We start from the raw sequence: 56,266 nt of genomic DNA on the forward strand, positions 1-56,266 counted from the left end.
ATAACGCGGCCAATATGAGGACAATTAGCAATACCAGAAAGAACCACGGATGGGTGAAACCCGAGAGCGTCATCGGCCCGAAAAAGGGGATGTTCATCGTTCAGTCGGACTGACCGCGACGTGACGGGGCAGGGCAAGGCTCATAGCGAAGCTGCTTTCTCAAACGAAAACTCAGCCTCGTCAACCGATTACGAACTACGCCTGGTCCAGGAGGCTGTTAGGGAATACGTACTGTGATATGGACTTCCGCAGGACGTCATATCGTCCCCTCACCTCCTTCACGCCAGGACGCATCGCGTCATCTTCACCACACCACCAGGTGCGCCCACGACAAGAAGGAAAACCGATCTTGTGATCAAGAACCGGCTCACACCCCTCTCGTCAGAGCTTCGGCACTACACGACGTAATCCGGCTACACCGGAAGCCACTTCGGATCACCCCTTAGGCCGGGGAGATCTGTCCTAACCCTGGGCGTCTCTCGACGTCGTCGGATCAGTGGCCTATGTTCGCGCAGGAGCCTCGCCTAGCGAGGTGCTAACAGCCGAACTGTAAGCCACCCACGTATCGCGGTCAAGGTTGGTCAATGGTGGAGCGCTCAGACCCGTCATCGTGCAACGATGAGGCATGAACAGTGCGGACAGGCTGTTCTTACGAGCGGCCGGGCTCATCGTCCTGGTCGCGCTGTCCGTCGTGGCGCTACGCAGTTATCTACCGGAGCCGTCGGTCCTTTCGCGGCCCCAGGAACGTCGCACTCAGCATCATTCAATAGCGTTGCAGCTCTTGCTGTGTGGTGCCGCATCCATCCTCATACTGTTGAGCCTTCGGCGGCAACGGCCCAGAATGCCGCTGCCGCCCGAGAGTCCACCGTATTTACGGTTGCGGGGTTTGACCCGACGCGAAGTGATCATTGCCGTCGCTACCGCACTTGGTTTGTTGGTTGCGGTGTGGGCCTCGCTCTATGCGATGGGGACGACGGGGGAAGGTGCCCCACCCGAGTCCACCTCGCGCAGCGCCGAATCGCGGCAGTCCGACGCCGAACCGGGTAAGACACCGGGCGACGCACCACGACGGGAGGAGCCCGAGGTGCCCATGGTGGTCCTCGGCGTGGTGTTGATCGGTATCGCCGCCACGATCTTCGTGCTCAGGCGCCGCGATCCGGACGCCTTCGAGGGCGGCACCGATCAATCCGCGCCACCCCAAGGCACCGATGCGACACCCGGATCGCTGGCGCACCTGGTGGAACTCGGCCTCGCCGAGGTCGCCGAACCGGGCCGCGATCCGCGCGCATCGATCATTGCCTGCTACGCGGCCATGGAGCAGGGACTTACCGCGGCGCCCGAGGCCGCACCACTGGTGTCGGATACCCCATCGGAAGTCCTGCAGCGGGCGGTCCATATCGGTGCCCTCCAATCGCAGGCCGGCACTCAGCTTGTCTCGCTTTTCTCGGAGGCCCGGTTTAGCCCGCATGAGATGACGCAGGCCGATCGCCAATCCGCGGCGCGATGGTTGCAGACCGTGTTGGACGATCTACGGAGCCGACAATGAAATGGCTCGTCCCGGCCGTCCTGCTGATGGTGGTCTTGACCGAAGCGGCTGTCGCCGCCAGTCCACTACGCGCGTTCACTCTGCCGATCAGCGGCGTGGTCGTCGGGATCGCGCTGTACCTGCTGTGGAGATACCTGCGCGACGCGCGCGACCCCGGCCCGTCTCCCCCACTCAGCCTTCCGGCCGACGAGACATTGCGACGGTGGCATGCCCGCGCCGAAGCCAGAATCAGTTGGGCCGAGCGGACACGCGGCGACTGGGACCGGCAGCTTCGCCCCCTGATCGCGGCGGATTTCGAGACGGCGGCGGGCCATCGGCAGTCGAGGGATCGCGCCGCGCTGGCGGCGACCGGCCGCATGACCTTTGGCCCCGAGCTGTGGCGTTGGGTCGATCCGAACGGAGCCTCGGACGCGGACCGATCCGAACCCGCGCCCGGCCGAGCGGTACTGCAATCGATCCTCGAACAATTGGAGCGGATGTGACAACGGTTCCGGTTTCCGTCGCTACCCAGCACGCGGATGCGGTGCTGACCGAGATCGAGCGGGTCGTGGTCGGTAAACGCGCTGCGCTGCAACTTATTTTGCTGACGATCCTGGCCCGCGGGCATGTGCTCATCGAGGATCTGCCGGGTCTAGGCAAGACGTTGATCGCCCGATCGTTCGCCGCCGCGCTGGGGCTGGATTTCGCCCGCGTGCAGTTCACTCCCGATCTGCTACCCGCGGATCTGCTGGGCTCCACGATCTACGACATGTCTTCGGGCCTGTTCGAATTCCGGACCGGGCCCATCTTCACCAATCTCCTGCTGGCAGATGAAATCAACCGCACCCCACCCAAAACACAGTCGGCACTGCTGGAGGCGATGGCCGAGGGACAAGTCAGCATCGACGGTGAAACTCGCAGACTCCCCTCCCCATTCGTGGTGCTGGCGACGGACAACCCGATTGAGTACGAGGGAACCTATCCCCTGCCCGAGGCCCAGCTGGACCGGTTCGCGGTCCGGTTGCAACTCGGGTACCTGCCCGAGGACCTTGAGATAGAAATGCTGCAACGCCGATTGAACCGGGGATCGACGCCGCCGACGGTGTCACAAGTGGTCGCCGCCGACGACCTCATCGCGATGCGGGAAGCGGTGGAACAGGTTTCGGTGCATCCGGATGTTCTGCGCTACATCGTCGCACTGGCCGCGGCGACGCGCAGTCACTCACATGTCGAGGTTGGAGCCAGCCCGCGCGCCGAACTCGACCTGGTGCAGATGTCGCGGGCACGCGCCATGCTGCTCGGCCGCGACTTCGTGATCCCCGAGGATGTCAAGGCGCTCGCGGTGCCGGCGGTGGCGCACCGAATCAGTCTACGGCCCGAGATGTGGGTGCGCCGCATCACCGGCGCGCACGTGGTCGACGAGCTGTTGCACCGGCTGCCGGTACCGCGAGCATCCGGATGATCGCCTGGCGCGCATCACCGCTGGTATCGGCGCTGGCCGCGTGCACCGGTGTCGCGCTGGCACTCGCGGTGGTGACGGGCCGCTGGCAACTGATCGTGTTCGCGGCGCCATTCATCGGCGTGCTCGCCGCGGGCGCCCGCCGACCCTCGGGCGCGCGGGTGCGGGTTGCCGACGAGTCAGAGCCATTGCGATGCTTGGAATCTGAGGAGGTGGCCGTTGCCGCGTCGATCGAATCTGCCGAACCGGCCGTGGTGTACCGGGTGCGCCCGGCGCCCGTCGACGGTCTGCAGATCGATGCGGAGCCGAGGGCGGCGCCTCACCAAGTGGCGATGCGAGTGTCGGCCGAGCGGTGGGGCCGGTACATCATTCCCGTTGAGGTTCAGACGGTCTCGACATCTGGTCTGTGGGTTGGCGCCGCGGTGACGCTACCTGCCGCGGAGGTGCGGGTGTATCCCTTGTCGGATCCGCAAGATGTCGCGGTGCCTCCCGCGGATCTGCCCGACCGGATTGGCACGCACCTGACGCGACATCACGGACCCGGAGTCGAGTACGCGGATATTCGTGAGTACGTCCCGGGTGACTCGCTGCGCACGGTCAATTGGCGGGTCAGCGCGCGACGAGGGCGCCTGCATGTCACCGACCGGCTGACGGATCGGGCCGCCGATGTTGTTGTGCTGATCGATACCTATGCGCAGCCGTCAGGTCCGGCGACGGTGGCGACCGAGCGGTCCGCGCGTGGTGCGGCCCAGCTCGTACAGTCGGTGTTGCAGCGTGGTGACCGCGCCGGCGTCGTCTTGTTGGGCAGTGCGCCACGCTGGCTTGCTCCGGACATCGGCCGACATCAGTTCTACCGCCTGCTCGATGCGATTCTCGATGCCGGAGAGTGGCATTCGCAGAGCGCCAGTGCTCTTGCTCCGCGCGCCGCCGTGCCGCCCAACGCGATCGTAGTGGCGTTTTCGACGCTGCTGAACGCCGACTTTGGTTTGGCACTGACCGACCTGCGGCGGCGCGGGCATCCCGTCTTGGTGGTCGACGTGCTCGACCGTCTGCCCTTTCGCGAGGACCCCGATCCGATCGTGGCCCGATGGTGGCGGTTGGAACGCTCACGGATGTACCGCAATATCGCGGTGACCGGGGTTGATGTTGTCGGCTGGAGCCACGGCTCCGGGCTCAATCACGCGATGCATCTGCTGCCTCGGCGCCCGCGCAGGGGACGACGCCGATGAACCTGCGCGTGATACTGGCCGCCGCTCTCGGACTTCTCATGGTGCTGGCAGCCGTTGACGGGATTCTGGTCTCGGCTTGTGCGGCGGTTTTGGTTCTGGTCGGCCTTCGGTGGCGGACGTTCGCGACGCTGGCCGTGCTGTTCGTCATCGGCGTCCTGGCTTTCGGTGATTCGTCCCCGGCGCTGGCGATGCTCTCCGGGCTGGCTGCGGTGTTGTATCTGCTTGCCGCATATCCCCTGCACTGGCCGCCCCGGGTGAATGCCCTCAAATTTGAGGTGATCATTCCCGCCGTGATGTTCGGCTGCGCGGCACTGCTGGCGGCGGCGATACCCGCGGGGCGCTCGTCGTGGCTGCCTTTGGCGGTGCCGGTCGCCGTCGTACTCATCTACGTTCTGGCCCTTCGACCATTCATTCAGAGCAGTGGTGGTGCGGTAGAGCGGTAGACGGTCCCCGTCGGTGTTGTGATCTCGACGGTATGCCGGTCTGAGCCGGGCACCGGCACCGCGGTCCAACCCGGCGTCTCCTTGACGTAATTGCATCGCTCGCACAGGCCTTGGCCGTTGTGCAGTGATGTTGCGCCTCCCCCTGCGCTACTCACCACGTGATCGTGGTGACGAATCGGCGCATCGCAGTACGGCGTCCGACATGTCTGATCGCGCACATCGATCAGCTCGGATAATCCCTTGGGGAATAACCGACTTCGTGACTCCGCGCTCACCAGCGTGCCACTGCCGCAGCGCCGATACAGCCGCCGCGCCAGAACCTTGGCGCCCGAGCTCACCGCCTCGGATATAAGCCTGCGCGCCACCGCCGCCGGGACGGGTCCATAACCCGCGACAGCGGCGGGCTCATCGCCGCCGCCCAGCAGCGCCTCGTCGGAGATCGTGATGTTCACGCCCACCGGAACCGCTTCTGCAGATGCCACTCCCGTCACGCGCTCCACCAAGGTGTCGGCCATGATCTGCCCCTGGCCCCGAACAGGATCCATCGACATATCGGCGGCCCGCTTGAGAGCGGCATAGACGGCCACGCCCTGCTTCATCGGAAGCAACGCCGTCAAATACGTCATGGTGTCGGGCGCAGGACGGATGGATACCCGGCGTTCGTTCTCGGCCCGGCGTGCTCGGCGCACCACGGCCTCGGCATCCAGTCGATATGCCAGGCGCTTCGCGTCCGCGGTAAGCCGGGCATCGCCCAATCCGCGGAGCCGAGATTGGTCTGCGCACATCTCGACATCAATCTTCTGCCGGTCTTCGACGGCAAGATATGCGGTTTCGCGCACCAGGATGGTTGCGCGCCATTCGCTGAGCGCACCGCACTCCAGTGCGGCAAGGGTGTGGGGCATCTCGTTCACGAGCGCCTTTGCAAACCCGAGGTGACGACCGCCGCGCGCCGGCGAGTCCTGTCGCGCCAGGGCGACCTCCGCCGCGACGCCCGCGCCCTGGCGCCGACGCGGCACCCCGTTGGCGGCCTCGTCCTCGCGGCGCGCTCGGTCGAGCTGCACCGCGGCACGAGCCTGCTCCGCAGCGGCGCCGGCCTTCACGCGCTCCAACTCGGCGATTCGTTCGACGAGCCGAGTCGCAAGGGCGGCGGGATCTCTTCGTGACACACCACAAACGTTAATCGAACATCAGTTCGATAGTTGTTGATTTCGATTGTTGTACACAACCATTCGAACGCTCGGCAAGTTATCCACAATCTTACCGATTGGTGGACATCGACATCTGAACGCGCTAAGAGCTCGGAGCCGCGAGCCGCGCCAACTGCACGGTCGCCCCACGTAACTCTTCGATCGAGTCAATCGGCTCGACATAGCCGACTCGAGTCACCGACCAGCCCCGCGGAGTGCTCACCCGAATGTCCAGCCCATACCGGTCCGCTCCCTCACATCGAGCCTCGGTGGCGTCCGGATAGCCGCCCAGCCGCTGTGCCATCGCGAGCAGCGCCTGCCCGTGGTCGTCATTCAGGTGATTGACAGCGCCTGCGGCCTTGGGCGAGACGGGATCGGGTGCGGCCGCCTCGTATTCGGTGCCACTGGCCGAGTCCATGCGGCCGTAGCCGCCGACCCAACGCACCCGTTCGACATCCAGGACCCACACCGAGAAATCGCTGTAGTCGATGTAATACCGGGCGGCCGGCACGCCGACGATATGTGCCTCACGCGCGGCCGACAACTCTTCCGGACTGGGCCGGCGCACCTTCCCCGCGAGGGTGATCCGGGTGTTCGCCAGCGGATCGTCGGGTGGATTTGGCGCCACAATGGAAACACTTGCCCGAGCATCACGTATCAGATTTCGGCCGTGCTCGGCCATTTGCGAGACGCACAGCACCGGCGCCCCGCCCAGCAGCCCGTAGGTGACCAGCGAAGCCCACGGGTCACCGTCCGCGGACAGACTTGCCAACGTCGCGGTATTCGTCGACGCCGCTACCGTCCTGGCCTCCTCAGCCGCTGAGGGACGCGCCGGATTGGCGACAGCCGTCAGGGGCGGAGCAATGGTGGGCGCATCGCCCGGATCACCGTGATCGCGAGAAGCCATGGCGACAGCCTAAGTCAGGTACGAGGTCTCATTGACGAGTCGCACCGATGCCGGCCCGTCCGAATAGAACTCGGCGATGCTCAACGACGCCAGATCTAGGTGCAGCCGGTACAGCAGACTCGGCCCGGCATCGAGTGCCAGACGCAGCAGCGTCTTGATGGGCGTGACGTGCGAAACAACCAAAACCGTTGCGCCGCCGTGCTCGGCGATGATTCGGTTACGTGCGCGCCGCACCCGGTGGTGCACGCTGTCGAAGCTCTCCCCTTCCGGCGGAGTCACCGAGGTATCGCTGAGCCACTGGGCGTGTAGCTCGGGGTCACGCGCGGAAGCCTCGGAGAACGTCAAGCCCTCCCACTTGCCGAAGTCGGTCTCGATCAGATCGTCATCAACCGTCAACGGGACTCCCAGCGCGCCGGCTGCCGCCGCGGCAGTCTCCTTCGCGCGGCTCAACGGCGAGCTGACGACGGCCGCGATACCGCCACGGCTCGCCAAGTACCGTGCGGCCCTCGCGGCCTGCTCAGTACCCAGCTCGGTCAGCTCGGGGTTTCCGCGGCCGGAGTACCGGCGCTGCACCGAAAGTTCGGTCTGGCCGTGTCGCAACAACAGCATCCTGGTGGGCTTGCCACGCGCCCCGGTCCAGCCCGGCGCGGTATCTGCAGGCTTGGCATCCCCAGTTTCCTTGGTTTCCTTGGTTTTCTTCGGCGCCTTCGGTTCGATGCCACTGGCGCGATCCATCGCCTCGTTGGCCAACCGGTCCGCGTGCTTGTTGCGTTCCCGCGGAATCCACTTGTAGCCCACGGATTCAAACTGCATCGCCGCGGTGACGGCCTGCTGGTAGAGCACGATCAGGTCGGGATGCTTGACCTTCCATCGTCCGGACATCTGCTCGACGACGAGCTTGGAATCCATGGAGACGCTCACCTCGGTCGCACCCAGCCGGGCCGCCTCGGCCAATCCCGCTATCAGACCGCGATATTCAGCGACGTTGTTGGTCGCGTGGCCAATCGCCTCGCACGCCTCCGCCAGCACGGTCTCGTGATCTGGGGCGAAAACCACCGCACCATATCCGGCTAATCCTGGATTACCGCGTGAACCACCATCGGCCTCGACGAGAACCTTCACAGGCGGACCAGAATCGCGCCGCACTCGGAGCAACGCACCACCTCATCGGCGTCGGCCGCCGAGATCCTGGACAGTTCACCGCGGTCCAGCTCGATGCGGCAGGCGCCGCACTTATTGCCCTGCAACAGCCCGGCGCCCGGGCCTCCCGAACGACGTTGCCGTTCATAGGTCTCCAGCAGTGGCCCATCAATGGAGGCCGCCAAGCCGTCGCGACGCTGCCGAACCTGGTTCTCCTCGGCGTCGGTATCGATGGTGATCGCACGTTGGATCCGTTCGATCTCCGCCACCCTCTCGGCGATCTTGTCGGCCTTGGCCTGCGCCGAGGCCTGTTGCCCCTGGAGCTCCTCTCGGCGCTCCATTAGCTGCAGTTCGGAGTCCTCCAGGCTGGTCTGACGACGTTCGAGGGTGTCCAGCTCATGCTGAATTTCGGTGAGTTCCTTGGGGTTCGTGCTGCCTGACGCCAGCAGAGAACGATCACGGTCCTCCCGCTGACGCACCGCGGTCACCTCGGCGTCCAGCTTGGCAACCTGTGCGTCCAAGTCTTCCAACGCGATACCGAGTGCGCCCACCTCATCGAGAATGCTCCGCTGCTGCGCCTGCAGCTCGCCGTGCTCCTGGCGTTCGGGTGGATTCGCGCGCCGGTGCGCAATGCGTATCAATTCGGCATCCACCGATGCCAGGTCGACCAGTAGGCGCTGCTGTGCCGCAACTGCTTTCATACGTGTTCTTCTTTCTCTGGACCGCCCAGGGTCCAAGGGTCTGTGCGAACTGGAGAGATGCGTGTCGTCAACTTCTCTCCGAATTCGGTGTCGAGCACTCGCGCCGCCTGCGCGCACCACGGGAATTCGCTGGCCCAGTGGGCGACGTCGACCAGCGCTACGCTACTTGCCCGGGCATGTTCGTCCGCCGGATGGTGCCGCAAGTCGGCGGTGACGTACGCGTCGACTCCGGATCTGACCGCGGTATTCAACAGCGAGTCACCCGCACCACCGCAGACCGCGACCGTCTGGATCGGAGCATCCGGGTCACCGGCGGCCCGGGTCCCCCACACTGTTGCCGGTAGTGCGGACCGGACGCGGGATACAAAGTCCCGCAGAGATTCCGGTTCGGACAACGCGCCCACCCGACCCAGTCCGATGCCGGCCGGTGCTGGCGCCATGGGCAGTACGTCGATGGCGGGCACCTCGTATGGGTGGGCGGCGCGGATCGCGGCGAACAGCTCACAGCGCAGCCGCGACGGGGCAACCATTTCCACCCTGTCCTCGACGACCTGCTCCACGACACCGTGCGCACCAATCGTCGGATCGGAGCCCTCCAGCGGCCGGAACTGGCCGGTGCCGGTGGCACTCCAGGAGCAATCCGAGTAGGCACCGATATGCCCCGCACCGGCGTCGAACATGGCGCGGCGCACGGCGTCCGCGGATGGGGTGGGCACAAACACCACCCACTTGTCGTAGTCGGCGAGCTGCGGGGCCAGCACCGAAGTCACCTCCAGCCCAAGAGCTTCGGCCAGGGCGTCGGATACACCGGGATTGGCCGAGTCCGCATTGGTGTGCGCGGTGAACAGTGCACCGCCCGAGCGAATGAGGCGATGGATCAGCGCGCCCTTGGGCGTGCTGGCCGCCACCGTGTCCACGCCGCGCAGCAGCAGCGGGTGGTGCGCCAGCAGCAGATGCGAACCGACGCTATCCATCTCATCGACCACCGCGACCGTGGCGTCGACGGCGACGGTTATGGTGTCGATCTGCTGGTCCGGGTCACCACAGACCAGACCCACCGAATCCCAGGATTCGGCCAATGCCGGCGGATACGCCGCGTCGAGCGCGCCGATGATGTCCGCGAGCCGCACACCCACTACAAGATCTCCTTCATCGCTTGCACCAGCTCCGGCCATTCGGGCCGCACGGATACCCGCAAGTAATCCCCGTCCAGACCCACAAAGGTGTCGCAGCGTCGAACGGAAATATTCTTGACCGCCAAGTGTTTTCGCATCAACTCCGCGTTGGGCACGGCCACCAGCAGGAACGGCGCGACACCCTCCGTGACCGAGAAGCCCAACCCGCGTAGCGCATCAGCCTGCTGGCGTCGTGTCTCGACGAGACGCTGCGCGTCCCCGGCGGCATGCCCAACTGCTTCCGGGGTACTGCAGGCCGCGAGCGCCTCCAGCTGCAATGTGCCCAGAGGCCAATGCGCACGCCCCCGTGCAAGCCTGCGCAACACCTCAGGATCGCCGACGGCATAGCCCGCACGCAATCCGGCAAGCGCCCACGTCTTGGTGAGGCTGCGCAACACCACAAGACCGGGCAGGCGCACCGAGGCCACCGACTCCGGCTCGCCGGGCACCGCATCCATGAAGGCCTCGTCGACCACCACGATTCGCCCCGGCCCCTGCAATGCCAGCAGCTGCTCGCGCCCATGCAACACCCCGGTCGGGTTGGTGGGGTTGCCCACCACCACCAGATCGGCAGCCACGGGCACCCGGGGAGGGCCAGCGCCGTCGAGGGTGAACAGTGGCGGCAACACCACATGATCGATAGGGACCCCGGCCTCGGCAAGGACAGCTTCGGGTTCGGTGAACCCCGGCGCGAACACCGCCGCCCGTCGAGGATTGAGCCGAGGCAGCATCGCGAAGCCCTCGGCCGCCCCGGCCAGCAGCAGCACCTCATCGTGCCCGCGACCATGGCGTTCGGCGATCGCGGCAATGGCACGTTCCTCATCGGCGCGGCGCGGGTAGCTGCCCAGCTCGTCGAGCCGGGAGACGAGCCGGTCACGCAACCACTGCGGCGGCGACGCGGCGCGCACGTTCACAGCGAAGTCCAGGACGCCGGGTGCCAGCGCCTGGTCGCCGTGATAGCGCACTCCCTTTCGCGGCCCAGTCATGTCTCGACACTAATGTAGGGGGGTGGCTCCTCCGATGCTGGTGATCTTCGATCTCGACGGCACCTTGACCGACTCTGCACCGGGGATCGTCTCCAGTTTCCGCCATGCACTCAGTCATGTCGGCGCCCCCGAACCCGCAGGTGACATTGCGTCGCGGGTGGTGGGGCCGCCCATGCACATCACACTCGGTTCCATGGGGCTCGGCGAGCGTGCCGATGACGCGATAGCCGCTTATCGGGCCGACTACGGCGAACGCGGCTGGGCCGTCAACGCGATGTTCGACGGAATTCGCGATGTGCTGACTCGGCTGCGGGAAGCCGGGGTGCCCATGGTGGTCGCGACGTCGAAGTCCGAACCGATTGCCGCGCGCATCCTGGAGCATTTCGAGCTTGCCGAGTTTTTCCAGGTTATTGCCGGTGCGAGCCCCGACGGTGTCCGCTCCAGCAAGGCCGACGTGATCGAGCACGCGCTGTCCCAGCTGGACGATGTGCCCTCGACCGGTGTCGTGATGGTCGGCGACCGGGTGCACGACGTGGAAGGCGCGGCCGCCCATGGGATCGGCACCGTCGTTGTCGACTGGGGCTACGGAGCAACCGATTTCGAAGATGATGCACCGAATTCCAGTGATCTTTCCCGGTGGATCATCGGGCGCGTGGGCACTCCTCAGCAGCTGTTGGAGGAGCTTCATGTCTGAGTTGCATGTCACCTTCGTGTGCACCGGAAACATCTGTCGCTCCCCCATCGCCGAGAAGATGCTGGCCCATCAGCTGGCCGAACGCGGACTGGGCGATCGGGTCCGCGTCACCAGCGCCGGCACCGGCGATTGGCATGCCGGGCAGCCTGCCGACGAACGCGCGGCCAGCGTGCTGGCCGAGTACGGCTACCCGACGGCCCACACGGCGGCCCAAGTCGACGACGATCATCTGAGCGCCGATCTCATCATCGCCTTGGCGCGCAACCACTCCCGAATGCTGCTGCATCTGGGGGCCGACCCCGAACGGGTGCGGCTGCTGCGGTCCTTCGATCCTCGGGCCGGCCGCGCCGCGATGGATGTCGAGGATCCGTACTACGGCAGCCGCGAGGATTTCGTGGATGTACTCACGGTCATCGAGGCGGCGATGCCGGGTCTGCACGAATGGGTCGACGAGACCCTCGCGGAGCGTGAGAACAGCTGATGCGACGGCTCGCGTTTCTGCTGCGCCCGGGATGGATCGCCCTGGCGCTGGTGGTCGTCGCGTTCGCGTATCTATGTTTCACGGTGTTGGCGCCATGGCAGCTGGGTAAGAACACCAAGACCTCCCGCGAGAACAACCGCATCGCCCAGTCGGTAGGCGCCGATCCGGTGCCACTGAAAGACGAGCTGCGGCCCGACAGTTCAATGCCCGAGGATTCCGAGTGGCGGCGGGTGACGGCGACGGGCCACTATCTGCCGGATCAGCAGGTGCTGGCCCGCTTGCGGGTGGTCGACGGCAAGCCAGCCTACGAAGCGCTGACGGTGTTTCAGGTGGACGGTGGCCCCGCGATTCTGGTGGACCGCGGTTACGTGCGCCCGGAGCAGGGCACCAGCGTGCCCGCGGTGCCCGCAGCACCGACAGAGCGGGTGACCATCAACGCGCGGCTGCGGGAACCCGAACAGCAGTCTGAGAAGGCGCCGTTCCTGGAAAACGGTCAATACCAGGTGTATTCGATTGTTCCGGTTCAGGTTTCGACGCTGTTGAAGACTCCGCTTGCCGGCCCCTATCTGCAGCTTTCCGAGAATCAGCCGGGCGGCCTGGGGGCGATCCCGCTGCCGCAGCTCGATGCCGGGCCGTTCCTGTCGTACGGCATCCAGTGGATCGCGTTCGGAATTCTGGCGCCAATCGGCTTGGGGTACTTCGTGTTCTCCGAGATCAGACAGCGCCGCGCCGCTGCCGCTGCGGTGAAAGCAGTGAAACCCGGAACGCCACAGACCACCGAGGAACGGCTGGCCGACCGTTACGGACGGCGCTGACCCAGCGCCGTCATCACCGCGGCGACGGCCGTCAGGTTCTGGACCGCGCGCGAAAGCCGCACGGCCTCATATACATCCCCGATCCGTGGGGGTGCACCATTGCCGAGCACCGGACGTGTCTCCTCGCCGTAGGGGTACCGCAGGGGGCCTCCGAGCCGCACACCAAGAGCTCCCGCGAAGGCCGCTTCCGCGACGCCGGCGTTAGGGCTGGGGTGGCTACGCCCGTCGCGCAGACAGACACGCAGCGTGGCGACCGGTGAGCCTCCGAGAAATGGGGCGGCCACCGTCGTGGCCAATGCGGTAACCCTGGCGGGAAGCAGGTTCATCAGGTCGTCCAACCGTGCTGCCGCCCAGCCGAATCGCAGGTACCGGGTCGACTTGTGGCCGATCATCGCGTCGAGGGTGTTGGCGGCGCGGTAGGCCAGCACCCCGGGCACCCCACCCAGGGCCGCCCATACCAACGGACCGGTGTGGGCGTCGGAGGTGTTCTCTGCCAAAGATTCCACGGTGGCGCGGGCCATGCCGCCAACATCGAGCAGATTCGGATCGCGGCCGCAGAGCGACGGAAGCAACGCGCGCGCATCGTCGATGTCGTTGTCATAGAGATGTTCTGACATACCCGCGCCCACCCGGGCCAAAGACGTCCCGCCGAGCGTGGCCCAGGTCGCGACGGCGGTCACGGCGACAGTGGCCGTCGCGGACCGGCGCGCAGCGCGTTCGGCGACCCATCCCGCGACGGTGACAACGGTCAGCAGTGCGGCGGTGTGGGCCGTGCCGGCGAGCTTGGAGTCACGGTAGGTGTACGTCTCCAGCGCGGCGGCGGCCTGCCCGAATCCCGCGACCGGATGGAACCGCTGGGGGTCGGCGAAGCAACGATCCAGTGCGTAGCCGAGGGCGATACCCGCGGCGCGGAATCCTCGGCGCGACACGTCGTAACCCTATAGAATTTGCTGCGCAATGAAGCACTCGCCTGCCAGGCTCGTCGACCTGGTGAACCCCGCTTCGTTGTTGTTGCCTGCCTCGAACGTCATCATGCAGCTGTCGCATCCGGGTGTCGGATACGGAGTGCTGGAGAGCCCCGTGGACAGCGGCAACGTCTACAAGCATCCGTTCAAACGGGCCCGAACCACCGGGATGTTCCTGGCGGTCGCCACGATGGGCAGCCGCCGTGACCGCGAGATAATGAAGCGTGGTGTCGATGCGGTGCACCGGCAGGTGCGCTCGACGCCCGCGAGCCCGGTGAAGTACAACGCCTTCGACCCGGACCTGCAGCTGTGGGTGGCGGCGTGCCTGTACCAGTACTACGTGCAGGCCTATGAGTCGCTGCATGGTCCGCTCGACGATGAGACGGCCGACGAGATTTACCGGGATGGCGCGCGCATCGGCACGGCGCTGCAGGTGCGGCCGGAGGCGTGGCCGCCCGACCGGGATGCCTTCAATGACTATTGGAAGCGCTCGCTGGATGAGCTGCGCATCGACCCGCCCGTACGCGAGCACCTGTTGGGGGTGGCGTCGTTCAAGATGCTGCCGTGGCCACTGAGCATGGCCGGACGGTTCAATCTATTTGCGACCAAAGGGTTTCTGCCTCCGCAGTTCCGCGAGCTACTGCAGGTTTCGTGGACGGATCGCGATCAACGGTTGTTCAATACGCTGCTGGGTGTGCTGCGGGTCGTCGATCGGGTGATGCCGGAGCCGCTGTGGACGTTGTCGTATGCCCTGCTCATCTGGGACATGCGATTGCGCGAGCGCATGGGCAAGCCGGTCGTTTAAGCTCGCAGACGTGCAGATTCTCACCGCGTGGCATCGTTTGGACGAGGGTCAAAGGCGCAGTGTCATCGGAATGAGCGTCGCGGTGATCGCGCTGCACCTTCTCGGGTGGGGCATGCTGGTTTTCCTGGTTGCTCCCGCGCATTTCACGGTGCAGGGCAGCGTCTTCGGGGTCGGGCTGGGTGTCACCGCGTACACGCTGGGCATGCGGCATGCCTTCGATGCCGACCATATCGCGGCCATCGACAACACCACCCGCAAGCTGGTGGCCGATGGTCGACGCCCGATGTCGGTGGGTTTCTGGTTCTCACTGGGACATTCCTCGATCGTGTTCATCATGGTCGGGTTGTTGGCGCTTGGCGTTAAGACATTGGCGGCCAACGTTTCCGATGAGCACTCATCCCTGCAGCAGTGGACCGGGGTGTTCGGGACCGCGGTCTCGGGGAGCTTTCTGCTGCTCATCGGGTTGCTCAATCTGGTGTCGCTGATCGGGATTTACCGGATTGCCAAGCGAATGCGTGGCGGCGAGGTCGACGAGGCGGCGCTGGAGCGCGAGCTGTCCAATCGCGGTGGCCTGAACCGGATTTTCGGGCCGTTGATGTCGACGATTCGCAAGCCGTGGCAGATGTATCCGGTGGGTCTGCTGTTCGGGTTGGGATTCGACACGGTGACCGAGGTATCGCTGTTGGTGATCGCCGGCGGTGCGGCAGTGACCGGACTGCCGTGGTACGCGATCTTGGTGCTACCCATCCTGTTCAGCGCGGGGATGTCGCTATTCGATTCACTCGACGGTTCGCTGATGAACTTTGCCTACGACTGGGCGTTCCAAGAGCCAGCGCGCAAGATCTACTACAACCTGGTGGTCACCGGGCTGTCGGTGGCGGTGGCCGTGCTGATCGGCGCGCAGGAGATCATCTCGATTCTCACCGAGAAGCTGGACATCACGACGGGGCCGCTGGCGGCGGTGGGTGAACTGGACCTGGCCGCGATGGGCTACGTGATCGTGGGGCTGTTCATCGTGACGTGGGCGGTGGCGGCGCTGGGCTGGCGGTATACGGGTGTGCGCAGGCGATGGGGCGGCTAGATGAATGGACCTGCAGAAACGACGGTCAAAATTCGATGGAACCGATCCGGGACGTCCAACGTCCTATACACATACGATGAATCTCACCTGGCCAAACCCGGCCATGAACTGAGGGGGCTTTATGTCGTTGGAGAACCTGAAACAGAATGCTTCGAATGGCAAGCTTGTTCTGCATCTGGACCACAACGCGATCAACGACGTCATCGCAGCATGCGGCACCTACTACCGCGCGCTGGAGAACCTCAAGCAGGACGCGGAGGACTTGAGCGGCTATCCGTTGGGATTTGCAGAAGGCCACCTAAGTTCTGGAGCTCAGCTCGCCAAAGCCTTCCAACAGAAGGCGGCCGGTACTGCAACAAGCGCGGCCGCTACATTCAAGTCGCATATGGCAGAGATTGAAGACATGAAGTCTCTTTTCCTTGCCATACGCGACAGCTACCAGTCGGCCGAAGCTAACAACGCCAACAACTTTGGCCCATACGACAGATAGGCGTAGGTAACAGTATGTCGCGTGCACTGTTGGCAGTGCTGCTCGCCATAACCGTCGCTGGCTGCTCGCCTTCAGTACCCGGAGCTGCGACGACGTCCTCAACTCCGACTAGCAGCGGGACATCGTCAATCCCGACAAACAGCGGCGGTCGCGCTCACATCACCTTTGATCCATGTAAGGACGTACCGGCAGGCGTTATCGCGCAGCTTCAACTCGACGATGGAACGCCCCGACCCGACACTCAGACTGACGGTGAGATCGAAAACGTCTTCTGCAAGTACCACTCCCGCGGAAGCTACTACCTGACGATCGCAGCATCGAACTACACGCTGGATATGTTGAAGAATGCTGGCAACCTATGGGGATTTCAGGAGCTTCAGATCGGTGGACGCCCAGCTCTTTTCGGGTATCGCACTCCCGAACCCAACAAAGAATCTTGTTCGCTCAACATTGCTGCCTCCACGGGGGTGTATGGCGTCTTGGTGGGGACTGGGCGCGATAGCTTTTCTCCCTTCCCAGACTGCCTAACAGCGGCTCGAACCAACGCCGAGACCTTGGTCGCTTACTTCCCTCAATGAAATCCCCAGAAGATGGAACCGAATCGGCACTGGTGACGTCAGACCAAACGAGCGAGTTCTACGCCACGACACGAAGGAGCGGCCATGAGCGGAGATGAAGACGGCTGGACCAGGGGCAATCGCGAACGCGACGCTGTGTATGCAAAGCAGCGTCAATACGGCGCGAACATCGATGGCGGAACTGAATCCGTTGGAGTCCCTGCTGAGGACTTCAGCGGGTGGTCCCACACCGCCATCAAAGCCGCATCCGACGCGTTCGAGCCTGGAAAGGCGCTCGATGCTTCGAACGACTGGGAGAAGCTCTCCTCCGGCTTCAACCATGCCTTAGACGAGTTCAAGCGGTCTTTCGACGTCGCGGTAGGTGCCCAGTGGACCGGAGAAGGCGCCGAAGCCGCCAAGCAAGGCATCTCCGACTACAAGAGTCACGCCGAGAAAGTCAGTGACGGCCTCTCGCTCATGGCCACCAAGCCTGCCGAGGTCGAAACGGCGATGACGCAGATCAAGGGCCTCATGCCGGAGGTTGTCCAGGTTCAGCAACCGCAGGAACATACACAGGCCGCCTACGAGCACTACTACGCACAACAAGCCCTCGCCGATCAGAAGCAAGACGAGGCCCGCATGATCATGAAGAACGTCTGGTCCCCTGTCTCACAGCAGGCCGGCTCCGGACTCCCGGCCCTCCCTCCAGCCCCACAGCTTGCCGATGCCTCGGCCGCTGCGGTCAACACCGCGTCATCGCTGTCTGGCTTGGGGAACGGCAAGGACATCAAGCCTGACCAGATCAAGCCCATCGACGAAGCCGCGGTGCGCGCGGCTGCCGCAGCCGCCCTGGCCGATCCGTCACAAGCATCCGTTTCCGGCGCTGGTGGAGCGGGCGCTGCCGCGGCCGCAGCGGGTGCGGCAGGTGGTGGCTCCGGAGCCGGTGCCGGTGGCCCCGCGGCCGCAGCAGCCGCAGCTGCCGGTGCGGGCGGCGGGGCTGGCACCATGCCGTCGTCGGGTGGCAGCACCACCGCGACCGGACCCAACACGGGTTCGGTCCCCGGCACTTACGGCATCGGGCGATGGGGCAAGCCAACCACCAACAAGGACGAGAAGAAGGACGACAAGTCCGATATCAGCCCCCTCGCCGCGGGGCCGATCATCGCCGGCTCGTACACAGCGGGCGCGGGCATGGGGCTTTCGGCCGCACCGACAGCTTCGCCGATGTCGGGCATGGGCATCGCCCAGCCGCCGACCATGATGACGCCTGGCGCTGCGGGACAACATCACCAAGAAGATGAGGACCAGCACTTCACCCCGGAGTTCTTGGTGAGCCTGGACAACGGCAACGAGCTTGTCGGCCCGCTGCCCAAGGTGTCCCCCGCCGTCATCGGCGTGTGGAACGAAGAACATGTCGCCTATCAGAATCCACACGCCTCGCCGTACGACCCGAAACCATACGACGGCGAAGACTAAACCGAACGGCGATGGCCAAGAACATCGTCATCTGTTTCGACGGCACGGGTAATCAGATCCGTGCCGCGGGGAACACCAATGTGGTTCGCGGCTACGACATGGTGGTCCACGATCTGACCGACCGTCAGATTTCGTATTACGACCCGGGCGTAGGCACCGATCCAGTCATCGGCACGTACGCCCCAGGAGGTCAGTTCGTCGCCCGAGTTCTGGGTATCACGTTCGGGATCGGCTTGCGCGCCAAGCTGGCCGAGGCTTACACCTATCTGATCGAGCGATGGCAACCCGGAGACCGCATCTTCATCTTCGGATTCAGCCGCGGCGCATTCTGCGCGAGAGGCCTTGCGGGGCTGCTCAACTCGGTCGGCATGCTGCGTCCCGGTTCGCAAAACCTGGTTCCTTACGCGGTGAGTCTGTACGCGCAATCGTGCGCAAGCTGGTCCGCCGAGCGATGGGACCAGCTGCACTCATTCTCACGCACTGTGGCCCGTCGGGAAGACGGGAAGTTCTCCATTCCCGTCGCATACCTCGGACTCTGGGACACCGTCAGCGCTCCCGGAATCTTCAAGCGGAGCATGCAATGGCCTTACGCTCCAAGCGTTCCTAACGCTCTCTCGGGGAGGCACGCGGTAGCCATCGACGAGAAGCGCCGACCCTATCGCGAGTACCTCATCAAATTCCTCGGCGATCAACGGCTTGTCGACGAGGCGTGGTTCGCCGGCATCCACTCCGACATCGGCGGCGACTACCCCGACGACGACAGACTCTCGGATATCGCACTGAAATGGGTGATTGAAGGCGCCGCAGAACACGGGTTGCTGCTCGATACCAAGAAATACCAACGGTATTGCTCTGTTGAACCCACCTATGCCATGGGCGAGATTCATCGGGTCAGCTGGCTCTGGGCGTTGTTGATATTCCGTCGCCGCCGCATCCCCGACGGCGCCTGGATCCATGCCAGCGTCGCCGACCGGATGGCCGAAGATGACAGCTACCGGCCAGCACTACCGCAGCACACCACCATCACCGATGCTCAATGGGCCAGTCCGGCAACTGATATCAGGATGTAACGGGCGGGCTGACCTGCAGCCCGGCCAGTATCGTTTCCCGTGCACTGTCAAAACCGCGCACGGTGTCGTCCAACGCCTGCACCGACAGCCCGACCGTGAACATCTTGGTGTTGTTCTTGACCGCGACGATCGTGGTCGTCACCCGGTGGACAGGGATGTTCCCTAATCCCATGTTGTAGGTCAACGTCTTCGACGGATATCCACAAATAGTGCCCTGAGCCTCGACCAGATCGGTGACACCGAAGGACTCCAATCCGCCACGCTCAGCGGCGAACGCATCGTCCTCGGTGCTCGCCTTGCCCGACAGGTTGGCAATCGCCACCGTGGCGTTCGGGACAAACCCGCTGGCCTGTAGGTCCGGGGCGGCCAGGTAGACACGAACCACACCACTTTCGAATCGGTTGACGCGTTCCCAACCGGAAGGCTGCGGTACCTCTACCCGTGGCTCAGAGTCGTTGTCCAGCGGCACTTCCAGCAGCGGCACCGATACCGAACTACACTTCGGGTTGGTAAGCCGCTTGCCCTCTTCGCCGGGTGTGGCAACAGCGTCTCCGTCGACCACGGCGGTGCACCCCGATGTCAGCATCGTCGCAGCGCACATCGCGGCCAGCATCCATCGAGTTGCCCGAATCACCAGCTCAGACTAAGGCAATGACTGAGTGCAAACAGTGAACCGGCGCTATGGGTGTCTGTAGCCACTGCCCCGTCCAATCAGCTAGTGCAATAGCGGTTGTTGTTCGAGGGCAAGAACTTGGTATTGGTTCCCGGCCCCACGGGCTGGCACAGTCCCCCACCCAGCAGGTTCTCCTTGGACCAGGCCGCATGCCCGTTGGCGACGTTCAGGCATGCCTCGTAGTCGGGCCCCGTCTGACCGAACGTTGCGGTGCACTGCGCGGACATGTTCGCGAACGCCTGGTTCTTGCACACATCCACCGACATCTGCGCCGGCGTGACATCCAGGCACATCGCCTGCCGTTGGCACGAGCTCAAGAAGTCAGCCGTCCGGCCGTCTTCCGAGCGGAATTCGTTGGGCCCGGAAAGGCAGCGATCGGCATGCCGCTGCGCGTACAGCACCGGATCAACATTCCCCGGACGGTGCGCGCCACCGGGATCGACTACGTAATCCCCCGGCGCACCGATGATCTGGGCAGCCTTCTTGGCCTCCGGCGGGCCACCGCCCTCAGGCAAGCCGTCCCAGTCACTGGCCAGCTGTCCACTCGCCGGGATCGACGATGCGCGGTACGACAACGTGATTGTGATCGGGAAGGCGAAGATGTCCGCCGGCCCAAGGTCCAGGGCGAGATTGGATTGCTGATACATGTAGTCGCCGTGGATCACCGGGTTCACCTGCACCGGATTGCCCTTGGCGTCGCGCGCAACCGGTACCGATAACGTCGCGATCGTGGTGGCAGGTAGACCCGGCGCGGCGTCGGACTCGACCAGCACCACATTGCTGCCCTGGCGCACGTGGGTTCCCTCGGGAACCCGCAGGCCAAAGGTGAAATTCTCCGGGGTGAAAATGGTGCGCCGAATGATATTCACGTCGACACCGCCGCCGGCGAACGGCGAAATCCGGTAATCGGTGTCATGGGAGGTGAAGGTGACCGACCCGCCATCGCCCCATTGCGCCGGTGTCAGGTCGCGCTCCTGCGGCAGATGCAGCACGACATCTTTACCGGCGATTGCCGTCGGCAGATGCGTGCCGTCGGTGGGCGACGGCGAGATGGTGGCGTTGGAGCGTTCACGACCCGCTGCCAGCGGCCGACCTGTGCCTGGCCCCAGACCCAGCGGCGTATTGGTCTTGACCTGCGCCCCACCTATCGGAGATATGCGCGGAAGATCGTCGGGTTGCGGCACCGCATATGGGATCGGCTTGGGGGGCGGCGGCTGCACGGGATCAGCCAAAGTCCTTGGCGCAGAACCCATAACGAGCGCAAAAACGAACGCTAGCGCGGCCAAAAGCGCGGCACCACGGGTACGGGTATTCATCACAGGTCCTTGGGCTCGCCGTAGATGGTCTGGGTGTCATTGCCGTTCTCGGTGCGGATCCGGAACGTCGCAAAGGACTGGATCTTCACCTGACCACCGCAGCCGTCAGCCTCAACGTTCTGGTTACGCACTTGGGAGACCGCACGCATGTTCCGGAAATTGATCCGGTCCATCGGCAGCTGAGCCAAACCACCCGGCTTGAGCAGCACACGCATGTAACCGCCGATGTGCTCCTGGGCTCCGAGCGAGCCACCAGCTGACGCACCACCAAAGCCGCCACCCTGGCCGCCACCGCCGCCTGAGCCACCTTGGCCACCGCCGTAACCGCCGGCATAGCCCTGTCCGAACACCGACTGGGACAGCGTCAACCCGAGGTCACCGCCCAATTCCACGCCCGACGACGAGTCGGTGCGGCAACCCACGAAGTAACCCGTCTCCAACTGCGCGTCCTGAACCACCGCGGAGCCCGAACCCGTGATCGTCGCCTCGGCCCGATAGGACACGCGCGCCTGCCAGGAGTTGCTCGCACCCGCAATGTTGTCGATGTGATCAATGACCTCATTGGTCAATGTCAAACCGACCGTCCAGCCGTCGTCCGTCACAAACTGCTGATACTGATCCGGCATCCCCTGCGGATCGGCAGCAGCATCGGAAGCGCTCATCAAGATCGCCGTCGCAACGGTCATCGATGTTGCGATCGCGGCGATGCAGCTTCGACGTGCCAGATCTGGCAACTTCATGAAACCGAACCCCTCCGTGTCTCGTCCTGGCCGACACCGGCCGGACCCCCGTCCATTTGCCTTTAATTAGGCAATGCCATCAATCGCGTTTTACTGCGAAAACACATCACATGGCAATGCTGGAGAATCTAAGGCTGAGACCTTCTCTTGTCAACACGGAGACCGTTTTGTGACAGTTTGCACATTCAAGATCGCGAACTTTGCAGAGATGACCGAGAAAGCTGGCAAAAGGAACTTCAAACGATGCCAGGAAACATTGTCAGCGCAACAAGAAACACTCATCGACTGCGCAAGGCCACAACACCAGACAATGCACCCGGCCGCAGTCGCCAGATCTGGGGAAAGCACGCCCGCGATCAGTGGCTCTGCGCGACGGACGCCATCTCGAGACTCGCCAAAAGTTGCTGGCGGGCAATGACCGGACGTTTGCCCGCTAACCGGCACCGGCAAGAACGATGAGCTCCGAATCCGCGGCACGCCACGCGGACACGCGCTTAGCGAGGCGACACATCAATGCCATCGACGTGTCGAACGTGTGTTCTAATACCTGACACCGTCCATGAACTTGAGAAGGAGCTCTCACCGTGACGATGACCGTAGATACGACCACAGACACCGCGCTATCCGCCGAGTTCGGTACCCCTGAGGTGCAGGCCCCCGAGACTCCCGCCGGGGAGAAGCCCGAAAAGACAACAGCCAAGAAGGCGACCGCGAAGAGAACCAAGACTCTGCAACTGACCCTTACCGTCACTGGCACCGCAGACGGCGAATGGCAGGCCGAGCTCAAGCAAGGCACTACCTATCTGGCCCGTAACCTCGCCGTCGCCGCAGCCGCCGTCTCCCGCGCGGCCAAGGAACTACACGAGGACCTCTCCACCCCGATCGACGCGGCCATCGAGGAAGCGCGATCCCAGCAGGCAGCCAAAGTCGCCGCGCTCGAGGCCGAGCTCGAAGCGGCGCGCAAGGCACTCTCCGACTTGGATTGAGATCCGCTGACGGCGTGGCTCATAGACACGACTGGCGTCGCTGAAATTTCAACAACAAGGTTGATCAAACGCATGCAGTAACACATCTTACCTTTGTACTTTCCGGATCAACTGCGTAATCCCCTGGCGCGCTAATGATCTCGGAAGCCTTCTCGGTCTCTGGCGAGCCGCCGCCCTGGGGCAGACAGCTCCAGTCGCTGACCAGCTGTCCGCTCACCGGAATCGACCAAGCGCGGTGCGACAGCGTGATCGTCACCGGGAAGGCGAGGATATCCGCGGGCCCAAGGTGAAGATATCTGGCGCGAAGATGGTGCGCCGAATGATGTTCACGTCAACGCCACCACCGGCGAACGGTGAAATCCGGTAGTCCGGTGTCGTGGGAGGCACACCGCACACACGCCTGCGGCAGCCGGCTGCCGGGCTACGACCGAGTGTGTTTGCCCGCGACGACGAGTGGTACGTCGCGAATTACGTCGTGTAGAGCTGCAGGTGGACGTAGCGCGTGGTGGCATCACGCTCGTCGACAGCGACGGATCGGCTTACATACTTTCCGTCGGGACGCTGGATGCGATCCCCGGTCTTGAGGAGTGACGGGGAGGTGTCCAACGGTGGTCCTGCGATTGTTTTCTCGGTGACAACGTAAGTCTTAGTCAGCGGGTTCACGAAGCCGGAGGCGGTGAGTAATTTTGTAAGTCCCTGTTGATCGGTGCGTAGCGCGAGTTGATACCTCGTGTCTAGACCATTGTCGTTGCGGGCGGCGAGGACGGTGACACCGTCTGGGATCACGATTCCGCCGAAATCGGTAGCCTCCTTGGCGATATCAGCAACCGATGCTGTGGACGTTTCGGGCGACCGCCGATCCGTGCCCTGATGGTTACCGCTACAGCCGCTGATTCCGACGGCGGTAGCCACTACTCCGGCGACGAGGCCGACTGTCACGCTCTTCATCGGGTGGGATCACTCCTTTGGCCACCCCGGCCACCGGGCGCTCCGGGCAGGTCGATACTCCCGGCTTTCGGAACAGGTCCCGAATATTGCCGGACCCCACTGGAGCCGTCCATATCATATTCGCGTGCCAAGCCAGCCGTGTGTAACGCCCCCATACGCTCATCGGTTATCGTTACGCCTCCGATTTCGACGCTCTTCTTTCCGTCCCAGTTGTACCGGTCGTGCACCCAAATTTTGTACTCAACGGTAACGATCGGGTCCACGCCGCTGGCGGATTTGTGGACGGTTACTACACCCGTGGCACAGATCTGGATACCGCCCATCGCGTAGTACCAATCCTCGCTCAAGTCTGGGCCGATATAGAACCCTTGCGGCAGCCATTGGGCCTGAAATTGCTCCGGATTATCGTAGCTATCGGCTGCCACGGCGTCAGCCGCTTTTCTCCGAATCTCGCTGTCCGCCAACTGGTTCGCGACGGTATCAGCATCTGGCACGTCCCGGAGCAATTCGTCAACTTTGGGATCCAAGCCAGCGCCCGTGTTTTCCAGATAGTGCTGCAGGTGTCGAGATGCGTGGGTCCAGCCCTTCGCGTCTGCTGCGACGACCGCTGCGGCGGCTACCTTAGCGAAGAGCACGTCGTCGCCGCGACTATAGATCGGTTGAGACCCCCAGGCGCCCTGCCCCGGGTCGTCGGGAGGGTGCGGAGGCGGATCAGGAATCGATGTCATGGTCTCTACTCATTCGTCGGTACTGATTCAGCCGGGTCAGACTCGTACGTCGACCGAGGCGGGGTCGTCTTGCCACCAGACGCCACTCCCATAGCCGTATCTCTTGACACCTTGGTCTATGGCGACTTTGGTGGGTAACTCAAATTCACCCGCGTTATAGGACGGTGCACCCTGTCCGGGCTCATAATTGAGGGCACCCGAGATCCGCTCGATAGCAGACTTAATCGCATTGTGCCGAGTTGTTGCGTTCTGCTTCAGCAACTCCACGGAGGAGAAGATCTGGGACCGTATGGAACCTTGCGTGACGCCATCGCCCAGGAGTGCCCACACACCCATGGGCAGATTGAAGTTCAGGAAGCTCGCGGACTGGGTTACCGCTCCCAGTAGGCCGAGCGACTGGTTGTAGACGAGCCGCTCTAGGAGTACTCCGCCGTTTTCGACAATCTTCCCGACTGCGTCGAGATCCTCGCCGCGTTCGCTGATTGCCGCCGCGAGGCTGGTCGCGGTGATGCCAAACGCGGTCGATGCCTCACCCGACCAACTCGTCTGCACCCAGTTCGTTCCACCGGAGATGCCTTGTGCAGCAACCACGTCATTGATCCCCAGCACAGCGATCCGCTTGCCAATCTCCTGCACCTGCTCCCAATCCGCCACGAGAGGTGTCAGGTAGTCGGCGACAGGCTTGATCCCGATGGCTTGGCCGAGATGTTCGTCGTACGGCTTCAAGATGTCGATGCTCCTGGTGACAACCTGCCGGACCACGTATGTGGAGTCTTCGACGTCCAATAAGACCGGAAGCTGAAGTCCGCTGAACCTAGTGACGCCGAAGCCCGTGCTCCCTGCGTACTCAACACGTCCGTCGATACTGGCGGCATTCCGGTCGTCAGTGGCGTGGAACTGATTCGCCGCCGCACCCAAGTCGGTGGCAAAGCTTTCGAGTGCGCCAGCATCGTTCTGGTGCGCATCGGACAAGGTGCGTTGCAACTTCTGGAACGCCGGGACCAGCTCGGCCAACAGCCCCTCTGTCGCCGTCGGCAGCGACACCCTCGGTAACAGCCGGTTGGCATTGGAGGTGAAGGTAGCCTTCACGTCCTGACAATCAAGCTTGAAGCCTGCAAGCCTGGACGGTTCGACCGAAAAGTCGACCATTGCGCCCCCCTTTGTCAACGGTGGGCGCGGAGGGTTTCGAACCCCCGACCGCTGGTGTGTAAAACCAGAGCTCTACCACTGAGCTACACGCCCGGTCCACGTCGTCGCCAACGTGGGAATCAGCTCACGAATGTAGCGCGGCCAACGCTTCTACCCAACCCGCCTGGTCACGGGCTTGCCCGGGGTCCAGCATCTCGGCGAATCGGATGATTCCGTCGGCATCCACCACGAAAGTTCCGCGATTCGGATACCCGGCCTTCTCGTTGAGCACCCCGTACGCCTCGGCGACGGCCCCGTGCGGCCAGAAATCGGACAGGATCGGGAAGGTGAAGCCGCTGTAGCTCGACCAGATCTTGTGGATCGGGCCCGCACTCACCGACAACGCGATGATCTGCACATCGTCGTTCTCGAAGTCGCCGATATGGTCGCGCACATGGTCCAGTTCGCCCTGGCAGACGCCGGTGAAGGCGAGTGGGAAGAACACCAGGAGCACGGCCTTCTTGCCCCGGAAATCGCTCAGGCTGACGGGCTGGTTGTTCTGGTTGCGCAGGGTGAAATCGGGCGCGACGGTGCCAACAGGCAGCATTAGCGCCGCCCGCCGCGCGAAGTCTTGGGCTGCACCAAACGCGTCGCGCTCCAGTCCCCCAGGTTCAGCGATGACGTCTGCACCAGGCCCGCCGTCGGCGCCGATTCGGCGATCTCCGAAGGCTGCACATGGCCCGACTTGCCGGTCTTGGGTGTCAACACCCAGATCACGCCGTCCTCTGCCAAGGGAGTGATCGCATCCATCAACGCGTCGACCAGGTCGCCGTCGTCATCTCGCCACCACAACAGGACTACATCGACCACATCGTCGGAGTTCTCGTCGAGAAGCTCCGAACCGCATGTGTCCTCGATATCAGCCCGGATGTCGTCATCCGTGTCCTCATCCCAGCCCAGCTCCTGCACAAGCTGATCTCGCTGGATACCCAACTTGCGGGCATAGTTCGAGGCGTCAGCCGCCGCGACCACCGTTCGGCCCCTCCTTATTCACGGGTGCGTGCTTGCGCACTTGGGATGAATGCTCACATCGTCGCATGCCAGTGGCAATCCTCGTCAGGCACTATCGGCCTTTTGTCTGTAGAAGCGGTTCGCAGATCTTCCCGGCGCGCTCCCGCGCGTCGTTGAAGGTCCGCACCACAGCGTTGAGAGTGCCACTGCTGAGCCGATTATCGAACGCACCGGCCAGTTTTCGGGACTGTTCGACGTACTGCGTCAGCGCATCGCGCAGATCGTCCGTCTGAGCCTTCGCCTTGATGGAGTCGATTTGCCCGGCGCTGGTGTTGAGCGCATTGATCACCGGCCCCACCTTGGCCTCCGCGCTGGATCCGTACCCACCCTCGTCGTTCATGACGGAGATCAGGTCATTACCTGCCGAAACGGCGGCGTTCGACGTCATTGCGAACGTCTCACACACATCGGACGTGGCCTGCGCACGCGATGTCTCCTGACGCTTGGACTCCTCGGACCTCGACGTCTCGATGGACTGTGAGACGTACGTGCGGTACTCCGACACCGACTCGCTCGGCGCCGATGCCTGGCCTCCCGTGGTCACGGTGCAGCCAGCCACAACCCCGGCACAGATGGCCGCCAGCGCGATCACAAGCGCCGCCATACGCATCTCATGACGGTACCCGCTACGGGGCCCCGCGGGCCGGTAGACCGCATGTTGAGAGACCAGACTCGCTAGTAGCAAGTGACTTGGGGCACGATGGGGATACCGATCTGATTGTGACTGAGATCTGCACCCCCACCCCTAAGGAGCAGAAAAGTTGACCACGGAGTTCGCTCGCCAGGATCTGGCCGGAAATTCAAGTGCGCCAAGTCCATCCGAGAATCCAGGACGTGTACGGGTCATCCGCGAAGGTGTCGCGTCGTACCTGCCGGATATCGACCCCGACGAGACGGGCGAGTGGCTGGAGTCGTTTGACGGCCTGTTGGCCCGCTCGGGTCCGGCCCGGGCCCGGTACCTGATGCTGCGGCTGCTGGAACGAGCGAACGCCGGCCGGGTCGCCATTCCAGCGCTGACATCCACCGACTACGTCAACACCATCGCCACCGAGAACGAGCCCTGGTTCCCCGGCGACGAGGACACCGAGCGCCGTTTCCGTGCCTGGATCCGCTGGAACGCCGCGATCATGGTCCATCGCGCGCAGCGGCCAGGGGTCGGTGTGGGCGGCCACATTTCGACCTACGCCTCCTCGGCGGCCCTGTACGAGGTCGGCTTCAACCACTTTTTCCGCGGTAACGCCCACCCCGGCGGCGGCGACCAGGTGTTCATCCAGGGTCACGCCTCCCCCGGTATCTACGCCCGCGCCTTCCTGGAAGGCCGGCTCACCACCGATCAGCTCGACGGGTTCCGCCAGGAGAAGAGCCACGCCGGCGGCGGTCTACCCTCTTACCCGCACCCGCGGCTGATGCCCGATTTCTGGCAGTTCCCAACGGTTTCCATGGGTCTGGGGCCGATGAACGCGATCATGCAGGCGCGGTTCAACCATTACCTGCGGGACCGTGGCATCAAGGACACCTCGGATCAGCGGGTGTGGGCGTTCCTCGGCGACGGCGAGATGGACGAGCCCGAATCACGCGGCCTGGCGCATATCGCCGCGACGGAAGGCCTCGACAACCTGACGTTCGTCGTCAACTGCAACCTGCAGCGTCTCGACGGCCCTGTGCGCGGTAACGGCAAGATCATCCAGGAGCTGGAGTCCTTCTTCCGTGGCGCCGGCTGGAACGTCATCAAGGTGGTGTGGGGCCGCGAGTGGGATGCCCTGCTGCACGCCGACCGTGACGGCGCGTTGGTCAACCTGATGAACACCACCGCCGACGGCGACTACCAGACCTACAAGGCCAATGACGGCGCCTATGTCCGCGAGCACTTCTTCGGGCGCGATCCGCGCACCAAGGAATTGGTGAAAGACCTTACCGACGCTCAGGTTTGGAACCTCAAGCGCGGCGGCCACGACTACCGCAAGGTGTATGCCGCCTACCGTGCGGCCACCGAGCACAAGGGTCAGCCGACGGTCATCCTGGCCAAGACCATCAAGGGCTACACGCTGGGCAAGCATTTCGAGGGCCGCAACGCGACCCACCAGATGAAGAAGCTGACGCTGGATGACCTCAAGGACTTCCGCGACAAGCAGCGGATTCCGATCTCGGACGCCCAGCTCGAGGAGAACCCCTACCTGCCGCCGTACTACCACCCCGGCCCCGAGTCCCCGGAAATCCGCTACATGCTGGATCGACGCCGGTCACTGGGCGGATTCGTGCCGTCGCGGCGCAAAACGTCGCGTCCGCTGACGCTGCCGAGCTCGGAGATCTACGACTCGGTAAAGAAGGGCTCGGGCAAGCAAGAGGTGGCCACCACCATGGCACTGGTGCGCACCTTCAAGGAACTGTTGCGCGACAAGAACATTGGCAACCGCATCGTTCCGATCATTCCCGACGAGGCCCGCACCTTCGGCATGGACTCGTGGTTCCCGTCGCTGAAGATCTACAACCGCAACGGCCAGCTGTACACCTCGGTGGACGCCGAACTGATGCTGGCGTACAAGGAGAGCGCGCAGGGCCAGATCCTGCACGAGGGCATCAACGAGGCCGGCTCCACCGCCTCGTTCACCGCGGTGGGCACGGCGTACTCGACCCACGACGAGCCGATGATCCCGCTGTACATCTTCTATTCGATGTTCGGGTTCCAGCGCACCGGCGATGGCTTCTGGGCCGCTGCCGACCAGATGGCCCGCGGTTTCGTGCTGGGCGCGACGGCGGGGCGCACCACCCTGACCGGCGAGGGTCTGCAGCACGCCGACGGCCATTCACTGCTGCTGGCAAGCACCAATCCCGCTGTGGTGGCTTACGATCCGGCGTTTGCCTACGAGATCGCCAACATCGTGGAGCACGGCCTGCAGCGGATGTACGGCGAGAACAGCGAGAACGTGTACTTCTACATCACGCTGTACAACGAGCCGTATGTGCAGCCGGCCGAGCCAGACAACGTCGATGTCGAAGGCATCCTGCGCGGCATCTACAAGTTCCGGGCCGCACCCGAGGCCCGCACGCATCAGGCCCACATCCTGGCCTCCGGCGTGTCGGTGCCCGATGCGCTGCGGGCGGCGGACCTGCTGGCCGAGCATTGGGACGTGGCGGCCGACGTGTGGTCGGTGACGTCGTGGGGTGAGCTCAACCGCGACGGCCTGGCCATCGACCATCAGGCGCTGCGCCACCCGGATCGCCCCAAGGGTGTTCCGTACGTGACGAAGGCGCTGGACGGCGCCCAGGGCCCGAAGGTGGCGGTCTCGGACTGGATGCACGCGGTGCCCGAGCAGATCCGGCCCTGGGTACCTGGGACCTACCGGACGCTCGGCACCGACGGGTTCGGTATTTCCGATACCCGTCCGGCGGCGCGACGGTACTTCAACACCGATGCCGAGTCCGTCGTCGTCGCGGTGCTGGAGGCACTGGCCGACGACGGTGCCCTCGACCGCGAGGTCGCCGTCAGGGCGGCCGCGCAATACAAGATCGACGATGTGTCGGCCGCCGACGTCTCGTTCAAGGACACTGGCAGCGCCTAGTTCGCCCCGCGCGAGCCTGCTCAAATGTGCGGTTTTCGGGCCGATTTCCGCACATTTGGGCAGGCTCGCGCTTTTTTGTCGACACCAATTGTACTAATCGGTACAGTCGAGGACGCCCGCTCAAACCTCCCGGAAGGAATCCACCATGCGGTTCAAAGTTCTCACTGGCACAGCACTTCTGAGCATCGGCTTCGCCGTTGCCGCGTGTAACGCACCGTCTCATGACGCTCAACCGAGCGCCCAGTCGCCGCAGGCAATGACCTCACAAGCCATGACATCGCAGGCCAGCACGCGCACCGGATCGTTCACCGGGGTCGACGGCAAGCACGTCTCCGGAACAGTCACCATCGCCAACGGGCAGCTCAAGTTGACCGGGTTCTCCTCCGACAAGGGCCCCGACCTGCACATCTACCTGACGAAGGGCTCGGATCAGAACGCGGTGAGCGCGGGCAAGGAGCTCGGCATGGTCGCCTCCGACACGGCATCGCAGACATTCGACATCGGCGGGGTCGACACCTCCATGTACGACACCGTTCTGATCAACTGCGATAAGGCCAAGGAAGCCTTCGGCGCGGCAGCCTTGATGTGAGAACTCACGCACGATGGATCGCTCTTGCCGCGCCGGTCGTCCTCGGCGCGGCAAGAGTGACACTGGGCGCGCTGTGGTTGCACGAGGGAATCTTCAAGTACAGCGCACACTTTGGCCGGGCGGACATTCTGCTCATCACCCACAGCGCACAAACCAACACCCGCGTGCCGGAGTACCTCACCCTCTTCTCCAACGGCGTGCTCGGCACGTGGCCGGGACTTTTCGGCGTGGCCATACCCCTGTTGGAGACGGTGCTCGGGGTAATCCTGATCGTGGGACTGTTTCCCCGACCCGTGGCCATGATCTCGCTGTTGACCCTGCTGACGTACTGGAGTTCGGACCAGCTGATCACCCAGTACCCGGTGATGGCGGCGCTATCGGCGATCATCATCGCGTTTCCGGCAGCGAGCGGCCACTACTCGATACGGCGGCTGAGACGCGCCAAACTCACAGCTAATGTTGTTCAGGATGGTAGGTAAGTCGTCACCAACAAGTGCCACCAAGCTGCCCGCGACCGCGCACGGCCGCCGTACCCGCGCGGCCATCGTGGATGCGGCGGCGCAGATGATGTACCAAAAGGGTGTTACCGCAACCAGTCTCGACGACATACTGGCCGCGTCCAACACCGGCAAGTCGCAGCTGTACCACTACTTCAAGGACAAGTCCGATCTAGTGAAAGCGGTCGTGGAACGTCAGACCGAACTTGTCTTGCAGGCACAGCCGACGCTTCCCCACATCGACTCGATGGAGGGTGTCGAGCGATGGGCCCAAGCAATCCTGGCCAACCACGAAGTGCCCGGTGGCCCGTTCGGATGCCCCCTGGGCAGCATGGCCGCCGAGCTCAAGAACGATCCGGCATATCAGCCGGCACTTGCCGCCGCGTTTGGACAATGGCAGTCGTTACTTGCCGACGGCTTGACCCGGATGCAGGATCGCGGCGACCTCGACCGGCGCGAAGATCCGCAACGGCTGGCCGCGACGGTCCTTGCCACGTTGCAGGGCGGCATGCTGATGGGACGGGCGACCATGGACATCACCGTCCTGCGGGACAGCCTCGATCTGGCGCTCGACGCTATTCGAAGCAGACTGCGAAATCAGTCTCCGAGAGCAGAGATTTAGCAGTTTCCCACTAGGATTCGGGGGTATCTTTTAGGGATGCCCGACAATCTGGCCACCTCTCCCCGCGGGTTTCGTGCGGCACCCAAGCCCCGCGAGCGGGCCGAGGTCCCCGAGGCGCTGCTGCACCGGATCAAGCAGTACTCCGGGCGACTGTCCACCGAGGCCGTGCACGTCATGGAGGACCGGCTGCCGTTCTTCACCGACCTGGAGGCCTCACAGCGCTCCAGCGTCGCACTGGTGGTCCAGACGGCGATCAACAACTTCGTCGAATGGATCCGTGACCCCGAGGGCACCGTCGGTTTCACCATGCAGGCCTTCGAGGTCGTGCCGCAGGACCTGGCCAAACGCATCGCGCTGCGCCATTCCGTCGACATGGTGCGCACCGCGATGGAGTTCTTCGAAGAGGTGTTGCCCCTGCTCGCCCGCAATGACGAGCAGCTGGTGACACTCACCGAGGGCATCCTGCGCTACAGCCGTGACCTGGCCTTCGGGGCAGCCAGCGCCTACGCGGAGGCCGCCGAGACCCGCGGCGCCTGGGACTCTCGCCTGGAGGCGACGGTGGTCGACGCCGTGGTGCGCGGCGACACCGGACCGGACATGCTGTCGCGCGCCGCGGCCCTGAACTGGGACACCAACGCGCCGGCGACCGTCATCGTCGGCACTCCGCGACCGGAGATCATCGCCACGGCAACAACATTGGTGCACGAGGTGGCGCAGCGTCATGGGCGTGGGGCACTGGCCGTCATCCAGGGCACCCGGCTGTTGACCATCGTGTCGGGCCCTATCACCGCGCACGACAAGTTCCTGGCCGACCTGATCAAGGTTTTCTCCGACGGTCCGGTGGTGGTGGGCCCCACGACCGGAACCCTGAGCGCATCGCACACGAGCGCCGTCGAGGCGCTCTCGGGCATGGACGCGGTATCGGGGTGGCGCGGCGCGCCGCGGCCCGTCTCTTCACGCGAGCTGCTGCCGGAGCGCGCCCTGTTGGGCGACAAGGCCGCCATCGCGGCGCTCAATACCGAAGTAATGCGGCCGCTGGCAGACGCCGGCCCGGCGCTCACAGAAACACTGGACGCTTACTTAGATTCCGGCGGCGCCATCGAGGCGTGCGCGCGCGCCCTCTTTGTTCACCCAAATACCGTCCGTTATCGACTCAAGCGAATCACCGATTTCACCGGAAGAGACCCAACGTCCCCGCGTGATGCCTATGTGCTGCGCGTCGCGGCAACTGTCGGCAGACTGGTCCAGGACCACGCCGGTGCATTCACTCCTGAACCAGGAGTCACACCCGTCACAATTAATGTCATTAAGACTTAGAAGGGCTACTAGCCGGTCACCTGCGAGGTCCCACATTGCGGGACGGTATAGATCGGGTCGCAACAGATGCCTTTTTGTAGGCTTCCCACAAATAGTTAAGACAAGATTCATTTTCTCTTACACGGCGGAAACAGCCCTTCACAGTGTTCTCTTAAACACGTGATTGCACTGCTCGCTCCCGGACAGGGATCCCAGACCCCCGGCATGCTGACATCGTGGCTCGAATTGCCCGGTGTCAAGGATCAGGTTGAGCAGTGGTCGAAGGCCAGCGGACTCGATCTGGTGCGCCTGGGAACCACGGCCACCGCCGAGGAGATCACCGATACCTCCATCACCCAGCCGCTGGTCGTCGCGCTGACCCTGCTGGCCTACGACGAGCTGACCAAGCGCGGTCACCTCAACGAGAAAACCGCCAGCGGCGAAATCATCGTCGCCGGCCACTCCGTGGGTGAGATCGCCGCCTACGCCATCGCCGGGGTCATCTCCGCCGACGACGCCATCACCCTGGCCGCCACGCGTGGCGCTGAGATGGCCAAGGCCTGCGCGCTGGACCCCACCGGCATGTCCGCCGTGCTGGGCGGCGACGAGGCCGAGGTGCTGGAGCGCCTGGAAGCCCTCGAGCTGATTCCCGCCAACCGCAACGCCGTCGGGCAGATCGTCGCCGCCGGCCGCATCACGGCGCTGGAGAAGCTGGCCGAAGATCCCCCGGCCAAGGCCCGCGTGCGCCAGCTGGCCACCGCCGGTGCCTTCCACACGCACTTCATGGCCCCCGCGCAAGAGGCCTACGCCGCCGCTGCGGCCGCGATCCTGCCGGCCGAGCCCGTCACCACCCTGCTGTCCAACTTCGATGGCTCCCCCGTCACCTCCGGTGCCGACGCCATGGACAAGCTGGTCAACCAGCTCACCTCCCCGGTGCGCTGGGATCTGTGCACCGAGTACTTCAAGACGGCCAATGACGGAGAGGCCGTCAGTGCCGTCGTGGAACTGCCGCCCTCGGGTGCACTGTCCGGCATTGCCAAGCGTGAGATGCGCGGCGTCGCAAACCACGCCCTGAAGACCATCGACGACTTAGACGGCCTGGCCGAGCTGTAAGCGGCCAAACCACCAAAAAGTAGTACCCCGGATGGAGTGGGCAGAGCCGCCCTCTCGTCCAGTTCCAAAAAACAGAGTTCACCCCGGGCTGCATCCGCAGTCCACAACACCGAAGGGAGCCACCGAGTGGCCACCGCAGAAGAAAAAGATCGCATCGTCGCCGGTCTCGCCGAGATCATCGAAGAGGTCACCGGTATCGAGCCTTCCGAGGTCACCCTCGAGAAGTCGTTCGTCGACGACCTGGACATCGACTCGCTGTCGATGGTTGAGATCGCTGTCCAGACCGAGGACAAGTACGGCGTGAAGATCCCCGACGAGGATCTGGCGGGCCTGCGCACCGTCGGTGACGTCGTGAACTACATCGAGAAGCTTGAGCAGGAAAACCCCGAGGCCGCAGCCAACATCCGCGCGCAGCTGGAGGGCTAGGACCAGTGACAACCCCTTCCACTGCCAACGGTGGCTTCCCCAATGTCGTTGTGACGGCTCTCGCCGCAACGACCTCTATCGCGCCTGACATCGAGGGCACGTGGAAGGGATTGATCGCCGGGGAGAGCGGTATCGAGGTTCTCGAAGACGAATTCGTCGAGAAGTTCGGTCTGCCCGTGTGGATCGGTGGGCACCTCAAGGAGCCCATCGACAACCACATGACCCGGTTGGAACTTCGCCGGATGGCCTACGTGCAGCGGATGGCGCTGCACGTAGGCCGTCAGGTGTGGCAGAACGCCGGCACGCCCGATGACATCGACAAGGACCGCCTCGGCGTCGTCATCGGTACCGGGCTCGGCGGTGGCGAGCGCATCGTCGAAACCTACGACACCATGAATGAGCATGGCATTCGCAAGGTTTCACCGCTCGCCGTTCAGATGTGCATGCCCAACGGTGCCGCCGCGGTGGTGGGCCTGGAGATCGGCGCCCGCGCCGGTGTCATCACGCCCGTGTCGGCGTGTTCCTCCGGCTCGGAGGCCATCGCACACGCATGGCGTCAGATCGTGATGGGCGATGCCGACATGATCGTCTGCGGTGGTGTCGAGGGCATGATCGAAGCCCTGCCGATCGCCGCGTTCTCCATGATGCGCGCCATGTCGACGCGAAATGACGAGCCCGAGAAGGCTTCTCGTCCGTTCGACAAGGACCGCGACGGATTCGTGTTCGGCGAGGCCGGTGCCCTCATGGTCATCGAGACCGAAGAGCACGCCAAGGCCCGCGGCGCACAGATCATCGCCCGCGTGATGGGCGCCGGTATCACCTCCGACGCGTACCACATGGTGGCTCCCGGCCCCGACGGCGTGCGCGCCGGTGCGGCCATGACACGCGCCATTCAGACAGCAGGCTTGTCCCCCAAGGACATTGACCACATCAACGCCCACGGCACGGCCACCCCGATCGGCGATCTCGCCGAGGCCAACGCGATTCACGTCGCCGGTGTGCAGCATGCCGCGGTCTACGCGCCCAAGTCGGCGCTCGGCCACTCGATCGGCGCCGTCGGCGCGCTCGAGTCCGTGTTGACTGTGCTTGCTCTGCGCGACGGCGTTATCCCCCCGACGCTCAATCTTGACAACCTTGATCCCGAAATCGACCTGGATGTCGTTGCGGGCGAGCCGCGACACGGGGATTTTAAATACGCGATCAACAACTCGTTTGGATTCGGCGGGCACAACGTCGCGCTTGCCTTCGGTAAGTACTGAAGTCAAGCACTAGAACCAGAGAGGCTCAAGATGACGATCCTGGCTCCCGAGGCCATCGACGAATCGCTCGATCCGCGCGATCCGTTCCTGCGCCTGTCCACCTTCTTCGACGACGGCACCGTCGAGCTGCTGCACGAGCGTGACCGCTCGGGCGTGCTCGCGGCTGCTGGCACGGTCAAGGGAGTCAGGACCATCGCCTTCTGCACCGATGGCACCGTCATGGGCGGCGCCATGGGAATCGAGGGCTGCCGTCACATCGTCAACGCCTACGACACCGCCATCGAGGAACAGAGCCCCATCGTGGGTATCTGGCACTCCGGCGGTGCCCGTCTGGCCGAAGGGGTTTCGGCCCTGCACGCGGTCGGGCTGGTCTTCGAGGCGATGATCCGTGCCTCGGGTTACATCCCGCAGATCTCGATCGTCGTCGGATTCGCTGCCGGCGGTGCCGCATACGGCCCCGCGCTGACCGACGTCATCATCATGGCGCCGGAAAGCCGCGTGTTCGTCACCGGACCCGATGTGGTCCGCAGCGTCACCGGCGAGGACGTCGACATGGCCACCCTGGGTGGCCCCGAAGCCCACCACAAGAAGTCGGGTGTGTGCCACATCGTCGCCGACGATGAGCTGGACGCCTACGCCCGCGGGCGCAAGCTGGTCGGGTTCTTCTGCCAGCAGGGCGTTTTCGATCGCAACCGCGCCGAGGCCGATCACACCGACCTGCGCGCGTTGCTCCCCGAGTCGGCCAAGCGTGCCTACGACGTGCACCCCATTGTCAACGCGCTGCTCGACGGGGACGACCCGTTCGAGGAGTTCCAGGGCAAGTGGGCACCGTCGATGGTCATCGGCCTGGGCCGGCTGGCCGGGCGCAGCGTCGGCGTGCTGGCCAATAACCCGTTGCGTCTGGGTGGCTGCCTGAACTCCGAAAGCGCCGAGAAGGCAGCGCGTTTCGTGCGCCTGTGCAACGCCTTCGGCATTCCGCTGATCGTGCTCGTGGACGTGCCGGGCTACTTGCCCGGTGTCGGCCAGGAGTGGGGCGGCGTGGTGCGGCGCGGCGCCAAGCTGCTGCACGCGTTCGGTGAGGCCACCGTTCCGCGCGTCACGCTGGTGACCCGGAAGATCTACGGCGGCGCCTACATCGCCATGAACTCGCGCTCATTGGGCGCCACCAAGGTGTTCGCCTGGCCGGACGCCGAGGTCGCCGTGATGGGCGCCAAGGCCGCCGTCGGCATCCTGCACAAGAAGCAGCTGGCCGCCGCCGCACCCGAGGAGCGCGAGGCGCTGCACGAGGAGCTGGCCCTTGAGCACGAGCGCATCGCCGGTGGTGTGGATCGCGCCATCGAGATCGGCGTGGTCGACGAGGAAATCGAGCCCTCCCAGACCCGCGCGGTATTGACCCGCGCACTCGCCGAGGCCCCCTCACGCCGCGGTCGCCACAAGAACATCCCGCTGTAGACCCTGCATGTCGGAGCACCGTCGCACGTCAATCTCTGTCGACGGGCACCGTCTGGCGTATCGCCAGTTCGGTTCCGGGGACCGCGTCGTGGTGCTGTCTCATGCGTTTCTCACCTCGCACTACCTGGAGCATGCCTGGGCCAAGGAATTGGCCGCGCGCGGCTTCCGGGTGATCTGCCTGGATCTGCTGGGCACCACCGCCGATGAGCGCCCGCTGGAACCCGACCGCTACAACTCGCAGGCCCTGGGGCGTCAGCTCATTGGCGCCCTGGACGCCCTCGGTATCGAGCGTGCGGTGCTTGGCGGCACCTCCGTCGGCGCGAACGTCTCCATCGAGGCGGCGGCATTGGCGCCCGAACGGGTCGCCGGGCTGCTGCTGGAGGGACCGTTCCTGGAACGGGGCATCGGCGCCGCCGGCTATCTGTGGTCGGCCGGGCTCACGTTGTTCACCCTCGGTCGGCCGCTGATCTGGCTGGCCGGTACGGTGGCGCGATCGTTCCCCGAGACCGAACAGCCGACCTTGGGCTTGATCCGTGAATTCTTTATCGCGCCACCATCACGGTCGGCGGCGTTCATGACGGGGATGCTGGTGGGGCGCATGGCCCCGCCGCGGGCGGTACGCCGCGCGGTAAACGCGCCCACGATGATTCTCTCGTTGACCGCCGATCCGCTACACCCGGCGGCCGACGCACACAATCTCGCCATCGATATCGTTGGCGCACAGGTAGTTTCAGCCGGAACGCTGGCCACCCTGCGCTTCTGGCCGCGTCGGGTGACACCCGCGATCGTGAGCTTCCTGGTGGAGACGTTCGGCATCGACGTCACCGCCCGGCAAGCCGACGCCTAGAGGTCGATGACGATCTTTCCGTGCACATGCCGCCCGGCCTGAACCTCGACCGCGCGGCGTATCTGGTCGATCGGGAAGCTCGCCGCGATAGGTACCCGGAGTTGGCCCGCGGCGACCAGCCGGGCCAGTTCTTCCAGGGCGCCCTGCGTGGCGTTCGCGCCGTTGGCCGCCGACACGCCTTCGATCTGTGTGGCGATGGTGCAGATGCGGCCGTCGGGGACACCGAGTTCCCTTGCGGCGTGCACTGTTTCAACTCCGTGCAGGTCTATGGCGGCAGTGATACCACCGGGAGCGAGGGCTCGGACCCTGTCGGCCAGGCCATCCCCGTAGGCGACCGGCTCCGCCCCGAGACCGCGCAGGGAATCGGAGGATGTGGCCGATCCGGTCCCGATCACGCGCGCTCCGGCAATGCGGGCCAGTTGCACGGCGAATACCCCGACACCACCCGCCGCGCCACCGATCAACACTGTGTCGTCGGGGCCGGGGTTCACCACGGCGAGGGCTGCCAATGCCGTGCGTCCGGCGATCGTGAGAGTGGCGGCGGTGCGGTCATCGACATCCTCAGGGGTGTGATGGACCTCGTTGGCCGCGATCCCCTCCCCTAGGTCGATCACCACAAAGTTCGCGATCGCACGGGACAGGGCGCCCCCAAACACCCGATCACCGGGCGCGAAGCCGGTCACCCCGTCACCGACCTGGTCGATCACTCCCGCGTAGTCGGTCCCGAATCCGACCGGGAGGTTCAAGCCGAACCGGGCTGCGGTGTCCGCATCGGCGGTGATGATCCAGTCCATCGGATTCAAACCGGCTGCGGTCACCCGCACCCGAACCTGACCGGGGCCGGCCTGCGGAGCGCGAACCTCGCGAACATCCAGGACCTCGGGCCCGCCGAACGCATCGAGTTGAACCGCCCGCACGTGCATCTGTCTCCTCATGACGAAGGAATGCATGTAAACGGACTATGCTCCGTTTACATGGCCGACCGTAACACAAACGGAGCGTGTTCCGCTTTGGTTGAGACGGAGATGCGTGCGCCGCGCGCCGACGCGACCCGTAACCGGGACCAGTTACTCGCGGCGGCGACCCGCGTGTTCGCGTCGGCCGACGGCGAGCCGTCAATGCGTGCGATCGCCCGCGAGGCCGACGTCGGCATCGCCACGCTGTACCGGCACTTTCCCACCCGTGAATCGCTGGTCGATGCGGTCTATCGAGACCAGGTCGTGCGGCTGACGACCGGTGCCCACGAGCTACTCGGCCAGCTGCCTCCGGCCGAGGCAATGCGGCGCTGGATGGACTCGTTCGGTGATTGGATCGCGACCAAGAACGGAATGCTCGACACGCTGCTGGCGATGGTCGAGTCCGGCAAGATCGCCCATGCCCAGACCCGGACCGAACTGCACGCTGCCATCACCACGATTCTCGACGCCGGCCGCGCGGCGGGTGATCTCCGCTCCGATGTCGTCGCCGAAGACATCGCCGCCTCCCTCATCGGCATCTTCACCGTGGCCCCCCGGCCCGAGCATGTGGCCCAGGCCGGTCGCTTGCTGAATCTCCTCATGGACGGCCTGCGGCCCCGTCCCCTACTGTTAGAGTGACGCTTCATTCACATAATTGACAAGGGAGTCTGCGGAATGGCACTTCGGCGCAAGAAGGCACTCAAGTTGCTTGTCGACGGTCAGCCGACCGCGACGCTCGTGACGACGAAGGTCGGCCCGAGTCTTTTCCAGCGGCTGTCGGTGCTCATCGCGAACCTGATCCGCATCGGATTCCGCGCGGGCGGTGCAGGATTGGCAGCCACCGGTGTCGCGCACTTCGTCGCACCCCAGCCGTTCGAGTCCATCTCCAAGGTCGCCTTCCCGGAGGACACTCGCCGCTGGGTCTACCAAAACGGCTTCACCGAGCTGTTGCTCGGACTGGCGCTGGCGTTCCGGCGCACCCGCATCGTCGGCGGCCTCGGCGGCCTCGCCTACGTCGCGTTCCTCGTCAGCCGTGTGATCGGTAACGCCAGCAAGAGCTGACGCTCTTAGCCGACTCCGCGCAGCCAGGTCACCTCGGCGCCGTCGCCGCCGCTGCGGTACGGCTCGAGCGCGTCATCCCACGCGGTGCCGAGCATGTTGTCGAGCTCTGAGGTGATGCTGCCGGCGTCGGATTCCATCAGCCCACGCAACCGCATCTCGCTGACCATGATGTCGCCGTTGGCGCTCGTCGCGCCGCTCCACATGCCCAGCTGCGGGACGTGGCTGAATCGCTGACCGTCCACGCCCTCGCTGGGATCCTCTGTGACCTCGAAGCGCAGCACCGGCCATGAGCGCAGGGCATTGGCCAGGCGTGCGCCGGTACCGACCGGGCCCACCCAGTTGGTGACGGCGCGCAGCTGCCCCGGCATGGCCGGTTGGGCCTGCCAGCGCAGCTTGAGCGTCTCCAGGCCACGGGCCGAAGGAGCCGACGTCAGCGTTGACGTTAAAGCCCACTCGACGTGCGGGCATACCGCGGCCGGTGAGGCATGGACATACACCACGCCGGTTGTCGAGTCGGCGAACTGAGGCGACGCGTGCATTCGTAGTGCTCCTTTGTCTTCGACGAGGACGTCTTCCCCAACGACTCGCGAAGCTTCCAGAGCGTGTTACCGAATTACATCAATGTGCCTTGTGACACCATTGTGCCCCGTGGTGCGCGTGTTGCGCCAGTCCTGAGACCGAATTTGAGGTAACGGCTTCCTGAGAGTTTGGGACCGTCTCTTAGCCGAACTCGGCCAGCACGGCATCCGACAGCTGTGGCCACACCTGATTGGCCCAGCCGTCGAAGTTCCGATCCGTCAGGACGACCAGCGCCAGATCGACGGTCGGGTCCACCCAGATGAATGTGCCGGACTGCCCGAAGTGCCCGTAGGTGGCCGGCGAGTTCTCGGCACCCGTCCAGTGCGGAATCTTGCTTCCTTTGATCTCGAAGCCAAGGCCCCAATCGTTGGGGCGCTGCACGCCATATCCCGGCAGTACCCCGTCCAGCCCCGGAAACACGACATTCGTCGCGCGATGCTGTGTTTCGGCGCTGACCAGGCGCGGCCGCAGCAGATCACCGGCGAAGGCCACGAGGTCTAGCACCGTGGACGTGGCCCCATACCCCGCCGTGTCTGCCCCACCGGGCAGCGTGGTGTTACCCATGCCGAGCGGTTCGAGTACGGCCTCGCGTAGATATGTACTGAACTCGATGGTGGCGCCGTCCTCGATCGTGTGCGCAAGAACGGCGAAGCCATAGTTGGAGTAGACGCGACGGGTACCCGGCTTGGCGATCACCGCGTCGGAAAGCATTGACAGTCCCGACGCGTGCGCCAGCAGATGCTCGACGGTCGAGCCGGGCGGACCGGCCGGGGCCGCCAGGTCGATGGCACCTTCTTCCAGTGCCACCTGCGCGGCCCGGGCCACCAGCGGCTTGGTCACCGACGCGAGTGCGAATTGCTGCGTCACAGGGCCGATTTGGGCCCTGATGCCCTCCGGCCCCACCACTGCGGCGGCGACAGTGGTTACCGGCCAGTCGGCGACGAGGTCGAGAGCACCCATGGCTGGGACTGTAGCGTCATGCGCATGTCTCAAACTGTGCGCGGTGTGATCGCTCGTTCGGTGAAGGCTCCGGTGGAATTGGTGGACATCATCGTCCCCGATCCGGGCCCCGGTGAGGTCGTGGTGAAGGTGCAGGCGTGCGGGGTGTGCCACACCGATCTGACCTACCGCGAGGGCGGCATCAACGACGAGTTTCCGTTCCTGTTGGGTCATGAGGCGGCCGGGATCGTGGAAACCGTCGGCGAGGGTGTAACCACCGTAGCGCCGGGCGATTTCGTGATCCTGAACTGGCGCGCGGTGTGTGGGGTGTGCCGTGCCTGCAAGCGTGGCCGCCCGCAGTACTGCTTCGACACGTTCAACGCGAAGCAGAAGATGACGTTGACCGATGGCACCGAGCTGACCCCCGCCCTGGGCATCGGGGCGTTCATCGAGAAGACACTCGTGCACGCCGGGCAGTGCACCAAGGTCGATCCGTCCGCCGATCCGGCCGTTGTCGGTTTGTTGGGCTGCGGGGTGATGGCCGGGCTGGGCGCGGCGGTCAACACAGGCAACGTGGGCCGTGATGACACCGTGGCGGTCATCGGCTGCGGCGGTGTCGGGGACGCCGCGATCGCCGGCGCCCGACTCGCCGGGGCGCGCACCATCATCGCCATCGACACCGATGACAAAAAGCTGCAGTGGGCCAAGGATTTCGGTGCCACGCACACCATCAATGCACGACAGGTCCAGGACGTGGTCACCGCGGTCCAAGAGCTCACCGATGAGGTCGGCGCCGATGTCGTGATCGACGCGGTGGGACGCCCGGAAACCTGGAAGCAGGCCTTTTACGCCCGTGATCTGGCAGGCACCGTGGTCCTGGTCGGTGTCCCGACACCGGATATGACACTGGAGATGCCGCTTATCGACTTCTTCTCCCGTGGCGGATCACTGAAGTCCTCCTGGTACGGGGACTGCCTCCCCGAACGCGACTTCCCGACCTTGGTATCGCTGTACCAGCAGGGCCGCCTACCGCTGGATCGCTTCGTCACCGAACGCATCGGCATCGACAACATCGAGGCCGCCTTCGAAAAAATGCACCACGGCGAGGTCCTGCGCTCTGTCGTGGTGCTGTAGCCGGGCAGCCCGTTGTGATCAACCGGAGGCAGTTTGTGATCGGCGGTGCCGCGGCGGCCACTGCCACAACGGGATTGGCCGCCCTGGCAGGGTGCGGCGATGACACCACACCCGGTTCCGGTGCGGACCTGATCTTCGTCGGCGGTCCGGTCGTGACGGTCGACGGCCACGGCACCACGGCCGAGGCGCTGGCCGTGTCGGCGGGCAAGATCGTCGCCGTCGGGTCGCGGCAGGACGTGATGCAGCGGCGCAGCGCGGGCACGCAGGTCATCGAGCTCGACGGGCGCGCGGTGTTACCCGCATTCGTGGAACCGCACAGTCATCCGCTGCAGGTTGCGTTGACACTGGGCCCGCCCGCGATCGACGTTCGCCCGTTCGTGGTGTCGACCGGCAAGGAGGTGATGCAGAAGCTCGCCGACGCCATCAACGCCAGCACCGACGGCACTCAGGTGCTGCTGTACGGCATCGACGTCCTGCTGCAGCCCGACCTCCAATTGCCCACGCGCACAGAGCTGGACGCGCTGGCCCCGAACAATCCGGTGATCATCATCGCCAACAGCGGACACGCCGCCTACGCGAACACGGCATCGTTCCGGCTCGCCGGCATCACCAATGACACACCCAATCCGACCGGTGCGGAGTACGTCCACGGTCCGGACGGTGAGCTCACCGGAGAGGTGCGCGAGGCCGCGGCCCTGCAAACGCTGGCCATGCCCTACCTGCTGAAGGTCGCCCAACCCAATGCGTTCGAGAACATGCAGTGGGCCTTTGGTCAGCTGGCCGCCGCCGGTATCGCGACCTCCAGCGAGCACAGTTTCACCGCGGCCCAACAGGGCGACCTGTACCGCAAGATGGCGGCGGATCCGGATGTCAAGCTCCGGATCCGTGCCTATGAGATCGGCACGCCAGACCTCGCCAAGGACCCGGCGCATCGGGCGGGCACCCCGGCAGGGGCGGATCAGCTGTTCGCCCAGATCGGCATGAAACTCTGGGCCGACGGATCACCTTGGCAGGGAAACATTTTCACCTCATTCCCCTATCTGGATACCGCGGCGACACGGCGAATGGGACTGGAGCCGCACCACCACGGGGGCATGAACTACACGCCGGAGCAGATCACCGAGCTGGCGACGGCGTTCATCAAGCAGGGTTGGCAGCTGTCCTGCCACGTGCACGGCGATTCAGCGATCGACATCGTGCTGGACGCGTACGAGAAAGCGCGGTCTCCGGCCTCGGTGCGTTCTCGTCTGGAGCATGTCGGCGCGATGACCCCCGCCCAGTTCCAGCGTGCGGCGAAGCTGGGTGTCCATCCGAGCCTGTTCATCGAGCACGTGTACTTCTGGGGAGACCCGCTCATGGACGAGTTGTTCGGTGCGGACCACGGTGCCCACTGGATGTCCGCGAAGTCGGCTGTCGACGCCGGGCTGCGTGTCTCCTTCCACAACGACGGCAATGTCTCGCCACCCGATCCGCTGGGCAATATCGCCACCGCCGTCACGCGCAAGGCCAAGGGTTCTGGTCGAGTATTGGCCCCCGAGCAGCGGCTCACCGTTGCACAGGCCGTGCGCGCACACACCATCGACGCGGCCTGGCAACTGCATCTGGATACCGAAATCGGCAGCCTAGAGGTGGGTAAGTACGCCGACCTGGTGGTGCTCTCGGCCGATCCGCACGCGGTGAATCCGGATGCCCTGCGCGATATCACGGTGGGCGCGACCTACCTCGCCGGGCGGCAGACCTACGCCACACCCGAGTACTGATACCCAGTGCGCTCAGTGCTGGGGATCGAACATTCCCCGCGAGTTCTTGACCCTGTACAACTCGTAATCTGCCTGCTGCACAAGCGACTCCAGGTCAATCTTGCGCCCCGTCTGGGACTGCCACGCGGCGCCGACGCTGACACTCCAGGTGTCGATGCCCGCACGCGGAGTGCTCACCCGGCGAATGGTGCTGTCGATGTTCTCGGCACGGCCGGGAAACGCCACCACCAAGAACTCGTCGCCGCCGATCCGGGCAGCGATCTCACCAACCCGGGTACTCGCTCTCAGCATGGCGGCCACCTGCCTCAAGATGACATCGCCGGCGCCGTGGCCGTGGTTGTCGTTGAGTTCTTTGAGCCCGTCCACATCCATCATGACCACGACGATGTCGACGGCATCGAGGCGGCCACGATGCAGCAGGTCCACCGCCGTCATCACCCCGCGCCGGTTCAGCAGCCCGGTGAGCGGGTCCCTGTCGGCAGCCAACGCCGCGGAGAGAATTGAGTCGCGCCCTCCTTCGAGCACCAGCTGGATGATGGCGGGCACCAGTACGATCGCCGAGATCACCGGGGCGCCGTAGAAGAACTGCTCGGGCAGCCTTGCCCCGTCCACCAGCACATTCACCGCCACCAGCACGCAGAGAAGCGACGTGGCGAACGCACAATGGACCACGAATGCCCGTCTGCCGAGGAAAAAGGTGGGGAGCAGGCCCACGGGCCCCAGGTACACGACCGCGCTAATCCTGGCCGTGGGATCAGAAAGCAGCACGGCCCCGATGGCCAGCGCCACATCGGCCCACACCACGAACGCTGTCATGGCGCCCCGGCTCGGCCAGGAGAAGTTGATCCAGCACAGCCCCACCATCACCGCAGACGCGCCAACAACGCCATGGACGACCCGCGGCAACGTGCCGTGCGGTCCGAGGGGATAGAACTGCGTGATCACCTCCAAGACCACGATAAGGAAGCACAGCAGCCCAATGGCGTTCTTCAACCGGTCGAGCTGGCCGGTATCGCGCAGAGCATTAGTCACAAGCTCGTACTGGAAGCCCGTCTCTGCATGCGGCGGAGGTTGCACACCGGAATTATGGACCTTGCAATCACCGTGAGCGGGTGCCTTTCGCGCACAAGTTCACACGCCGATAGTGGCGAGCATGCCGACGAAACATGGACGTAAGGCCGCCATCATCGGTGCGGGCCAAACTGGGGCCACCGCAGCAGTGGGGCTGCTGGACAAGGGGTTTGACGTCACCCTCTATAGCGACCGCAATCAGCGCAGTCTGCGCGAGAACGTGCCCGCGACCGGCACCGCACTGATTTTCGGTGAATCGCAGCGCGCGGAGGCCAGCCTGGGGCTCACCAGCTACCTGGAACCAGGCCCCACCTCGACCGGGCTCAGCGTGCGCCTGGTCGACGGCAGCGAACCTGCCCGTCCCGAAGTCATCGCCTTTGACGCGGGTTTCGACGGCGGTACCCGCGGCGTCGCCGTCGACACCAGACTCAAGGCCGACGACCGGCTCACCCGGTTTCAGGAGCGGGGTGGCCGCTTCCGCGTGGAGCAAGTGGACCCGGAACGGCTGGACGCCATCGCGGCCGAGCACGACCTGACGCTGGTGGCGACCGGCCGCAGTGGTCTGTCCTCGCTGTTTCCGGTGGATGCCACGCGCACGGTGTATGACCGCCCACAGCGGCGGCTGCTCATGCTGACGGTCGCAGGTTTGGGGCACGGACCAGAGGTCTTTGCGCACCGAGGGCCCGCGGGTGGGCGGCACAGCGCCTTCTCGTTCATCACCGATCAGGGCGAGGCCTGGTGGGGGCCCTATTTGCACAAGGACGCCGGACCCTCGTGGTCGTTCTTGACGTGGGCCAAACCCGGCAGTGAGTGGGAACGGCGGTACGCCGACGTCGACAGCGCGGCCTCCGCACTCCAGGCAGTCACCGATGTACACCGCGACTATCTCGACTGGGACCTTCCGGAAGTGTTGTCACTCAGGGTGATCGAAGAGGATCCGCATTCCTGGATCACCGGCGCGGTGACACAGCTGGTGCGGCGCGGAGTGGGCCACACGGCCGGCGGGCACGTCGTCGCGGCGCTCGGTGACACGGCGGTGGCGTACGACCCGATCGCCGGGCAGGGCGCGCAGGGCGGACTCGTTCAGGCGGCCGCCCTGGTCCACAAGGCTGCCGCACACGACGGTCCGTTCGATAGCGCCTGGCTCACCGACGCATTCGACGAGTTCTACGACCGTCGAGCACGCGCCGCGCAGTTGGTGACGAGGCTCTACCTGGGCGACGACGAGCTGCACGACTATGGCGATCTGTTCTTCGCCGCGGCACACGTCCACGAGGGTTTCGCGTCGAAACTGTTCAGCCTGCTCGACAATCCGAAGCCCTTCGAGAAGGTCACGTCGGTCGAGACGGCCAAGGCTCTCATCACCGAGTGGGCGGGCGAGCCGGCCGACGACATTCTGGGGCGGTTCTCCCCCGCCGGCCGGTTCGCGCGATCTGATCTGGTGCGTGCCGCTTAGCGCTGCGCGGGCCGGTAGGCGGTGACGACCACCGAACCGCCGAGCCCGATATTGTGTTGTAGCGCAACGCCGTCCTTGGTCGCCGCGCCGGCCACCTGACGCTTGTCAGCCAATCCGCGTATCTGCCAGTTCAGTTCGGCGCATTGCGCCAGTCCGGTGGCACCTAGCGGATGGCCCTTGGAGATCAGCCCGCCCGACGGATTGACCACCCACTTGCCACCGAAGGTGGTGTCCTCGTTGTCGATCAGCTTTCCTGCCTCGCCCTGCTCACACAGGCCCAGCGCCTCGTACACCAGAATTTCGTTGGCGGAGAAGCAGTCATGCAACTCGATGACATCGATGTCTTCGGGACCGATCTGTGCCTGCTCGTAGACGGCGTGCACCGCAGCCTTGTTCATGTGTGCGCCGACAATTCCCGCCGCGGTTCCGTCGAAGGTGTCGGCCCGATCGGTGACCGTGGACTGTCCGACGATCTCCACCGCTTGGTCGGCGAGTCCATGCTTGTCGACGAACTCCTCGCTGGCCACGATGGCCGCGGCCGACCCGTCCGAGGTCGGTGAGCATTGCAGCTTGGTCAGCGGCGCCACGATACTCCGCGAGGAGAGAATGTCTTCCAGCGAGTACTCATCCTGGAACTGGCTGTACGGGTTGTTGACCGAATGCTTGTGGTTCTTGTAGCCGATCCAGGCCAGCTGTTCGGCGGTCAGGCCATATTCGCGCATGTACTCCTCGGCGGCAGCGGCGAACATCCATGCGGTCATGGGCATTTGCGGCGGCGTCAGTTCGCCCAGGCGGTTGAGCTGCGGTAGCAGCGGCGACTCGCGATCGGTGAACTTCATGCTCAGCGAACCGCGCTCCATCTTCTCAAAACCCGCGGCCATCACGACGTCGGATTGGCCGCTGCGAATGGCGTTGGCCGCCATGAACAGTGCGGTCGATCCCGTGGAGCAGTTGCTGTTGACGTTGTAGATCGGGATTCCGGTGTGGCCCAGCTCGTAGAGCGCGCGATGCCCGGAACACGAATCGCCGTAGACGTTTCCGACGAAAGCTTGCTCGATCTGCTCGTACCGAACCCCGGCGTCGTCGAGCGCCTTGGTACCGCTCTCCTTGACCATCGCTGGGTAATCCCAGCCCTCCCGGCTCCCGGGCTTCTCGAACTTCGTCATGCCGACGCCGATGACGAACGCCTTGTTTTTCTGCTTCATGCTTCTCCTAATCCTGTCTCGTCACAGCGACCGAGAGATGAGTTCTTTCATGATTTCGCTTGTGCCGCCGTAGATCTTGTTGACGCGTGCAGCGGCGTACGCGCGGGCGATCGGGTATTCCATCATGTAGCCGTATCCGCCGAAGAACTGAACACACCGGTCGACTACCGCGACCCCCTTGTCGGTGGCGACCAGCTTGGCAATGGACGCGGTCGCGGGATCGTTGTTGCCGTCGATGTAGTTCTGGATGCACCAGTCAACGGTTGTCTTGATGGACAGCACCTCGGCCTTCAGCTCGGCCAGCTGGAACCTGGTGTTCTGAAACTTGATGAGCGGCTGGCCGAATGCCTCACGCTCCTTGGTGTATTTGATCGACTCCAGCACGGCGGCCTCGGCCATGCCGGCGTTCCCCGAGGCGATGATGAGGCGTTCGCGCGCTAGCTGGGTCATCAGCTGGATGAACCCCTGTCCATCTTCCTCGCCGAGCCGGTTGGCCACCGGTACCCGCATATCGCTGAAGAACAGCTCGCGGGTGTCCTGCCCGTGCTGCCCCACCTTCTCGAGCACCCGGCCTCGCTCGAATCCGGGCAGGTCCTTGGTTTCCGCGACGATCAGCGAGATGCCCTTGGCGCCCTGGGAGGGATCGGTCTTGGCCACGATCACCAGCAAGTCGCAGTGTGTGCCGTTGGAGATGAATGTCTTCGAGCCGTTGATCACGTAGTGGTCGCCATCCCGGACCGCGCTGGTGCGCACCCCTTGCAGATCGGATCCCGTCCCGGGCTCCGTCATCGCGATGGCCAGGACCAGGTCGCCGCTGATGATGCCCGGCATCCAGCGGTCCTTCTGTTCGGTGTTGCCATAGGTATTGATGTAATGCGCGACGATCGGCGAGTGGACGCCCCAGCCCGTCGCGGTGTCCTGGGCCAGCGCGAGTTCCTCGGCCACCACCGCGGAGAAGCCGAAATCGCCTCCGGCGCCTCCATATTCCTCGGGAAGATCCAGGCCGAGCAGACCGGCATCGCCCAGTTTGTTCCAGAATTCGCGGTCCACCTGGTGCTGTGCGCTCCAGCGTTCCTGGTTGGGCGTGGACTCCTTGCGCAGAAACTCGGCGGCGTGCTTACGCAGGTCGCGGTGCGCATCGGTCTCCCAGGACGCGCGATAGGACGGGAATAGTGCGGACATCTTCATTGACCTCCTCGTCAAAACGATACAAGTGTATCGTTTTAGATTCGTTTGTAAAGGGGTGCGGTACGATGCGGCGTATGGCAAACCCGCGCGCGACCGACGAGGACTTGACCGCGAAGGCGCGCATTCGCAACACCGCATTGGATTTGTACGCCCAGTACGGTGAAGAACGAATTTCGTTGCGCGCGGTCGCATCCGAGGCCGGCGTGACACTCGGCCTGGTGCAACACCATTTCAAGACCAAGGCTGGTCTGCGCGAGGCCGTCGATCAGCTGGTCGTCGACTACCACATCGAGGCACTGCGATCGGTCGACGCGGAGAAGGACCCGCGCAAGCTCGCCGCGGCCCGCGACGCCGCCGTCATCGCGATGCTCAAGGCCAATCCCCCCATCGTGAACTACGTACGCCGCGCCGTGCTCGAGCCTTCCGAAGAACAGCTCAGCATGCTGACCGCGCTGATTCAGCTGACACGCGACGAGGTGGCCACCCTCCGCGAAGAGGGCATGGCCCCCACCGATCGTCCCGAATCCACTCAGGTTGTGTCCGTGATGGTTCGGCAGATGGGCGCCCTGCTGCTACAACCACTGATCGACGCGGTGTGGGACCGGCTGGAGCACGGGGACACCCCGAAACCCACGCTATCCATCAAAGTGCTCGACTAACCGCCACCGCCAGCGGTTACGGTACTGACGTGACATCACGCAGCCCCGGCTATCGGCCCACCGACGACGAGCTACTCGACTTGGTGTTACCCGTTGTGGCTGAACAGGGTTGCGGGGCAGTCACTATGGACCAGATCGTGGCGTCCGGCCGGGTGACCAAACAGACGCTCTACGCACACTTCGGCTCCAAGGACGGATTACTCATCCGACTCGTCGGACGCGAGGCAACCCTGATGCGCGCGATCTTCGACGACGTGTCCATGCCGGAAAACGTCGACCTCAATGACCCGGCCGCATCGCTGAGCAATGCCCTGAAGCCATTCTTCATCCACGCCGCCACCCGCCCACTGGGCATGCGGCTGCTGGCCGACTCCACCGCTCCACAGGTCCCCGGGTTCGATCAGCAGGTGCTCACCGACGCGGTGTCCCGAATCATGAGCATCCTCGACCTCTGGGAACCGGTGCATGACGAGGCAGAGACGCACCGGCGTCTGCTGCTGGCGACCATGAGCGCGCAAGCCATCAGGTCGGGAGTCTTGACCGCGATCGCTCACCACATCGACCCCGAGGTCTCGGTACGCACCTGCGCGGCATACATCGTCGCCGGCATCAGCAACGCCTATCCGGAATCCACCTAGCCCACACCCCTCTCGCGGCGCGCCACCGAATTTGGCTCTTGCCATACCCATTCACGCGGTCTACCGTCGAGCTTGACTCTACGTTCTAGCTCTGATGATACAGCCGAAGGATGAGGTACCGACATGGTCGTGGATTTGCTTTCCGACGATTACGTGCTCCCGGTCGATCGAGAGACGACGGCGACTGCCCTGCACGTCACCGGTGAGATACCGAAGTTCCTGAACGGACGTTACGTCCGCACTGGCCCCAATCCCCTTCCCGGGCAATATGACCCCAACAACTACTCGGTATTCGGCGCAACCGGCGACGGCATGGTGCACGGCGTGCGGCTGCGCGATGGCCGCGCCGAGTGGTATCGCAGCCGGTGGGTGCGCACGCCGAAGGTCTCCAGACTGCTCGGCGAGAAACCGAAACCGGCCAACTATCGCGCCGGTGTGACGACCGTGTCTCCGCAGACGAATGTGTATGGCTTTGCCGGCAAGACGATCGTCAGCGCCGAGGGCGGTCTGGCGCCGTACGAGCTGAACGATGACCTGGAGACCGTCGGAACCTGCGATTTCGGCCGCACGCTGGAAGGCGGATACACCGGGCATCCCAAGCTGGATCCGGTCACCGGCGAGTTGCACGCGGTCACTTACCAACTCGTCGGTCCGGCGATAGCGCGTTATGTGGTGATCGGCCCGGACGGCGCGGTGCGCAAGAGTGTGCCCCTGGACGTGCCGGGCAGGCCATTGCTGCACGACATCGCCCTGAGCGAGAGCTACGTGATGATCTTCGACTGCCCGCTGGTGATCGACCTCAACCTCCTGACGCGCAAGGTCGCGCCCACGGCGACACCCCCGTTCATCACCCGGATGGCGGCAGGGCTCCTCGGCCGATTCGAGCCACCCGCATTGCTCGGTCCGCTGGTGGCCCGCGCACCCCTACCCAAGACTGCCGAGGTCCCCCTGCGCTGGAAAGCCTCCCATCCCAGCCGCATTGGCGTGATTCCCCGCCAGGGGCCCGCGACGGTGCGCTGGTTCGAGATCGAGCCCTGCTACGTGTTCCACACGCTTAACGCCCACGAAGAGGACGGCACCATCGTCATCGACGCATGCCGAATCACCGGCCCCGACCACGATGCCGAGTACGAGATCGCAAACGTGCTCGATTCCGGGAGACCACGCCTGCATCGGTGGGAAATCGACCTTGTCACAGGGGTAGTGAAGGAATCATGGACGGACGAACGCCTCCAGGAGTTCCCCATGGTCGACCCACGGCGGGTCAGCCTGCCGCACCGATACGGCTTCACCACGAGCGTCGGCGACACCGACATCGACACCCTGCTAAGCCTCGACGACGCACGTGCCTCACTGATCCGCTACGACCTCACCGGCGGCGGCAGCACCGAACACAAGCTGGAGGCCGGACACATACCGGGCGAGTTCTCGCCCGTGCCGCGTTCCGAGGACGCCGAGGAGGGCGACGGGGTGCTCATCGGATATGAATACGATCGCAGTACCCGGCTGAGCAATATGTTGATCGTCGACGCGCAGTCGATGGAAAAGCTTGCGACCGTCCACCTTCCAGCACGGATACCGTTTCAGTTCCACGGCAACTGGATCCCGGCTTAGCCGCTCTTCGCCACGATCCGCACTCCGTCCCTACCGGAGGCCAGTAGGTCCTGGAGCACCTTCTCCACAACCTGCAGGTCGGCATTGCTGTAACGCTGCAAGAAGTCGCGCACACCATGCTCCATCTCCTCATGCAGGGTGCTGTGCACGTCGACGACGATGCCGCCGTCGACGGTCAGGATGAGCTCAATCTCCTTACGGTTACCGGGAATCGGCACACGCTCAACCCAGCCCGCGTCCACCAGCCGCTGCACATGCTTGGACACCGTGCCCTTGAGCTGGCCCGAGCGCGCCGCCAGACCCACCACGCTGACCGGCCCCTCGGCAATCGCCGCCAACAGATGTAGCGAGAGCGTCGGCAGCGTTCTGACGAGGTGCTCCATCCGGCGTGGGCATCGCTGCGCCATGAAATCGCGCTCGGCATCGGAATCTTCGTCCGGTTCGAACTTGTCCCCCACCGCGCCCACCAGCGTGTTGATGCTGGCAATCAGCGCCGACTTGGTTTTCATGGAAACCATATTGCCATCCGGCGTCGGCCGCCGTACATTGTTCATATGGTTTCGATGGAAACTATATCTACAGAAACTTTGAGGAGTGCGCCATGAAGGCAGCAGTCGTGCATGAATGGGGGCAGCAGCCCGCCTACACCGACTTCCCGGACCCGCAGCCCACCGACGGCACCGAGGTCGCCACCGTGGAGGCCTCGGCCCTGACCAACCTGACCCGGGCCGTCATCTCCGGAAAGCACTACAGCAGCATGGAGATCAGCCTTCCCGCGATCGCCGGAGTCGACGGCGTGGCACGGCTGGCCAACGGCAAGCGGGTGTACAGCGGATCGCTCGCACCGTACGGGATGATGGCCGAACGCACCGTGGTGTACCCGGCCGGTGCCGTCGAGGTGCCCGAGCACGTCGATTCGGTGACCGCGGCCGCGATCCCCAACCCGGGAATATCGGCCTGGTTGGCCCTGTCCCATGGCGCCGCCGTGCAGCCCGGCCAGCACGTGCTGGTGCTCGGAGCCACTGGGGTGACCGGCTCGCTGGCGGTGCAGCTCGCGAAATCGGTCTTCGGGGCCGGACAGGTGACGGTCGCGGGCCGTAACGCCGAGCGGTTGGACTGGCTACGCACGGTGGGAGCCGACGATGTCATCACGCTGGGCAGCGATGACCTCACCGAGAGCATCACCGCGCGGCACGCGGCGCACCCGTTCGATGCGGTGCTGGATTACTTGTGGGGCTCCCCCGCCGAGCAGACCCTGAATGCGTTGGCGGCCAGTCACCAGTCGGCACATTTCCATGCCACTCGCTTCGTGCAGATCGGCGCGATGACCGGGGAGACAATCAGCGTGAATGCTTCCACCTTGCGCAGCACCGGCATCACGTTGTCCGGTGTCGGGATCGGCAGCGTGCCGCCCGAGGCCCTGATGCAGGCGCGCGCCGAGGCCTTGCCGAAGCTGTTCGCCATGGTCGACGGCGGTGACCTGCAGCTCCAGACGCTGGCCCGGCCGCTGGCCGATATCGAGACCGTTTGGGCGGCAAAGGAGCCGTCCGGGGTGCGAGTGGTGGTCACTCCCCAGTAACCTGCCGGTCGCCTATTTCCGGTTTTCCCGTGCGCCATTCGATGGCACGGTGTTGACATGACGCACTCTGCCGAGCTTGACCATGACGAGCACTCCCGCACCGGTTTGAATGCCGACACTCTGCAGCGAGCCATCATCGACCATCTGCGGTACTCGATCGGACGTCCGGCGAGCGTGCTGACCCCCGCCCACTACTACCGCGCATTGGCCCTGGCGACCCGAGATCGCATGCAGCAGCGCTGGATCGCCAGCATGCAGACCTACCTGGATCTGAGCCGCAAGGTGGCGGTGTACCTGTCGGCCGAGTTCCTGATGGGGCCACAGCTGGGCAACAACCTGCTGAACCTGCAGATCGAGCAGCAGGCGCGTGATGCCCTGTCGGCGCTGGGCCAGGACCTCGACGAGGTGCTCGCGTGCGAGGAAGAGCCGGGCCTGGGCAACGGCGGACTGGGTCGCCTGGCCGCGTGCTACATGGACTCGCTGGCCACACTGGATCGTCCCGCGATCGGCTACGGCATCCGCTACGAGTACGGGATCTTCGATCAAGAGATCCGTGACGGGTGGCAGGTCGAGAAGACCGACAACTGGCTGGACAACGGAAACCCTTGGGAAATAGCGAAACCTGATCTCAACTTCATCGTCGGGTGGGGCGGTCACACCGAGCAGTACCTCGATGAGCACGGAAACTTCCGGGCGCGCTGGGTTCCGCAGCGTTTCCTCAAGGGCATCCCCTACGACACCCCCATCCAGGGCTACGGCGTGAACACCTGCAACACGCTGACACTGTGGAGCGCGCGTGCCGTGCAGTCCTTCGAACTGGATGCCTTCAACGCCGGCGACTACTACAAGGCCGTCGAGGACGAGGTGTCCTCCGAGACCGTCACCAAGGTGCTCTACCCCAATGACGAGCCCGAGGCCGGTAAGCGGCTGCGGTTGCTGCAGCAGCACTTCTTCGTCTCCTGCTCACTGCAGCGGGTGCTACACATCCTTGAAGACGTCGCCGAGCGGCCGGTCAACGAGCTCGCCGAGCAATTCTCCTTGCAGCTCAACGACACTCACCCGTCCATCGGTGTCGCCGAGCTGATGCGGCTGTTGGTCGACGAGCGGGGGCTGGGCTGGGATGAGGCCTGGGAGATCACCGTGGCCGCCTTCGGCTACACCAACCACACCCTGCTGCCCGAGGCGCTGGAGACCTGGCCGTTAGGGTTGTTCGCCGAGTCACTGCCCCGGCACCTGGAGATCATCTACGAGATCAACCGGCGCTTCCTCGACGAGGTCCGGTCGCGCTTCCCCGGCGATGACGCCCGGGTACGGCGCATGTCGCTCATCGGCGAGGATGGCGGCAAGAGCGTGCGGATGGCGCACCTGGCCACCGTCGGCAGCCACGCCATCAACGGTGTGGCCGCGCTGCATTCGGAGCTGCTCAAGGAGAGCGTGCTCAAGGACTTCTTCGAGCTGTGGCCGGAACGGTTCAGCAACAAGACCAACGGCGTGACGCCGCGCCGTTTCCTGGCACTGTCCAACCCGGGGCTGCGCGAGCTGCTCGACGACGCCATCGGCGAGGGCTGGATCGCGGACCTGAACCGGCTGCGCGAGCTGGAGCCATTCGCCGAGGACTCGTCGTTCCGGATGCAGTGGCGAGAGGTCAAGCGCCTCAACAAGGCCCGGCTCGCCGAGTACGTGCTGGCCACCACCGGCGTGGACCTGGACCCCAACTGGATGTTCGACATCCAGGTCAAGCGGATCCACGAGTACAAGCGCCAGCACCTCAACGTGCTGCACATCGTGACGCTGTACCACCGGCTCAAGCAGAATCCGGAACTGCGGATCGCGCCGCGCGCCTTCATCTTCGGCGGCAAGGCTGCGCCCGGATACTTCATGGCCAAGCGCATCATCAAGCTCATCAACGCGGTGGGCGAGGCCGTCAACAACGACCCGCACGTCAGCCAGTTCATCAAGGTGGCGTTCCTACCCAATTTCAACGTCAAG

59 protein-coding genes, 1 tRNA gene, 1 pseudogene and 1 riboswitch (2 of these 62 only partly in view) are annotated in these 56,266 nt (G+C 64.5%); of the genes and pseudogenes, 35 read left to right on the forward strand and 26 right to left on the reverse strand.

The features are described 5' to 3' along the window. Positions 1-97, reverse strand: the start of a protein-coding gene (locus BKG76_RS01040; protein ID WP_070935184.1) for a VWA domain-containing protein. Its footprint begins 908 nt before the window's first position; only the first 97 of its 1,005 coding nucleotides appear in the window; the start codon lies at positions 95-97; its stop codon lies off the left edge, out of view. A gap of 269 nt (positions 98-366) precedes the next feature. Then, positions 367-539: riboswitch (M-box (ykoK) riboswitch) on the reverse strand. Positions 540-625: 86 nt separating this feature from the next. On the opposite strand from BKG76_RS01040, the gene BKG76_RS01045 reads away from it, so the two are divergent. From BKG76_RS01045 to BKG76_RS01065, 5 genes are read left to right on the forward strand one after another with little or no spacing between them, the layout of a single operon-like run. Next, positions 626-1,546 carry a DUF4129 domain-containing protein gene (locus BKG76_RS01045; RefSeq protein ID WP_070935186.1) on the forward strand — a complete coding sequence of 307 codons (921 nt, stop codon included), beginning with the start codon at positions 626-628 and terminating at the stop codon, positions 1,544-1,546. Then, complete coding sequence (locus tag BKG76_RS01050; protein ID WP_070935188.1) at positions 1,543-2,028, forward strand: hypothetical protein; 486 nt, start codon at positions 1,543-1,545, stop codon at positions 2,026-2,028. The genes BKG76_RS01045 and BKG76_RS01050 overlap by 4 nt, the downstream gene beginning before the upstream one ends. Further along, entirely contained in the window at positions 2,025-2,987 is a 963-nt protein-coding gene (locus BKG76_RS01055) for an AAA family ATPase (protein ID WP_070935190.1), read from the forward strand. Before BKG76_RS01050 ends, BKG76_RS01055 begins: the two co-directional genes overlap by 4 nt. Further along, on the forward strand, positions 2,984-4,213 hold the full coding sequence (locus tag BKG76_RS01060) for a DUF58 domain-containing protein (protein ID WP_070935192.1): 1,230 nt from the start codon (positions 2,984-2,986) through the stop codon (positions 4,211-4,213). Before BKG76_RS01055 ends, BKG76_RS01060 begins: the two co-directional genes overlap by 4 nt. Continuing rightward, the gene (locus BKG76_RS01065) at positions 4,210-4,656 is read left to right on the forward strand and encodes a hypothetical protein (RefSeq protein WP_070935194.1); all 447 of its coding nucleotides are present in this window, start codon (positions 4,210-4,212) and stop codon (positions 4,654-4,656) included. Before BKG76_RS01060 ends, BKG76_RS01065 begins: the two co-directional genes overlap by 4 nt. On the opposite strand, the gene BKG76_RS01070 is transcribed toward BKG76_RS01065, so the two are convergent. The 6 genes from BKG76_RS01070 to cobC form a co-directional block, all read right to left on the reverse strand. Then, a complete protein-coding gene (locus BKG76_RS01070; protein ID WP_070935195.1) occupies positions 4,626-5,822 on the reverse strand; it encodes an HNH endonuclease in 1,197 nt (398 codons plus the stop codon). The genes BKG76_RS01065 and BKG76_RS01070 overlap by 31 nt on opposite strands. 124 nt (positions 5,823-5,946) lie before the next feature. Next, on the reverse strand, positions 5,947-6,750 hold the full coding sequence (locus BKG76_RS01075; RefSeq protein ID WP_070935197.1) for a HugZ family pyridoxamine 5'-phosphate oxidase: 804 nt from the start codon (positions 6,748-6,750) through the stop codon (positions 5,947-5,949). Positions 6,751-6,759: 9 nt separating this feature from the next. Next, positions 6,760-7,872: a bifunctional RNase H/acid phosphatase gene (locus tag BKG76_RS01080; RefSeq protein ID WP_070935198.1), complete on the reverse strand. Its 1,113-nt coding sequence runs from the start codon at positions 7,870-7,872 to the stop codon at positions 6,760-6,762. Further along, positions 7,869-8,591: a zinc ribbon domain-containing protein gene (locus BKG76_RS01085; RefSeq protein ID WP_070935201.1), complete on the reverse strand. Its 723-nt coding sequence runs from the start codon at positions 8,589-8,591 to the stop codon at positions 7,869-7,871. Before BKG76_RS01085 ends, BKG76_RS01080 begins: the two co-directional genes overlap by 4 nt. After that, positions 8,588-9,727 (reverse strand): Nif3-like dinuclear metal center hexameric protein, encoded by a 1,140-nt coding sequence (locus BKG76_RS01090; RefSeq protein ID WP_083337868.1) that lies wholly within the window; start codon positions 9,725-9,727, stop codon positions 8,588-8,590. The genes BKG76_RS01085 and BKG76_RS01090 overlap by 4 nt, the downstream gene beginning before the upstream one ends. Beyond that, positions 9,727-10,752 (reverse strand): Rv2231c family pyridoxal phosphate-dependent protein CobC, encoded by a 1,026-nt coding sequence (cobC, locus tag BKG76_RS01095; RefSeq protein ID WP_070935204.1) that lies wholly within the window; start codon positions 10,750-10,752, stop codon positions 9,727-9,729. Before cobC ends, BKG76_RS01090 begins: the two co-directional genes overlap by 1 nt. Before the next feature lie 34 nt (positions 10,753-10,786). Here cobC and BKG76_RS01100 point away from each other — a divergent pair, with 34 nt between their 5' ends. Genes BKG76_RS01100 through BKG76_RS01110 form a run of 3 tightly spaced genes read left to right on the forward strand, consistent with a single transcriptional unit; the run spans position 10,787 to position 12,742 of the window. Further along, positions 10,787-11,446, forward strand: a complete 660-nt coding sequence (locus tag BKG76_RS01100; protein ID WP_070935206.1) for an HAD-IA family hydrolase — start codon at positions 10,787-10,789, stop codon at positions 11,444-11,446. Then, a complete protein-coding gene (locus tag BKG76_RS01105; RefSeq protein ID WP_070935208.1) occupies positions 11,439-11,927 on the forward strand; it encodes a low molecular weight protein-tyrosine-phosphatase in 489 nt (162 codons plus the stop codon). Before BKG76_RS01100 ends, BKG76_RS01105 begins: the two co-directional genes overlap by 8 nt. Further along, a complete protein-coding gene (locus tag BKG76_RS01110; protein ID WP_070935210.1) occupies positions 11,927-12,742 on the forward strand; it encodes an SURF1 family cytochrome oxidase biogenesis protein in 816 nt (271 codons plus the stop codon). Before BKG76_RS01105 ends, BKG76_RS01110 begins: the two co-directional genes overlap by 1 nt. Here the strand turns inward: BKG76_RS01110 and BKG76_RS01115 are convergent. Further along, positions 12,727-13,671: a cobalamin biosynthesis protein gene (locus BKG76_RS01115; protein ID WP_070935212.1), complete on the reverse strand. Its 945-nt coding sequence runs from the start codon at positions 13,669-13,671 to the stop codon at positions 12,727-12,729. The genes BKG76_RS01110 and BKG76_RS01115 overlap by 16 nt on opposite strands. Positions 13,672-13,699: 28 nt before the next feature. Here BKG76_RS01115 and BKG76_RS01120 point away from each other — a divergent pair, with 28 nt between their 5' ends. The 6 genes from BKG76_RS01120 to BKG76_RS01140 all read left to right on the forward strand — a co-directional run bounded on the left by BKG76_RS01120 (position 13,700) and on the right by BKG76_RS01140 (position 19,186). Then, positions 13,700-14,512 carry an oxygenase MpaB family protein gene (locus tag BKG76_RS01120; protein ID WP_070935214.1) on the forward strand — a complete coding sequence of 271 codons (813 nt, stop codon included), beginning with the start codon at positions 13,700-13,702 and terminating at the stop codon, positions 14,510-14,512. Between the two features lie 37 nt (positions 14,513-14,549). Beyond that, on the forward strand, positions 14,550-15,593 hold the full coding sequence (nicT, locus tag BKG76_RS01125; RefSeq protein ID WP_207543736.1) for a Nickel transporter NicT: 1,044 nt from the start codon (positions 14,550-14,552) through the stop codon (positions 15,591-15,593). Between the two features lie 121 nt (positions 15,594-15,714). Continuing rightward, complete coding sequence (locus tag BKG76_RS01130) at positions 15,715-16,083, forward strand: hypothetical protein (RefSeq protein WP_070935216.1); 369 nt, start codon at positions 15,715-15,717, stop codon at positions 16,081-16,083. Between the two features lie 14 nt (positions 16,084-16,097). Then, positions 16,098-16,661: a DUF3558 domain-containing protein gene (locus BKG76_RS24145; protein ID WP_083337869.1), complete on the forward strand. Its 564-nt coding sequence runs from the start codon at positions 16,098-16,100 to the stop codon at positions 16,659-16,661. A gap of 84 nt (positions 16,662-16,745) precedes the next feature. Beyond that, positions 16,746-18,116, forward strand: coding sequence for a hypothetical protein (locus BKG76_RS01135; protein WP_070935219.1), 1,371 nt, complete (start codon positions 16,746-16,748; stop codon positions 18,114-18,116). Positions 18,117-18,127: 11 nt separating this feature from the next. After that, entirely contained in the window at positions 18,128-19,186 is a 1,059-nt protein-coding gene (locus tag BKG76_RS01140) for a DUF2235 domain-containing protein (protein WP_070935221.1), read from the forward strand. Here BKG76_RS01140 and BKG76_RS01145 read toward each other — a convergent pair. The 3 genes from BKG76_RS01145 to BKG76_RS01155 form a co-directional block, all read right to left on the reverse strand. Next, entirely contained in the window at positions 19,176-19,772 is a 597-nt protein-coding gene (locus BKG76_RS01145) for an LpqN/LpqT family lipoprotein (RefSeq protein WP_070936769.1), read from the reverse strand. The two genes, BKG76_RS01140 and BKG76_RS01145, sit on opposite strands and share 11 nt — an antisense overlap. A gap of 125 nt (positions 19,773-19,897) precedes the next feature. Next, the gene (locus BKG76_RS01150; protein ID WP_070936770.1) at positions 19,898-21,175 is read right to left on the reverse strand and encodes a protein kinase family protein; all 1,278 of its coding nucleotides are present in this window, start codon (positions 21,173-21,175) and stop codon (positions 19,898-19,900) included. Then, positions 21,175-21,915 (reverse strand): MspA family porin, encoded by a 741-nt coding sequence (locus BKG76_RS01155; RefSeq protein WP_070935223.1) that lies wholly within the window; start codon positions 21,913-21,915, stop codon positions 21,175-21,177. The genes BKG76_RS01150 and BKG76_RS01155 overlap by 1 nt, the downstream gene beginning before the upstream one ends. Positions 21,916-22,499: 584 nt before the next feature. Here BKG76_RS01155 and BKG76_RS01160 point away from each other — a divergent pair. Continuing rightward, a complete protein-coding gene (locus tag BKG76_RS01160; protein WP_407937632.1) occupies positions 22,500-22,901 on the forward strand; it encodes a DUF6319 family protein in 402 nt (133 codons plus the stop codon). A 103-nt stretch (positions 22,902-23,004) separates the two neighbouring features. On the opposite strand, the pseudogene BKG76_RS24710 reads toward BKG76_RS01160, so the two are convergent. From BKG76_RS24710 to BKG76_RS01195, 8 genes and pseudogenes are all read right to left on the reverse strand, one after another. Continuing rightward, positions 23,005-23,270: pseudogene (locus tag BKG76_RS24710) on the reverse strand (hypothetical protein); the annotation flags it as partial. A gap of 99 nt (positions 23,271-23,369) precedes the next feature. Continuing rightward, the gene (locus BKG76_RS01165; protein ID WP_083337870.1) at positions 23,370-23,849 is read right to left on the reverse strand and encodes a hypothetical protein; all 480 of its coding nucleotides are present in this window, start codon (positions 23,847-23,849) and stop codon (positions 23,370-23,372) included. Beyond that, positions 23,846-24,577, reverse strand: coding sequence for a hypothetical protein (locus BKG76_RS01170; protein WP_131815778.1), 732 nt, complete (start codon positions 24,575-24,577; stop codon positions 23,846-23,848). The genes BKG76_RS01165 and BKG76_RS01170 overlap by 4 nt, the downstream gene beginning before the upstream one ends. Positions 24,578-24,613: 36 nt before the next feature. Then, the gene (locus tag BKG76_RS01175) at positions 24,614-25,726 is read right to left on the reverse strand and encodes a hypothetical protein (protein WP_070935229.1); all 1,113 of its coding nucleotides are present in this window, start codon (positions 25,724-25,726) and stop codon (positions 24,614-24,616) included. A 21-nt stretch (positions 25,727-25,747) separates the two neighbouring features. Then, positions 25,748-25,819, reverse strand: a tRNA-Val gene (locus tag BKG76_RS01180). A gap of 31 nt (positions 25,820-25,850) precedes the next feature. Beyond that, positions 25,851-26,312, reverse strand: coding sequence for a peroxiredoxin (locus tag BKG76_RS01185; RefSeq protein ID WP_070935230.1), 462 nt, complete (start codon positions 26,310-26,312; stop codon positions 25,851-25,853). Further along, the gene (locus BKG76_RS01190; protein ID WP_070935232.1) at positions 26,312-26,737 is read right to left on the reverse strand and encodes a DUF3052 domain-containing protein; all 426 of its coding nucleotides are present in this window, start codon (positions 26,735-26,737) and stop codon (positions 26,312-26,314) included. Before BKG76_RS01190 ends, BKG76_RS01185 begins: the two co-directional genes overlap by 1 nt. 91 nt (positions 26,738-26,828) lie before the next feature. Further along, entirely contained in the window at positions 26,829-27,386 is a 558-nt protein-coding gene (locus tag BKG76_RS01195; RefSeq protein WP_070935234.1) for a hypothetical protein, read from the reverse strand. A gap of 151 nt (positions 27,387-27,537) precedes the next feature. Between BKG76_RS01195 and aceE the strand changes: the two genes are divergently transcribed. From aceE to BKG76_RS01245, 10 genes are all read left to right on the forward strand, one after another. Continuing rightward, on the forward strand, positions 27,538-30,336 hold the full coding sequence (aceE, locus tag BKG76_RS01200; protein WP_070935236.1) for a pyruvate dehydrogenase (acetyl-transferring), homodimeric type: 2,799 nt from the start codon (positions 27,538-27,540) through the stop codon (positions 30,334-30,336). Between the two features lie 145 nt (positions 30,337-30,481). Beyond that, positions 30,482-30,925, forward strand: coding sequence for a DM13 domain-containing protein (locus BKG76_RS01205; protein WP_070935238.1), 444 nt, complete (start codon positions 30,482-30,484; stop codon positions 30,923-30,925). After that, the gene (locus BKG76_RS01210) at positions 30,922-31,404 is read left to right on the forward strand and encodes a DoxX family membrane protein (protein WP_070935242.1); all 483 of its coding nucleotides are present in this window, start codon (positions 30,922-30,924) and stop codon (positions 31,402-31,404) included. The genes BKG76_RS01205 and BKG76_RS01210 overlap by 4 nt, the downstream gene beginning before the upstream one ends. Continuing rightward, positions 31,394-32,044 carry a TetR/AcrR family transcriptional regulator gene (locus tag BKG76_RS01215; protein WP_070935244.1) on the forward strand — a complete coding sequence of 217 codons (651 nt, stop codon included), beginning with the start codon at positions 31,394-31,396 and terminating at the stop codon, positions 32,042-32,044. The genes BKG76_RS01210 and BKG76_RS01215 overlap by 11 nt, the downstream gene beginning before the upstream one ends. Before the next feature lie 36 nt (positions 32,045-32,080). Next, positions 32,081-33,361, forward strand: a complete 1,281-nt coding sequence (locus BKG76_RS01220; protein ID WP_070935246.1) for a PucR family transcriptional regulator — start codon at positions 32,081-32,083, stop codon at positions 33,359-33,361. A 159-nt stretch (positions 33,362-33,520) separates the two neighbouring features. Beyond that, the gene (locus BKG76_RS01225) at positions 33,521-34,453 is read left to right on the forward strand and encodes an ACP S-malonyltransferase (RefSeq protein ID WP_083337871.1); all 933 of its coding nucleotides are present in this window, start codon (positions 33,521-33,523) and stop codon (positions 34,451-34,453) included. Positions 34,454-34,579: 126 nt separating this feature from the next. Beyond that, entirely contained in the window at positions 34,580-34,879 is a 300-nt protein-coding gene (gene acpM / locus BKG76_RS01230; RefSeq protein WP_030095371.1) for a meromycolate extension acyl carrier protein AcpM, read from the forward strand. 5 nt (positions 34,880-34,884) lie between these two features. Next, complete coding sequence (gene kasA / locus BKG76_RS01235; RefSeq protein ID WP_070935248.1) at positions 34,885-36,138, forward strand: 3-oxoacyl-ACP synthase KasA; 1,254 nt, start codon at positions 34,885-34,887, stop codon at positions 36,136-36,138. A gap of 30 nt (positions 36,139-36,168) precedes the next feature. Next, a complete protein-coding gene (locus tag BKG76_RS01240) occupies positions 36,169-37,590 on the forward strand; it encodes an acyl-CoA carboxylase subunit beta (protein WP_070935252.1) in 1,422 nt (473 codons plus the stop codon). Positions 37,591-37,597: 7 nt separating this feature from the next. Next, positions 37,598-38,437 (forward strand): alpha/beta fold hydrolase, encoded by an 840-nt coding sequence (locus BKG76_RS01245; RefSeq protein ID WP_070935254.1) that lies wholly within the window; start codon positions 37,598-37,600, stop codon positions 38,435-38,437. Here the strand turns inward: BKG76_RS01245 and BKG76_RS01250 are convergent. After that, entirely contained in the window at positions 38,434-39,354 is a 921-nt protein-coding gene (locus BKG76_RS01250; RefSeq protein ID WP_109420596.1) for an NADP-dependent oxidoreductase, read from the reverse strand. The genes BKG76_RS01245 and BKG76_RS01250 overlap by 4 nt on opposite strands. A gap of 93 nt (positions 39,355-39,447) precedes the next feature. Here BKG76_RS01250 and BKG76_RS01255 point away from each other — a divergent pair, with 93 nt between their 5' ends. Together BKG76_RS01255 and BKG76_RS01260 are read left to right on the forward strand one after the other, a co-directional pair. Continuing rightward, on the forward strand, positions 39,448-40,032 hold the full coding sequence (locus tag BKG76_RS01255; RefSeq protein ID WP_070936774.1) for a TetR/AcrR family transcriptional regulator: 585 nt from the start codon (positions 39,448-39,450) through the stop codon (positions 40,030-40,032). A gap of 36 nt (positions 40,033-40,068) precedes the next feature. Next, on the forward strand, positions 40,069-40,455 hold the full coding sequence (locus tag BKG76_RS01260) for a DoxX family protein (protein ID WP_070935256.1): 387 nt from the start codon (positions 40,069-40,071) through the stop codon (positions 40,453-40,455). Between the two features lie 5 nt (positions 40,456-40,460). Here BKG76_RS01260 and BKG76_RS01265 read toward each other — a convergent pair whose 3' ends face one another. Both BKG76_RS01265 and BKG76_RS01270 read right to left on the reverse strand, forming a co-directional pair. Beyond that, positions 40,461-40,994, reverse strand: a complete 534-nt coding sequence (locus BKG76_RS01265; protein WP_070935259.1) for a DUF3145 domain-containing protein — start codon at positions 40,992-40,994, stop codon at positions 40,461-40,463. Between the two features lie 181 nt (positions 40,995-41,175). Next, a complete protein-coding gene (locus tag BKG76_RS01270) occupies positions 41,176-41,994 on the reverse strand; it encodes a serine hydrolase domain-containing protein (protein ID WP_070935261.1) in 819 nt (272 codons plus the stop codon). A 24-nt stretch (positions 41,995-42,018) separates the two neighbouring features. On the opposite strand from BKG76_RS01270, the gene BKG76_RS01275 reads away from it, so the two are divergent. Together BKG76_RS01275 and BKG76_RS01280 are read left to right on the forward strand one after the other, a co-directional pair. Continuing rightward, positions 42,019-43,107 (forward strand): S-(hydroxymethyl)mycothiol dehydrogenase, encoded by a 1,089-nt coding sequence (locus BKG76_RS01275; RefSeq protein ID WP_070936775.1) that lies wholly within the window; start codon positions 42,019-42,021, stop codon positions 43,105-43,107. 35 nt (positions 43,108-43,142) lie between these two features. Then, positions 43,143-44,867: an amidohydrolase gene (locus tag BKG76_RS01280; protein WP_070936776.1), complete on the forward strand. Its 1,725-nt coding sequence runs from the start codon at positions 43,143-43,145 to the stop codon at positions 44,865-44,867. A 12-nt stretch (positions 44,868-44,879) separates the two neighbouring features. Here the strand turns inward: BKG76_RS01280 and BKG76_RS01285 are convergent, their stop codons facing one another. Continuing rightward, on the reverse strand, positions 44,880-45,944 hold the full coding sequence (locus BKG76_RS01285) for a GGDEF domain-containing protein (protein ID WP_070935263.1): 1,065 nt from the start codon (positions 45,942-45,944) through the stop codon (positions 44,880-44,882). A gap of 76 nt (positions 45,945-46,020) precedes the next feature. Between BKG76_RS01285 and BKG76_RS01290 the strand changes: the two genes are divergently transcribed. Then, positions 46,021-47,394 (forward strand): styrene monooxygenase/indole monooxygenase family protein, encoded by a 1,374-nt coding sequence (locus tag BKG76_RS01290; protein WP_070935265.1) that lies wholly within the window; start codon positions 46,021-46,023, stop codon positions 47,392-47,394. Here the strand turns inward: BKG76_RS01290 and BKG76_RS01295 are convergent. Both BKG76_RS01295 and BKG76_RS01300 read right to left on the reverse strand, forming a co-directional pair. Next, entirely contained in the window at positions 47,391-48,599 is a 1,209-nt protein-coding gene (locus BKG76_RS01295; protein WP_070935267.1) for a lipid-transfer protein, read from the reverse strand. The two genes, BKG76_RS01290 and BKG76_RS01295, sit on opposite strands and share 4 nt — an antisense overlap. A 21-nt stretch (positions 48,600-48,620) precedes the next feature. Beyond that, the gene (locus tag BKG76_RS01300) at positions 48,621-49,781 is read right to left on the reverse strand and encodes an acyl-CoA dehydrogenase family protein (protein WP_070936777.1); all 1,161 of its coding nucleotides are present in this window, start codon (positions 49,779-49,781) and stop codon (positions 48,621-48,623) included. Positions 49,782-49,861: 80 nt separating this feature from the next. Between BKG76_RS01300 and BKG76_RS01305 the strand changes: the two genes are divergently transcribed. The 3 genes from BKG76_RS01305 (at position 49,862) to BKG76_RS01315 (ending at position 52,698) form a co-directional block, all read left to right on the forward strand. Further along, positions 49,862-50,446 carry a TetR/AcrR family transcriptional regulator gene (locus tag BKG76_RS01305; RefSeq protein ID WP_070935268.1) on the forward strand — a complete coding sequence of 195 codons (585 nt, stop codon included), beginning with the start codon at positions 49,862-49,864 and terminating at the stop codon, positions 50,444-50,446. Positions 50,447-50,475: 29 nt separating this feature from the next. Continuing rightward, complete coding sequence (locus tag BKG76_RS01310) at positions 50,476-51,084, forward strand: TetR/AcrR family transcriptional regulator (protein WP_070935270.1); 609 nt, start codon at positions 50,476-50,478, stop codon at positions 51,082-51,084. A 123-nt stretch (positions 51,085-51,207) separates the two neighbouring features. Continuing rightward, entirely contained in the window at positions 51,208-52,698 is a 1,491-nt protein-coding gene (locus BKG76_RS01315) for a carotenoid oxygenase family protein (protein ID WP_070935272.1), read from the forward strand. Here BKG76_RS01315 and BKG76_RS01320 read toward each other — a convergent pair. Then, entirely contained in the window at positions 52,695-53,207 is a 513-nt protein-coding gene (locus tag BKG76_RS01320; protein ID WP_070936778.1) for a MarR family winged helix-turn-helix transcriptional regulator, read from the reverse strand. The genes BKG76_RS01315 and BKG76_RS01320 overlap by 4 nt on opposite strands. 92 nt (positions 53,208-53,299) lie before the next feature. On the opposite strand from BKG76_RS01320, the gene BKG76_RS01325 reads away from it, so the two are divergent. Both BKG76_RS01325 and BKG76_RS01330 read left to right on the forward strand, forming a co-directional pair. After that, on the forward strand, positions 53,300-54,277 hold the full coding sequence (locus BKG76_RS01325; RefSeq protein ID WP_070935274.1) for a quinone oxidoreductase family protein: 978 nt from the start codon (positions 53,300-53,302) through the stop codon (positions 54,275-54,277). A 57-nt stretch (positions 54,278-54,334) separates the two neighbouring features. Then, a protein-coding gene (locus BKG76_RS01330) for a glycogen/starch/alpha-glucan phosphorylase (protein WP_070935278.1) crosses the window boundary here: on the forward strand, positions 54,335-56,266 show its 5' portion. The gene runs 552 nt beyond the window's last position; only the first 1,932 of its 2,484 coding nucleotides appear in the window; the start codon lies at positions 54,335-54,337; its stop codon lies off the right edge, out of view.

The organism is Mycobacteroides franklinii (genome assembly GCF_001853795.1).
GTDB lineage: Bacteria > Actinomycetota > Actinomycetes > Mycobacteriales > Mycobacteriaceae > Mycobacterium > Mycobacterium franklinii.

Coding starts and splice junctions, on each gene's coding strand:
- BKG76_RS01045 (WP_070935186.1), top strand. CDS start 626: ATGAACAGTGCGGACAGGCTGTTCTTACGAGCGGCCGGGCTCATCGTC.
- BKG76_RS01050 (WP_070935188.1), top strand. CDS start 1,543: ATGAAATGGCTCGTCCCGGCCGTCCTGCTGATGGTGGTCTTGACCGAA.
- BKG76_RS01060 (WP_070935192.1), top strand. CDS start 2,984: ATGATCGCCTGGCGCGCATCACCGCTGGTATCGGCGCTGGCCGCGTGC.
- BKG76_RS01065 (WP_070935194.1), top strand. CDS start 4,210: ATGAACCTGCGCGTGATACTGGCCGCCGCTCTCGGACTTCTCATGGTG.
- BKG76_RS01075 (WP_070935197.1), bottom strand. CDS start 6,750: ATGGCTTCTCGCGATCACGGTGATCCGGGCGATGCGCCCACCATTGCT.
- BKG76_RS01085 (WP_070935201.1), bottom strand. CDS start 8,591: ATGAAAGCAGTTGCGGCACAGCAGCGCCTACTGGTCGACCTGGCATCG.
- cobC (WP_070935204.1), bottom strand. CDS start 10,752: ATGACTGGGCCGCGAAAGGGAGTGCGCTATCACGGCGACCAGGCGCTG.
- BKG76_RS01100 (WP_070935206.1), top strand. CDS start 10,787: ATGCTGGTGATCTTCGATCTCGACGGCACCTTGACCGACTCTGCACCG.
- BKG76_RS01105 (WP_070935208.1), top strand. CDS start 11,439: ATGTCTGAGTTGCATGTCACCTTCGTGTGCACCGGAAACATCTGTCGC.
- BKG76_RS01110 (WP_070935210.1), top strand. CDS start 11,927: ATGCGACGGCTCGCGTTTCTGCTGCGCCCGGGATGGATCGCCCTGGCG.
- BKG76_RS01120 (WP_070935214.1), top strand. CDS start 13,700: ATGAAGCACTCGCCTGCCAGGCTCGTCGACCTGGTGAACCCCGCTTCG.
- BKG76_RS01130 (WP_070935216.1), top strand. CDS start 15,715: ATGTCGTTGGAGAACCTGAAACAGAATGCTTCGAATGGCAAGCTTGTT.
- BKG76_RS24145 (WP_083337869.1), top strand. CDS start 16,098: ATGTCGCGTGCACTGTTGGCAGTGCTGCTCGCCATAACCGTCGCTGGC.
- BKG76_RS01135 (WP_070935219.1), top strand. CDS start 16,746: ATGAGCGGAGATGAAGACGGCTGGACCAGGGGCAATCGCGAACGCGAC.
- BKG76_RS01140 (WP_070935221.1), top strand. CDS start 18,128: ATGGCCAAGAACATCGTCATCTGTTTCGACGGCACGGGTAATCAGATC.
- BKG76_RS01145 (WP_070936769.1), bottom strand. CDS start 19,772: ATGCTGACATCGGGGTGCACCGCCGTGGTCGACGGAGACGCTGTTGCC.
- BKG76_RS01150 (WP_070936770.1), bottom strand. CDS start 21,175: ATGAATACCCGTACCCGTGGTGCCGCGCTTTTGGCCGCGCTAGCGTTC.
- BKG76_RS01155 (WP_070935223.1), bottom strand. CDS start 21,915: ATGAAGTTGCCAGATCTGGCACGTCGAAGCTGCATCGCCGCGATCGCA.
- BKG76_RS01165 (WP_083337870.1), bottom strand. CDS start 23,849: ATGAAGAGCGTGACAGTCGGCCTCGTCGCCGGAGTAGTGGCTACCGCC.
- BKG76_RS01170 (WP_131815778.1), bottom strand. CDS start 24,577: ATGACATCGATTCCTGATCCGCCTCCGCACCCTCCCGACGACCCGGGG.
- BKG76_RS01175 (WP_070935229.1), bottom strand. CDS start 25,726: ATGGTCGACTTTTCGGTCGAACCGTCCAGGCTTGCAGGCTTCAAGCTT.
- BKG76_RS01185 (WP_070935230.1), bottom strand. CDS start 26,312: ATGCTGCCTGTTGGCACCGTCGCGCCCGATTTCACCCTGCGCAACCAG.
- BKG76_RS01195 (WP_070935234.1), bottom strand. CDS start 27,386: ATGCGTATGGCGGCGCTTGTGATCGCGCTGGCGGCCATCTGTGCCGGG.
- BKG76_RS01205 (WP_070935238.1), top strand. CDS start 30,482: ATGCGGTTCAAAGTTCTCACTGGCACAGCACTTCTGAGCATCGGCTTC.
- BKG76_RS01215 (WP_070935244.1), top strand. CDS start 31,394: ATGGTAGGTAAGTCGTCACCAACAAGTGCCACCAAGCTGCCCGCGACC.
- BKG76_RS01220 (WP_070935246.1), top strand. CDS start 32,081: ATGCCCGACAATCTGGCCACCTCTCCCCGCGGGTTTCGTGCGGCACCC.
- BKG76_RS01240 (WP_070935252.1), top strand. CDS start 36,169: ATGACGATCCTGGCTCCCGAGGCCATCGACGAATCGCTCGATCCGCGC.
- BKG76_RS01245 (WP_070935254.1), top strand. CDS start 37,598: ATGTCGGAGCACCGTCGCACGTCAATCTCTGTCGACGGGCACCGTCTG.
- BKG76_RS01260 (WP_070935256.1), top strand. CDS start 40,069: ATGGCACTTCGGCGCAAGAAGGCACTCAAGTTGCTTGTCGACGGTCAG.
- BKG76_RS01265 (WP_070935259.1), bottom strand. CDS start 40,994: ATGCACGCGTCGCCTCAGTTCGCCGACTCGACAACCGGCGTGGTGTAT.
- BKG76_RS01270 (WP_070935261.1), bottom strand. CDS start 41,994: ATGGGTGCTCTCGACCTCGTCGCCGACTGGCCGGTAACCACTGTCGCC.
- BKG76_RS01275 (WP_070936775.1), top strand. CDS start 42,019: ATGTCTCAAACTGTGCGCGGTGTGATCGCTCGTTCGGTGAAGGCTCCG.
- BKG76_RS01290 (WP_070935265.1), top strand. CDS start 46,021: ATGCCGACGAAACATGGACGTAAGGCCGCCATCATCGGTGCGGGCCAA.
- BKG76_RS01295 (WP_070935267.1), bottom strand. CDS start 48,599: ATGAAGCAGAAAAACAAGGCGTTCGTCATCGGCGTCGGCATGACGAAG.
- BKG76_RS01300 (WP_070936777.1), bottom strand. CDS start 49,781: ATGTCCGCACTATTCCCGTCCTATCGCGCGTCCTGGGAGACCGATGCG.
- BKG76_RS01305 (WP_070935268.1), top strand. CDS start 49,862: ATGGCAAACCCGCGCGCGACCGACGAGGACTTGACCGCGAAGGCGCGC.
- BKG76_RS01315 (WP_070935272.1), top strand. CDS start 51,208: ATGGTCGTGGATTTGCTTTCCGACGATTACGTGCTCCCGGTCGATCGA.
- BKG76_RS01320 (WP_070936778.1), bottom strand. CDS start 53,207: ATGAAAACCAAGTCGGCGCTGATTGCCAGCATCAACACGCTGGTGGGC.
- BKG76_RS01325 (WP_070935274.1), top strand. CDS start 53,300: ATGAAGGCAGCAGTCGTGCATGAATGGGGGCAGCAGCCCGCCTACACC.